Annotated in this window: 47 protein-coding genes (1 of these 47 cut by a window edge); 20 read left to right on the forward strand and 27 right to left on the reverse strand. The window is 41.3% G+C overall.

Going from position 1 to position 57,671, the window contains the following annotated elements; all coding sequences use genetic code 11:
• Positions 1-165: 165 nt before the first annotated feature.
• Positions 166-1,323, reverse strand: coding sequence for a scytonemin biosynthesis PEP-CTERM protein ScyF (scyF, locus tag H6G83_RS05950; protein ID WP_190468408.1), 1,158 nt, complete (start codon positions 1,321-1,323; stop codon positions 166-168).
• Here scyF and H6G83_RS05955 point away from each other — a divergent pair.
• Positions 1,317-1,514, forward strand: a complete 198-nt coding sequence (locus H6G83_RS05955; RefSeq protein ID WP_190468411.1) for a hypothetical protein — start codon at positions 1,317-1,319, stop codon at positions 1,512-1,514. The genes scyF and H6G83_RS05955 overlap by 7 nt on opposite strands.
• Before the next feature lie 140 nt (positions 1,515-1,654).
• Here the strand turns inward: H6G83_RS05955 and H6G83_RS05960 are convergent, their stop codons facing one another.
• The 5 genes from H6G83_RS05960 to scyA form a co-directional block, all read right to left on the reverse strand.
• A complete protein-coding gene (locus H6G83_RS05960; protein WP_190468414.1) occupies positions 1,655-2,959 on the reverse strand; it encodes a ScyD/ScyE family protein in 1,305 nt (434 codons plus the stop codon).
• Between the two features lie 46 nt (positions 2,960-3,005).
• A complete protein-coding gene (locus H6G83_RS05965) occupies positions 3,006-4,304 on the reverse strand; it encodes a ScyD/ScyE family protein (RefSeq protein ID WP_190468419.1) in 1,299 nt (432 codons plus the stop codon).
• A gap of 113 nt (positions 4,305-4,417) precedes the next feature.
• Positions 4,418-5,398: a scytonemin biosynthesis cyclase/decarboxylase ScyC gene (gene scyC, locus H6G83_RS05970; RefSeq protein ID WP_190468423.1), complete on the reverse strand. Its 981-nt coding sequence runs from the start codon at positions 5,396-5,398 to the stop codon at positions 4,418-4,420.
• Positions 5,399-5,434: 36 nt separating this feature from the next.
• Positions 5,435-6,496 carry a tryptophan dehydrogenase ScyB gene (gene scyB, locus H6G83_RS05975; protein WP_190468426.1) on the reverse strand — a complete coding sequence of 354 codons (1,062 nt, stop codon included), beginning with the start codon at positions 6,494-6,496 and terminating at the stop codon, positions 5,435-5,437.
• 346 nt (positions 6,497-6,842) lie between these two features.
• The gene (gene scyA / locus H6G83_RS05980) at positions 6,843-8,729 is read right to left on the reverse strand and encodes a scytonemin biosynthesis protein ScyA (RefSeq protein WP_190468430.1); all 1,887 of its coding nucleotides are present in this window, start codon (positions 8,727-8,729) and stop codon (positions 6,843-6,845) included.
• A gap of 520 nt (positions 8,730-9,249) precedes the next feature.
• Here scyA and H6G83_RS35810 point away from each other — a divergent pair.
• From H6G83_RS35810 to H6G83_RS05995, 4 genes are all read left to right on the forward strand, one after another.
• Positions 9,250-9,381, forward strand: coding sequence for a hypothetical protein (locus H6G83_RS35810; RefSeq protein ID WP_277876284.1), 132 nt, complete (start codon positions 9,250-9,252; stop codon positions 9,379-9,381).
• Between the two features lie 628 nt (positions 9,382-10,009).
• Positions 10,010-11,923 carry a scytonemin biosynthesis sensor histidine kinase gene (locus H6G83_RS05985; RefSeq protein WP_190468433.1) on the forward strand — a complete coding sequence of 638 codons (1,914 nt, stop codon included), beginning with the start codon at positions 10,010-10,012 and terminating at the stop codon, positions 11,921-11,923.
• A 134-nt stretch (positions 11,924-12,057) separates the two neighbouring features.
• A complete protein-coding gene (locus H6G83_RS05990) occupies positions 12,058-12,888 on the forward strand; it encodes a response regulator transcription factor (protein ID WP_190468436.1) in 831 nt (276 codons plus the stop codon).
• A 785-nt stretch (positions 12,889-13,673) separates the two neighbouring features.
• Positions 13,674-14,684, forward strand: coding sequence for an SDR family oxidoreductase (locus H6G83_RS05995; RefSeq protein ID WP_190468440.1), 1,011 nt, complete (start codon positions 13,674-13,676; stop codon positions 14,682-14,684).
• Positions 14,685-14,754: 70 nt separating this feature from the next.
• On the opposite strand, the gene H6G83_RS06000 is transcribed toward H6G83_RS05995, so the two are convergent.
• Entirely contained in the window at positions 14,755-17,535 is a 2,781-nt protein-coding gene (locus H6G83_RS06000; protein WP_190468443.1) for a zinc-dependent metalloprotease, read from the reverse strand.
• 593 nt (positions 17,536-18,128) lie between these two features.
• On the opposite strand from H6G83_RS06000, the gene H6G83_RS06005 reads away from it, so the two are divergent.
• Both H6G83_RS06005 and H6G83_RS06010 read left to right on the forward strand, forming a co-directional pair.
• A complete protein-coding gene (locus tag H6G83_RS06005) occupies positions 18,129-18,560 on the forward strand; it encodes a pentapeptide repeat-containing protein (protein ID WP_190468448.1) in 432 nt (143 codons plus the stop codon).
• A 269-nt stretch (positions 18,561-18,829) separates the two neighbouring features.
• Complete coding sequence (locus H6G83_RS06010; protein ID WP_190468451.1) at positions 18,830-19,264, forward strand: acyl-CoA thioesterase; 435 nt, start codon at positions 18,830-18,832, stop codon at positions 19,262-19,264.
• Positions 19,265-19,484: 220 nt separating this feature from the next.
• Here H6G83_RS06010 and H6G83_RS06015 read toward each other — a convergent pair whose 3' ends face one another.
• The 6 genes from H6G83_RS06015 to H6G83_RS06040 all read right to left on the reverse strand — a co-directional run bounded on the left by H6G83_RS06015 (position 19,485) and on the right by H6G83_RS06040 (position 28,171).
• Complete coding sequence (locus H6G83_RS06015; protein ID WP_190468453.1) at positions 19,485-20,864, reverse strand: hypothetical protein; 1,380 nt, start codon at positions 20,862-20,864, stop codon at positions 19,485-19,487.
• 24 nt (positions 20,865-20,888) lie between these two features.
• The gene (locus H6G83_RS36205; protein ID WP_190468457.1) at positions 20,889-21,578 is read right to left on the reverse strand and encodes an FHA domain-containing protein; all 690 of its coding nucleotides are present in this window, start codon (positions 21,576-21,578) and stop codon (positions 20,889-20,891) included.
• 161 nt (positions 21,579-21,739) lie between these two features.
• The gene (locus tag H6G83_RS06025) at positions 21,740-23,023 is read right to left on the reverse strand and encodes a vWA domain-containing protein (RefSeq protein WP_190468461.1); all 1,284 of its coding nucleotides are present in this window, start codon (positions 23,021-23,023) and stop codon (positions 21,740-21,742) included.
• 399 nt (positions 23,024-23,422) lie between these two features.
• Positions 23,423-24,403, reverse strand: coding sequence for a PP2C family serine/threonine-protein phosphatase (locus tag H6G83_RS06030; RefSeq protein ID WP_190468463.1), 981 nt, complete (start codon positions 24,401-24,403; stop codon positions 23,423-23,425).
• Positions 24,404-24,650: 247 nt separating this feature from the next.
• Positions 24,651-26,828: a serine/threonine-protein kinase gene (locus H6G83_RS06035; protein WP_190468466.1), complete on the reverse strand. Its 2,178-nt coding sequence runs from the start codon at positions 26,826-26,828 to the stop codon at positions 24,651-24,653.
• 140 nt (positions 26,829-26,968) lie between these two features.
• Complete coding sequence (locus tag H6G83_RS06040) at positions 26,969-28,171, reverse strand: coiled-coil domain-containing protein (protein WP_190468469.1); 1,203 nt, start codon at positions 28,169-28,171, stop codon at positions 26,969-26,971.
• A 274-nt stretch (positions 28,172-28,445) separates the two neighbouring features.
• On the opposite strand from H6G83_RS06040, the gene cynS reads away from it, so the two are divergent.
• Together cynS and H6G83_RS06050 are read left to right on the forward strand one after the other, a co-directional pair.
• Positions 28,446-28,886 carry a cyanase gene (cynS, locus tag H6G83_RS06045; protein ID WP_190468472.1) on the forward strand — a complete coding sequence of 147 codons (441 nt, stop codon included), beginning with the start codon at positions 28,446-28,448 and terminating at the stop codon, positions 28,884-28,886.
• A 6-nt stretch (positions 28,887-28,892) separates the two neighbouring features.
• The gene (locus H6G83_RS06050; RefSeq protein ID WP_190468476.1) at positions 28,893-29,792 is read left to right on the forward strand and encodes a DNA-methyltransferase; all 900 of its coding nucleotides are present in this window, start codon (positions 28,893-28,895) and stop codon (positions 29,790-29,792) included.
• Positions 29,793-29,996: 204 nt separating this feature from the next.
• On the opposite strand, the gene H6G83_RS06055 is transcribed toward H6G83_RS06050, so the two are convergent.
• On the reverse strand, positions 29,997-30,191 hold the full coding sequence (locus tag H6G83_RS06055; protein ID WP_103139438.1) for a hypothetical protein: 195 nt from the start codon (positions 30,189-30,191) through the stop codon (positions 29,997-29,999).
• A gap of 410 nt (positions 30,192-30,601) precedes the next feature.
• On the opposite strand from H6G83_RS06055, the gene H6G83_RS06060 reads away from it, so the two are divergent.
• Positions 30,602-31,732, forward strand: a complete 1,131-nt coding sequence (locus tag H6G83_RS06060) for an SGNH/GDSL hydrolase family protein (protein WP_190468479.1) — start codon at positions 30,602-30,604, stop codon at positions 31,730-31,732.
• Between the two features lie 212 nt (positions 31,733-31,944).
• Complete coding sequence (locus tag H6G83_RS06065) at positions 31,945-32,307, forward strand: DUF4864 domain-containing protein (RefSeq protein WP_190468482.1); 363 nt, start codon at positions 31,945-31,947, stop codon at positions 32,305-32,307.
• Between the two features lie 169 nt (positions 32,308-32,476).
• On the opposite strand, the gene larE is transcribed toward H6G83_RS06065, so the two are convergent.
• Both larE and hrmK read right to left on the reverse strand, forming a co-directional pair.
• A complete protein-coding gene (gene larE / locus H6G83_RS06070) occupies positions 32,477-33,304 on the reverse strand; it encodes an ATP-dependent sacrificial sulfur transferase LarE (RefSeq protein ID WP_190468485.1) in 828 nt (275 codons plus the stop codon).
• Between the two features lie 231 nt (positions 33,305-33,535).
• Positions 33,536-35,353, reverse strand: a complete 1,818-nt coding sequence (hrmK, locus tag H6G83_RS06075; protein ID WP_190468488.1) for a hybrid histidine kinase/response regulator HrmK — start codon at positions 35,351-35,353, stop codon at positions 33,536-33,538.
• Positions 35,354-35,544: 191 nt separating this feature from the next.
• Between hrmK and H6G83_RS06080 the strand changes: the two genes are divergently transcribed.
• On the forward strand, positions 35,545-36,411 hold the full coding sequence (locus tag H6G83_RS06080) for a branched-chain amino acid ABC transporter permease (protein WP_190468490.1): 867 nt from the start codon (positions 35,545-35,547) through the stop codon (positions 36,409-36,411).
• Positions 36,412-36,531: 120 nt separating this feature from the next.
• Here H6G83_RS06080 and psaX read toward each other — a convergent pair whose 3' ends face one another.
• The 3 genes from psaX to lipA form a co-directional block, all read right to left on the reverse strand.
• Positions 36,532-36,666 (reverse strand): photosystem I protein PsaX, encoded by a 135-nt coding sequence (gene psaX, locus H6G83_RS06085; protein WP_190468493.1) that lies wholly within the window; start codon positions 36,664-36,666, stop codon positions 36,532-36,534.
• 58 nt (positions 36,667-36,724) lie between these two features.
• Positions 36,725-36,889 carry a hypothetical protein gene (locus H6G83_RS34950; protein WP_206758982.1) on the reverse strand — a complete coding sequence of 55 codons (165 nt, stop codon included), beginning with the start codon at positions 36,887-36,889 and terminating at the stop codon, positions 36,725-36,727.
• Between the two features lie 66 nt (positions 36,890-36,955).
• On the reverse strand, positions 36,956-37,858 hold the full coding sequence (gene lipA, locus H6G83_RS06090; protein ID WP_190468497.1) for a lipoyl synthase: 903 nt from the start codon (positions 37,856-37,858) through the stop codon (positions 36,956-36,958).
• A gap of 289 nt (positions 37,859-38,147) precedes the next feature.
• Between lipA and H6G83_RS06095 the strand changes: the two genes are divergently transcribed.
• Complete coding sequence (locus tag H6G83_RS06095) at positions 38,148-38,801, forward strand: response regulator (RefSeq protein WP_190468499.1); 654 nt, start codon at positions 38,148-38,150, stop codon at positions 38,799-38,801.
• Between the two features lie 762 nt (positions 38,802-39,563).
• On the opposite strand, the gene H6G83_RS06100 is transcribed toward H6G83_RS06095, so the two are convergent.
• The gene (locus H6G83_RS06100; protein ID WP_190468502.1) at positions 39,564-39,737 is read right to left on the reverse strand and encodes a hypothetical protein; all 174 of its coding nucleotides are present in this window, start codon (positions 39,735-39,737) and stop codon (positions 39,564-39,566) included.
• Positions 39,738-39,994: 257 nt separating this feature from the next.
• Here H6G83_RS06100 and H6G83_RS06105 point away from each other — a divergent pair, with 257 nt between their 5' ends.
• Positions 39,995-41,557, forward strand: coding sequence for an NAD(P)H-quinone oxidoreductase subunit N (locus H6G83_RS06105; RefSeq protein WP_190468504.1), 1,563 nt, complete (start codon positions 39,995-39,997; stop codon positions 41,555-41,557).
• Between the two features lie 287 nt (positions 41,558-41,844).
• Here the strand turns inward: H6G83_RS06105 and H6G83_RS06110 are convergent, their stop codons facing one another.
• The 6 genes from H6G83_RS06110 to H6G83_RS06135 all read right to left on the reverse strand — a co-directional run bounded on the left by H6G83_RS06110 (position 41,845) and on the right by H6G83_RS06135 (position 50,760).
• Positions 41,845-43,155, reverse strand: a complete 1,311-nt coding sequence (locus H6G83_RS06110; RefSeq protein ID WP_190468507.1) for a hybrid sensor histidine kinase/response regulator — start codon at positions 43,153-43,155, stop codon at positions 41,845-41,847.
• Positions 43,156-43,266: 111 nt separating this feature from the next.
• Positions 43,267-43,503, reverse strand: coding sequence for a hypothetical protein (locus tag H6G83_RS06115; protein ID WP_190468510.1), 237 nt, complete (start codon positions 43,501-43,503; stop codon positions 43,267-43,269).
• Between the two features lie 265 nt (positions 43,504-43,768).
• Positions 43,769-44,983 carry a hybrid sensor histidine kinase/response regulator gene (locus tag H6G83_RS06120; protein ID WP_190468512.1) on the reverse strand — a complete coding sequence of 405 codons (1,215 nt, stop codon included), beginning with the start codon at positions 44,981-44,983 and terminating at the stop codon, positions 43,769-43,771.
• Between the two features lie 168 nt (positions 44,984-45,151).
• Positions 45,152-47,956 carry an ATP-binding protein gene (locus tag H6G83_RS06125; RefSeq protein WP_242044438.1) on the reverse strand — a complete coding sequence of 935 codons (2,805 nt, stop codon included), beginning with the start codon at positions 47,954-47,956 and terminating at the stop codon, positions 45,152-45,154.
• A gap of 246 nt (positions 47,957-48,202) precedes the next feature.
• Entirely contained in the window at positions 48,203-49,999 is a 1,797-nt protein-coding gene (locus H6G83_RS06130; protein WP_242044440.1) for a WD40 repeat domain-containing protein, read from the reverse strand.
• Positions 50,000-50,376: 377 nt separating this feature from the next.
• Positions 50,377-50,760: a hypothetical protein gene (locus H6G83_RS06135; RefSeq protein WP_190468515.1), complete on the reverse strand. Its 384-nt coding sequence runs from the start codon at positions 50,758-50,760 to the stop codon at positions 50,377-50,379.
• 199 nt (positions 50,761-50,959) lie between these two features.
• Here H6G83_RS06135 and H6G83_RS06140 point away from each other — a divergent pair, with 199 nt between their 5' ends.
• Both H6G83_RS06140 and H6G83_RS06145 read left to right on the forward strand, forming a co-directional pair.
• Positions 50,960-51,946, forward strand: a complete 987-nt coding sequence (locus tag H6G83_RS06140; RefSeq protein ID WP_190468518.1) for an alpha/beta hydrolase family protein — start codon at positions 50,960-50,962, stop codon at positions 51,944-51,946.
• A gap of 266 nt (positions 51,947-52,212) precedes the next feature.
• The gene (locus H6G83_RS06145; protein WP_190468520.1) at positions 52,213-52,413 is read left to right on the forward strand and encodes an alpha/beta fold hydrolase; all 201 of its coding nucleotides are present in this window, start codon (positions 52,213-52,215) and stop codon (positions 52,411-52,413) included.
• Positions 52,414-52,495: 82 nt separating this feature from the next.
• Here H6G83_RS06145 and H6G83_RS06150 read toward each other — a convergent pair whose 3' ends face one another.
• Positions 52,496-54,547 (reverse strand): hypothetical protein, encoded by a 2,052-nt coding sequence (locus H6G83_RS06150; protein WP_190468522.1) that lies wholly within the window; start codon positions 54,545-54,547, stop codon positions 52,496-52,498.
• Between the two features lie 881 nt (positions 54,548-55,428).
• On the opposite strand from H6G83_RS06150, the gene H6G83_RS06155 reads away from it, so the two are divergent.
• The 4 genes from H6G83_RS06155 to H6G83_RS06170 form a co-directional block, all read left to right on the forward strand.
• The gene (locus H6G83_RS06155) at positions 55,429-55,638 is read left to right on the forward strand and encodes a DUF2997 domain-containing protein (RefSeq protein WP_190468526.1); all 210 of its coding nucleotides are present in this window, start codon (positions 55,429-55,431) and stop codon (positions 55,636-55,638) included.
• A 39-nt stretch (positions 55,639-55,677) separates the two neighbouring features.
• Positions 55,678-56,064, forward strand: coding sequence for a DUF1257 domain-containing protein (locus H6G83_RS06160; RefSeq protein WP_190468528.1), 387 nt, complete (start codon positions 55,678-55,680; stop codon positions 56,062-56,064).
• The gene (locus tag H6G83_RS06165) at positions 56,064-56,525 is read left to right on the forward strand and encodes a ferredoxin (RefSeq protein ID WP_190468530.1); all 462 of its coding nucleotides are present in this window, start codon (positions 56,064-56,066) and stop codon (positions 56,523-56,525) included. Before H6G83_RS06160 ends, H6G83_RS06165 begins: the two co-directional genes overlap by 1 nt.
• 238 nt (positions 56,526-56,763) lie before the next feature.
• On the forward strand, positions 56,764-57,671 hold the 5' portion of the coding sequence (locus H6G83_RS06170; RefSeq protein WP_190468533.1) for an RNA-guided endonuclease InsQ/TnpB family protein. 307 nt of this gene lie beyond the right edge of the window; only the first 908 of its 1,215 coding nucleotides appear in the window; the start codon lies at positions 56,764-56,766; the stop codon falls past the right edge of the window.

Here is a 57,671-nt window from a genome sequence, read left to right on the forward strand (position 1 = left end):
ATTGCCAGGGAACAGTTTTACACTCATATCTTGCACCACTTTGTTATTGCGAAAATCGCAGCCCGAAACCCTTATGATTTCGTAGGGTGGGCATTGCCCACCACTAGCTTATTGAGAAGGTGCAAGATGTCAGTACAGCATTAACAGGGAAAATAGGGGCAGAAATTAAACAACAGTAGATTTTTGTTGCCGATTTCTTCTAAATTTGACAACACTAGCCCCAACTGCAACTACGCCCAGACCTAAGAGGGAAGCCGGCTCAGGAACTGAAGTTGCACCTTCAACACTTAATACTTGAACACGACCTTGGAAAAAATCACCTACATAAACTTTGCCATCATCGTAGTGTAAGCCGGCAGTCCAGTTAAATGTCCCTGGTGACAGGTCAAGAGGATCACCATAAGGAGAGCTTCCACCCTGTGCTGGAGGTGAAACAACTTCACCCTCTGCATTACGGGCTGGTTGACCATAAGAAGCCAGGAATTTACCGTTTTTATCAAATACTTGAACACGGCTATTTTGGGAGTCGGCTACGTAGATATTTTCGTACTCGTCTAGGTCTATACCAATTGGTTCTCTAAACTGACCGGGTTGTGAACCTGTGGAACCGAAGGAGAACAAGAAGTTACCATCAGCATCTAAAACTTGAATGCGACCATTGTATTGATCGTTGACGTAAATTCTGCCAGTTTTCTCAGAGATAGTTAACCCAGCAGGCCCGGAAAATTGTCCCTTGCCACTTCCAGAACTACCAATAGTTTTGATGAGCGTCCCCTCTGGATTATATACCTTGATGATATCGGTGCTAAAGTCGGTAACATACAAATTACCATTTTTATCAAAGTCCATGCCTCCAGGGCCGAAGAATGTTCTACCCTCTACAGGCCCACCAAATGAACCAAAGGATGTTTTATAATTACCTTGGGCATCAAACACATTAATCCGGCTATTGTAAACATCACCAACGTAGATATCGCCTGTGATGGGGTTAAACTTGATATCTGCTGGCTCATCAAATTGTCCAGCACCGCTACCAGTACTACCAATGGATCTTAAATAGTTACCTTGGCTATCGAATATATCTACCCGGTCGATACCCCGGCCGTTACTGATATAAATCTCGCCGGTCGAGTCCTGTACTCCTATACCTTGGGGAACAGCCAGCGTTCCGGGAGTACCAGGAAAATCACCGTTCTCAAAAGTGGCAGGTCTACCAATACTGCTTTCGTATTTTAAGGATAAAGCTTGAGCTTCACCTATGGTTGCTAGTGTCATTAATCCAGCACCCGCAAGTGTAATTGACAATTTTTTTATTAATGACATCCGAGTTTGACTCCTCAACTATTTTTAAATCAGTACTGAAACGTTGGACAGGTGAGTCCAGTCCTGTAGGCGGTGAGTGCAGCCACAGGTGCGGCTCTGCCGCCGGGTGGACTGCCGTTCGCCCTTGGCGTTCTCGAAGAGTACCCGGAGGGGTTTCCCGCGCCCTGGGAACTGGCGAACCCGGAGGGTAACAGGTTCAAAACCTGCTGACTATAAAGATTCTGTGATTCTTCAATGTCCTAACCTATGTGGCTACTGCCATATCAGCAAAAAATTTTTTGTAGGGTATTCGATAAAGGTATAGCTGTATACCTATACCTTTATACTGTTTCTAAACCTTTTCTAGTTTTGCACCAACCAATTCCTTGCTGTTACTACGTTTGCGCTTCTTCATCATGAAAGCAGCACCTAAAGCAGCCGCAGACATTGTACCCAATGTTACGGAAGGTTCGGGTACTGTGACATCAATAGCGATGATTTGACCTGTACCTGCAAGTCTGGCTCGGTTGGAAATATAAAGTCTACCATCGGGGCCATAGGTAATACCAGAAGCAGCTTCTAGTCCGTTACCGCTCCAAATGGTTGTACGCTTACCTTTGGGAGAAATTTTAATCAACGAACCACTGATGTCACCAATGATATTACCGCCCTGTTCAATTTCCTTCCATTCGGAAGTATTAATGTGTTGTAAAACGTATAAGTTGCCTTCTGAGTCGTAGGTAACACCTGTTAATTGGGTAAAGCCATCAGCGATAATTTCAGTTTCCAAAGTTTCAGGATCTACTCTGAAAATACGTGCTTGCCCTTCTGGATAAGGGAAGTAAGTATATTCAGTAACTGTTAAGCTACCATCTGGAGCAGTGACAATACCTGTAGGTACGGACTGTTGTGTAACTGGTAAGCTATTGGGATCTGTACCTGATCCTAAGTCTGGGTATTCGAGCTGATCTCTAGGAACTTCATCTAGTGGGAAGGAATTTACCTTTTTGATACCACTGCCATCAAGACCTACAGAATAGATGGTGTTACCACCGCCATCAACTACATAAGCAACATCATCTTTAATAGTGAAGGCGTAGGGGTTGGAAATTACATCAGTGCCATCAGGATTATTGGCTGCTTCGTAAGCAGCAAAATCTGCAATGGGGGTTAATTCACCAGTGGCTAAATCGATTTTATATAATCTTCCCAGGTCGGGGGATTGTAAGACTGTATCCCGGTTATTGGGGTCGCCAGCCAGACCAGTCAAGAGATAAGCATTACCTTTGGAATCAAATTTAATATCCGCAGGCCCAGCTGCTTGTTCTCCAGAAGGAGATAAAGCTAGAGAGGTAAGACTAGAGAGAACGGTTGACTTTGTACCGTCTTTGCTAATTTTGCTCACAGAACCATTTTGACCAGCACACAAAGGTATGTAGCCAGCGCTGGGTGATGCAATACATCTACCATCAGCACCATCGCCACCTCGGCCACTTTCTGTAACGTACAGATTACCCTCAGTATCGAAGGTGAGATTTCTGGGGTTATCCAAGCCATCGGCTATTACGGTAAGTTTGGCAGCTTGGGCGGCTTTGGGCATGAATGCAAAAGCAATAGAAAGACTAATAAGGGTAATGGCAAATGGCTTGAGTTTCATTTGTCGGAAGGTTTAGATATTAATGAGGTTGAAAAATTTTCAGTCATTATTTATGACTGGTATGAAGTTGCCAAGGTAAAGTCTTGGTGCGGTTTGTGTTACGTTTTTGATGACGCAACGAACCAACACTGAAAATGCTAAAGGCTACTATGCCAGCAACAGCAGTAGGTTCAGGGACAGACTGGGGATGATCAATTCTGATGATTTGTCCTTGTCCAGGGCGATCGCTACGATTAGATATATAAATCGCACCATCACCACCAATGGTCAAAGCGTTGGGTGACTCTAGTCCATTACCACTGAGGATAGTTTTTCGCTTACCATCAGGAGTTATTTTGATTAATGAACCATTAACGTTACCTTTCCACGCTGACTGATTGGCATACTGTAAGGCATACAAATTACCATCACTATCAAATTCCAAGTCTGTCAAATGGGTAAAGCCATCTGCGTAAACTGTTGTCTTCCCATCAGTACCAACTCGAAAGATTTTGGCTTCACCTTCAGCAAAGGGGAAACCAGTAAATTGACTAACGTAGTAAGCACCATCAGGGCCTTTGACGACACTGGAAGGTACTACTTGTACAGATAACTCCGATGGCGGTTCTTCTGTGGGAGTTGGTACTTGTCCGGGTTCGGTGGATGGTTCACCGTCGGGGGGGAAGGTAGGGTTAGTCAATGTTTCTTCGGGGAATACAGTCAACGCTTGCAAGTTAGAGCCATCTTTTTCCACACTTAACAAGTCGTTAGCGCCTGCATCAACAACGAGTAAGCGATCGCCGTCGATATACAACCCCAAGGGATTACTATTCAGATCACTACCATCAGGATTATTCACCAACTCATAGTTAGATATGTCAGCAACAGTCGTCCATGAGTTAGTTTCAAAATCGGCGGTGATAATTTTGCCCAAGTCAACATCGCCAAGACTACTGCGGAAGCTCGGATTAGTCCCATATCCCAGCAAAATATAGGGCTTTCCTGTAGCATCAAATTGGATGTCTCTCGCTCCACCAGCGTTTGAGCCATCAGCTAGGGCGATAGAAGGTAGTCCTGAGAGTGCAGTTTGAGTTTGACCGTTCTGAATTTTCAGAACTCTACCCGTTGCACCATAGCACAAGGAACCTTGACCAGTTACAGAGGAAACGCAAGCTCCATTACCCCCTGTTCCAGCTTCGGTGACATATAACGCGCCATCAGGGCCAAAACTTAATCCTCTGGCGTTATTCAGACCGTCCGCCACTACTGAAAAAGATGCAGCTTCCGCAGCTTTCATTCCTGAAAAGGTGGCAACACAAAGGGTAAATAAGGTAATTGTGAGTTGTTTGAGTTGGATGTGTTGCATGGTCTGAGATTTTTCAACGCGGAGAGATGGGAGGTTAGCGCAAAGTAACAGCTCTAGTCTTTTCTGTAGAGACGTTGCATGCAACGTCTCTACATCTTCATAAGGAATTGCTATTAGCGGCTAGCTACTAATTCTTGTTGTTTAAGTTTGTGTACTGGTACATAGCTCATACCCCGGTCGAAGGATGCGAAGTTGCCAGCTTTGGCTTCTAGGAAACGTTTGATGTTCATGCTCTCAGCGCCAAAGTCTTCTATCTGAAGCTTGCCGTGAGGGAGTTGTCCATCATTTTTCCAGAAGGTGATGCGATGGAGGATGAAACCAGTCGCTTCAGGGTCAGCGAAGGAATAAGCGGCGGGGATGAGTAAAGCTACAGAACGCTGATAATAATTGTGTTCTGGGTAGAAGTATTCTTCTTCTAGTAGGTAATACTTGCTCAGGCTATGGACACGTACAGATATTGTGACTTTTTGGTCGTATTCGTCCAGAAAATCACCAGACTGACCCCTTAGTTCCCCTACTGGTCTAACTAAATGCGCCCAATCATCAATATTTTTGACTTCTGTTAAATATTCAACTCCCAATTCTACAGGAGCATCTACATAGATGGTATCTGTATCAATAAAGTAGCGTCCTTTGGCTGCTGTTGTCAAACCCTCTCTACGTTCTAAGTTAGCTTTGAGGGAACGGCATTCAGAAGTATGCACTGTATGAATACCTTGCATAATCATTTGTGTTTGCCGACCAGGATCAACAAAGCTTAACCAATGGAAGTACACACCTTTTTCATCTGTTCCCGGTTCAATATAGTCTGGGGGAAACAGTAATACGGGATAAACTTGGAAATATTGATTGTACTCTAACCCGCAATGCCACTCGATGCCATAAAATAGTGGGTTTTCGAGTTTCTTAACATGATAATATAAATTTCTTTGATAACCGGATGCAGTGCCTATCCAAGTATCTTCATCAACTTGTTCCTGCATCCGACTGAATAATGTCCAATCATCTAAGTTTTTCAAACCGCAAAGATATTTGAATGCGGTTTCTGGTGATGTGGCAATATATGCGGATGTCGCAAAGGTATTCTTTTCCACTGTTCGCTCCTCAAATTAATAATTTCTGACTCAGTTTTATGCAGCTACTGGCTGCTTTTTACTGATTCTTGCCTTCATAATTCTTTCATCCGCTAGCCGTTTTGAAGCATCATTTGTAGTAATGCTTTGCTGTTTGGCAATATTAAAAATTGCTAGCAGTGTGTCGTAAATATTATTGACTTGCTTGAAGGCTTTATCTTCTTCGTAGCCAATCATCTCGTTGTAAACGTTGATAATACCGCCGGCATTAATTACATAATCAGGACAGTAGAGGATGCCTTTTTCTACTAATCTTTGACCATGTAGGCGCTCATTTTCTAGTTGATTATTGGCTGCGCCAGCAATAATTTTGGCTTGGATTTGGGGAATAGTTTGACTATTAATAATTCCCCCCATAGCGCAGGGAGCAAAAATATCTACTGCTTGTGAGTATATTTCATCTGGTTCTACTACTGTAGCACCAAAACGTTGTTTTATTTCAGCAGTTTTCTCAGGACTAACATCAGCGACAATTAGCTCGACACCATGTTCATGTAGATGGCGACAAAGGTTACTCCCAACGTTGCCTAATCCTTGTACGGCAACCTTTAGACCATCAAGTCTCTCGGTTTGCCAGCGAAATTTGACAGCAGCTTTTAGCCCTAGAAATACACCTAAAGCTGTAATGGGAGCAGGGCCACCAGATTTCTCTTCCACACCAACTACATATTTAGTTTCTTGATAAATTGTGCGGACATCATCTGGTGTGATGTTCATGTCTTGTCCGGTGATAAAACGTCCTTTGAGGCTTTCGACAAAATGTCCATAAGCTCTCAACATTTCATCTGTTTTATCTGCGGGGTTAGCAATAATCACTGCTTTGCCACCGCCAGCAGGAATGTTTGCACAAGCTGCTTTATAAGTCATCCCCCGGCTGAGACGCAAAGCATCTCTTAAAGCTGCTTCTTCATTAACATAAGGATAGAGTCTTGTTGCTCCCATTGCTGGGCCTAAGCTGGTGTCATGGATGGCAATGATGGCTCTGATGTCTGGGTTTTTCCCATGACAGTAGAGGATTTGCTCGTGACCCATTTCTCTAACTGTTTCAAATAGCTGCATTTTGGTTTCTCAATAATGGGAGGTAAGTGGGGACAAAATTTAGCTGTGGTTTTGGTAATGGGTAATCGGTAATAGTCAAAGCTAGTTATTTATTACCGATTACCAATAAGGACAAACATCAATCATTAGGCGTTGGGATCAATCTAGGGAGTGTGAAGAATTCTTGCGAAACTGTTAGCTAATGTTGCCACTCTGTATAATTAGGGAGTTCAGAAATTGGAAGCTTGATGTTTGTCCAAAAAAGCGGAAAATTTCTAACTTCATTGTTTTGGTTATTGGTATGAATTGAGAAGTTCTCTTTTCATACCATCTTCTTGAGCGATCGCTTCAGACATATTTTTGGGCATCACACCAAGGGGAAGGAGATGTGTTTGGTGGCTGCTGATTTGCCATTGCCGTTAGTAGTGGATTTCACCCCTTGGGCTGCCAAACTCTTGTTGCGTCCGCCAGAGGGTGCGGGGCGGTCTGCGTCGATGATGACATCGACAACGAAGGGGCCATCAGCTGCGATCGCCTGTTTTAAAGCCGCCTCTAAATCAGACTCATTCAACACAGCAATCCCATCTGCGCCCATACCACGAGCAATCATGGCAAAGTTGGCTGGGGGAATCTCTGCATCTGCGCCCTTCAATCCCAACACCTTCATGCCTTGATAGCACATATTGTATCGGGCATCGTTAAGCACAATCCAAATCGCCGGAATCTTATATTTCACGGCTGTGCTGATTTCATTATTCATCAGCATTGCCCCATCACCTACAATCGCTACAGCTTTACCGTTCCGGGCTTGCGCTGCACCGACAACACCTGTAGCTGCATGACCCATTGCACCTACTCCGGTGCTAACACGGTAACGATTGGCTTCATTAAACCGCAAACAATGAGTAGACCAAGTAAATGAGTTACCACACTCCGCCAAAACTATTGCATCGCTACCCTCAACCACAATCTTTTGAATAGCAGCCATCAATACTTCTGGACGTACTGGGTAGTCTGCACCGTCGGGGATGGGATCGAGTTGCGGACGAGGTAAAGACAATCTCCCAGTATGAGGAGTTGCGGGAAAATATTGCAAAAGATCCTGCAAATAGGTCTTGATGTCAGCTTGAATTGAAAAGGTGTTGGCGTGGGGATAAGCCACTCCGGGAACTTCCGGGTCAATATCTACGTGAACAAAGCCCTTGGCGGGAATCATCGTGGGACTCCAGAAAGAAGTCGGTTCACCTAAACGGGTTCCTAATACGAGAGTACGGGCTGGGGTTTGCTCCTCCATATAGGTAATGACAGAAGCATCACCACCCAATCCTGTCACACCCACAAACTGGGGATGGTTTTCGGGAAAGATACCTTTACCACGGGGTGAGCAAAAAACGGCTGCACCTGTTCTCTCGGCTAGCTGACGAATTTCTGCAGCCGCATGACGCGCCCCAAAACCAACCCAAATGGCAAAGGGTTCGGAGGATAATAACTCTGCGGATTTAGCAATCTTTTCTTTGTGGGCAGTTACCCGATAATCAGCCACATTCAATTCTGGCCAAGATATGCCTTCTACAAGGCTTGTCTGTACACCTGTAGGAATACTGATGTGGGCAACAAATCCGCCTGGTTGGGCTAAACCCAAAGCTAGTTTGCGGAAAATTTGCGGTAGTTGAGCGGCTGATTCTAAGGTAATAGCGTAGTTGAACAATACACCAGAAGTAAATATTCCCCCATTAGGTAAGGTGTAGCTGCTGGTTTCTTGAATTGCCCAGCGTCCACGTTGGGGCGATGAGGTACAAGCTGATAACAGAATCACCTTTGCACCTTCACCACGGGCGGCAAATAAGCCTGTGAGGGCGTTGGTAATACCTGGCCCGGCTGTTGTAAATACCACTGTGGGGTGATTATTGGCAAAGTAGGCTTCAGCAGCAGCAAAGGCGGCTCCTGCTTCGTGGCGGAAGTTCAACACTTGCAGGGCGCTATTGGATAGGGCATTCCACAGACTAGCCATTGCGCCCCCAGCCACACCGAAAGCACCAGATACGCCCAAGTTGACTAGCATTTGCACAATGGCTTCGGCAACGGAGACGGTGGAGTTTGCTTGTTGGGCAAACAAGGGCTTAACTTCTATATCGTTTAACTCACGGGAATCATGAGATAAAGATTCAACATATTGACTGCTGTCTGTGGGTAATTCTTTGTACAGCTCACCAGTCAGAATCTGGGAGTTGGCATCAGTATATTTTTGACTCATTTGGGTTCAGTTAATTCCAGAAGTTTGCACAAGGTTCTCTCGGCTATGTTTAGCCATAGGGTGAAATCTAAGGTCAAGAAACTTGTTGCTTGTAGTATTAGCGAGGTTGGGCTGAGGCAGTAGTAGAGGTTAGGTTACAGCTTTACAACCCAGGAAAACTTTTAAAGCAGTTATCAGTTGTCAGTTACCAGTTATCAGGCTTATGCTGGGGGATAAAGAAGCGCCAAGATACGCCTTCCACCAATTGGTGTGGTGTTTCACCAAGGATTTAACTGATAACTGTTCACTGTTCACTGTGAAAAACAGGTCGGTAGTTATGAAGACAAGCCTACGTGAAATCAACACTAGCTTGCAATGAAGAATCTTTTGTTTGCACTTACCAATTCTTTCGGACTCGCTAGCATAAATGAATCTTGGGCAAAACATAGCAAATTCTCTAGGCATCTTGCACTATTTGTTAAGTTATGTCACATTACTTAAGGAAATAATTCTTTACTTAGACTTCAATACCTAAGTAATTATGCTCAATACTTGGCAGTATACTGATATCTTTTTCGATGTAAATCGAACTAGTTACGCTGGTACTATTGCCGAGGCAAAATCAATTTTAATTGATGAAAACAGTCAATCTAAATTGTTGAGTTCGCTTTAGAGCATAGTAATAAATTACAACAGCCAAAATATGACAATTATGATAGTAACGCTAACTGATTTTTTGTTATGTGCCAGCATCCGTTGTTGTGTTTTTCTCCGGACATCCCATCAGTGGTGAGGATTTGTTAGTTGTCAGTGGTCGGTAGTTAGTAGCTGGTTTTAAATATCCATGAAACAATGGACTATTCAATCAGATCAAAGAAATTGACAACTAAACAAGCGATCGCGTCACCAAATCTATGTCTAATGATAGATAGCTTTTTAGAGGTAGAGGTCTGGTAGAGGGCAATGTATTTCTAATGACAGATGAATCAACTGATACATCCATATTAGATTCCTGAGTGAGTAATTTAAGAATAATTAAGAGGGCTAGTTAATGAGAAGATAACTGCAAATTTAGGCGAAATTAGGATTTTGGTTGGAATTATTGAGTTACTTGTAGAGGAGTAACACGAAATATGCAAAAAGAAATAGAGGTTTCCCTGGCTTTACATAAATAACACATAAAATTCATCTAAAAAATACATACAAATCTATACATTGATTTCGAGGAAACCCTCGTAAGGAGTCGGGTTTTACTATGCCTATAGGTAAAAATCAAAGCTGTTTTGGAGTTCTAAAACGTAATGACTATCCAGTCAGAGTTAGATTTTAAGTTTGCTCATTTTCTGATAAACAACACTGTAGAAGCAGCCTTTTGCTTAGGGGAGGACTGGCAGTTTCTCTATGTCAATTATGCAACTTGTCGCCTGATTGAATATTCTCGTGAAGAATTATTGACGATGAGTTTGCCAGATGTAGATATAGATTTCTCTGCGCGTGATTGGGCGAAAATTCAATTACAAGATTCTGGCATATTTAAAACTCGCTATCGCGCCAAAAATGGGAGAACATTTTTGGTGGAAATATCACTGACTTTTATAGAAGATCAAGGCAGAAGATTTGGCTGCGCTTTTGTACGGGAAAAGAGTAGCGAAATAGTAGATTTAAGTGTACAAAAGTGGCTGAATGAATTAAGAGAAGCCAACAACAATCTGCAACAGCAAGTTGCGGAATTGAAGAAAAAAGAGACTAATTTAGAAACATCTCTATCTGTATTGAGTTCGACTCTTGAATCTACTGCGATCGGGATTGTTTCTCTGAATTTTGAAGGCGATATTCTTAACTATAATCAAAAATTTGCGGAAATGTGGAGAATTCCACAGGCTTTAATTTTATCTAAAAAATGTCCGCGCTGCAAGGCTTTTTTTGAAAGCCAACTCAAAGACCCTGACACTTTTAATAGAATGATTTGGGAGGTTTCTAGTACATCGAATATCGAGAGCTACGATGTTTTAGAATTGAAGGATGGTAGGGTTTTTGCTCAATATTCTCAGCCGCAGTGGTTGGGTGAAAAAATAATTGGCAGAGTCTGGAGTATTTGGGATATTACCAAATCTAGACAGACAGAAGAAGCATTGCGTTTGAATGAAGCAAGATTCCGTGCTTTGGCTGAGACTAGTGATGCGAGCATCTTTCTCATCCAAGGTAAGCAATTTTGTTATGTTAATCCCGCAGTACAGGTACTAACAGGCTACACTAGAGAAGAACTATTAGATGGTTTTGATATTCGCAGGCTAATTAAACAGAGAAAAGGTAGACAGATACGTAATTCGGCTAAAGCAGCTAATTTTGAGTATCAAGAAATCACTATTCTGACTAAAAATGGTGTGGAACGTTGGTTAGCTGGTGCGGTAACAACAATCGATAGCACGATTGATTTTCAAGGTAAATCGGTGGAAATGATCACAGCTATTGATATCACCGATTATAAACAAGCTGAATCAGAACTTAACCAGGCTTTAGAACAGGCAAAACATCTTGGTGAATTAAGAGCAAGTTTTCTTGCTATGGTTTGCCATCAATTCCGAAATCCTTTAAATATAGTTTCTTTTTCAAATAACTTACTGAAGCGATATCTTGATGGGGAAACAGAGGAGACAGTGCAACCAATACTCGACCAAGTTCAATTATCTATTCAACAACTTAACCAAATGTTGGATGATATGTTGTTCTTTGCCAGGACAGAAGCAGCCAAGCTGAAAGTCGAACCGAACCAATTTGAGTTAGTGGAGTTTTGCAATGATTTAGTCGCACAAATGCAAATGGGTAACTTTCCCAATCTGATTAATTTTATCAGCCAGGAGAACTATCTAACAGTTTGGATGGATAAGAATATATTAGATTCGATTCTGAAGAATTTGCTAGATAATGCCGTGAAATATTCTCCCTCTGGTAGTATGGTGGAGTTGAAACTTTTCCGTAACAATGAAAAGGTAGTTCTGCAAGTCAAAGATAGTGGAATTGGCATTTCCTTACCAGACCAAAAACGACTTTTTGAACCATTTTACCGAGGCAACAATGTTGATCATATTCCAGGTACTGGACTGGGACTGTCGATTGTGAAAACACTGGTAGATTTACATAGCGGTCAAATTGCTGTGGAAAGTAAAGTTGGTGTAGGTACAACATTTACCGTAATTCTACCATACACAATATAAACCTTATTTGTTCCAAGTTCTAAGTGTTAAGTTTTTACTTCATATTTATGAAATGGAACAAAGGGATATTGCTTAACACTGAATGCAGAGATTGGTAAAGACTATTGATGCAAACTTCTATTTACGGAAAAACAATGCAGGAATCATCACGTACAATTCTAGTCATTGAAGACGATACAGTAACCCGCAATCTCTACTTAAAGGGATTGAAAATTGAAGGGTTCGATGCTATCGGTGCTGAGAATGGGATGGTGGGTATTCAAAAAGCACAAGAGTATTTACCTGACATAGTGATTTGCGATATCATGATGCCGCAAATGGATGGCTATGCTGTTCTGACTGCACTCCGCCAAGATCCGCGAACAGCACCTATTCCCCTGATTTTTCTGAGTGCTAGCGATACTAGGGGAGATATTCGCAAGGGGATGGAATTAGGGGCTGATGATTATATTACCAAACCATCTACTCTAGATGAGTTACTCAAAGCGATCGCCGTTCGCTTACGCAAGCAAGCATCTCTGCAAAACTGGTGCAATAATTTTATCACCAAAAGCATAAAACCTGCGCCTGTAGCTAATTCCGCCGCCACAACTCCGACAGAACCTCAGTCAATTTTCCCCGCCACCCCCCAATTGAAAGAAGTTTTTGACTTTATTGAGGCTTATTTTCATCAGGGGATTACACTATGTGATGTGGCGGCGGCTGTTGGTTACTCTCCCGCTTATTTGACTAACCGCGTAGCTAAACAGACAGGAGATACTATCAATAACTGGATTGTCAAACGCCGGATGGCGGAAGCTCGTCGTTTACTGCAAAATAGTGATGAGACAGTAGAACAAATTTCTCGCTCATTGGGATATCAACACGTATGTCATTTCTCCCGCCAATTCCGCCAACATAATGGTTTACCTCCCCACGCTTGGCGGTTGTGCTATAAGCAGAAACAAGAACTGGTCAAAACTTAAGAGTAGTTATTAGTCATTTGTGAGCGTTGCTGGCGTACTTACGCTTGGTAATCCAAGTTTGTTGATTATCACTTAGCTCTGATGACTTATACATTTTGAATGTTAAATTTTTCTAGAATAATTAAGCTATTTGTTATTTCATCAAGTATGAAATAATCAATCATTTGCAATTGCCAAAAGTAAAATCGTCAGAGTTTAGCGTATGCCTTGTTAGAGGCAATTACGAATTATTCTGAGGGTATGTTTTAAGTTTTTCAAGCTATTTCCCAAGTTAAATATGATTTAGTAATATGCCCTTTCTGGAGATAGAGGGATAAACCCTTCATTAAAGTTAAATTAAGTTTATTGACTGTTTCACACTCAAGTTAGCTCCTGAACAAGTGTCTTGGGAGCTTTATTCATGAGACTTGAAGTGTCGTATAGTCTTTGACGTAAACTCAATTAAATATGTTGTCCCTGTTTAATGACAATAACAACTTTATTTTGTATGGCTTTTTTATAACTATCAAAAGCACTTTACATGAAACTTATATTAAGGCATATTCAGTGAACTTTTATTTTATCTTAACATTTCTCAACTTTTCTCGTGAGGTTGAATGAAACCATGACAGAGCAAGCCGAAAAACTGGTTTCCAACTAATAGATATAGCAATAGCCAAGACAGTTAGGACATGAGGAAATGAAAAAACTTAGACAGCAAAAGACTTTTAATTCTGTAACCTGTTCCCTGTCCCCTGTCCCCTGTGATATTGACAGATTTCGGATTAAGTCGAAGGAGTATATTTATGCAATTGAAGCCAATTAATCAACAGGTAGTTGTCGTTGTTGGGGCTTCCAGTGGAATTGGACGTGAGACAGCGCTGCGCTTTGCTAAAGGTGGTGCAAAGGTAGTTGTTGCCGCGCGGAGTCAGTCGGGGTTAGAGTCTTTAATTAAAGAGATTACCGAGTTTGGTGGTGATGCAATAGCGGTAGTTGCTGATGTACAACACTTTGAACAAATAAAGGCGATCGCAGATAAAGCTGTAGACTATTACGGCAGACTCGACACTTGGGTACAAGTCTCGGCTATTGGTCTGTTTGCCACCTTTGACAATACCACACCAGAAGAGTTTAAGCACGTGATTGATGTTAGCCTGATGGGGCAAGTGTACGGGGCGATGGCTGCACTTCCTCACCTCAAGCGCGAAGGTAGGGGTGCATTGATTCACGTTTCCTCAATGGAAGGTACGCGATCGCTACCATACCAAAGCGCCTATTCCTCAGCCAAACATGGGGTAGACGGTTTCATCGATGCAATGCGTCTAGAACTGATAGATGATAAATGGCCGATTAGCGTTACCAGTATTAAGCCAGCCGTCATCAACACACCCTTCTGGAATAATGGTCTAACAAAATTGGGTGTCAAGCCATCCGGCGTACCACCTTACTATGATCCGCGATTAGTAGCTAACGCCATCCTCCACGCCGCCGAACATCCCACCCGCGAGTTGTTGGTTGGGGATGTAGCGAAAATATTAGACATACTTCATCGCATCTCCCCACAACTCACAGACACATTATTACTACTCGTCGGCTTCCAATTTCAACGCAGTTCCGGCGAACCTAAATCACCAGATGACCCCAACAACTTTTATCAACCTGTTCCAGAACACGATAGAGTAGATGGCGACTACAGCCACTTGGTAATTCCCAGTATTTCCGACTTTATCGAACAGAATCCGCCACTACAATGGGGTGCGATCGCTGCTGGTACTTTCTTAGCTTTCCTCGCAGCGCAGGCGGTTAGGCGGACTTGAGTTATCAGTTATCAGTTATCAGTTATCAGGTGATGTTAACTGTTAACTGTTCACTGACAGTTCCCAGTCCCTATTGCGAAACTAACTGTGCATTCAATGCTTTGGTGATGCGATCGCGAGAAAATTGCAAGTGGGCTAAGGTGTAAATATCGCCTTGTTTACCCAATTGTCTTAACTGGGTGTCAATGGCTGTTTGCAGTTGACGTAACTCATACCAAGCTATTGTGCGTCCATCTTCGGGTGCATCAAGATTATGTAAGACCATCTCTAGGAGGATATCTAAATATTCTCGTTGCAGTGAACGACGAATACTAGAGATTGGCTTTGGTTGGGGTGTAGTGAGAACTTCTGTCCAAATACCTTGTTGCAAGGTGTCGAATAATTCTGGTAAGGTAAGGGCTTGCTGGGTTGGGGTTTTCAGTTCTATATCTTGGATACGGTGGAGACGTTCGTTGTCTAAGAGCGATCGCAGGATATACCGTTGAAAATTTAACACCCGTTCATGAATGGGATAGTCTAGGCGATTGTTGGGTACAGAACTTCCCCAATGTTGCCAACGGGAGGGCGCTAGTTGGTTGAGTAATTTGGGTGAGAAGCTAAACGCATCCTCAGCAAAAACATACTCTTGTAACTCTGCTAAAGCCTGACGCTGTTTGTCAAGGGGAACTGGCACAAAAGCCCAAGCACTATCATCACTGACATGAGTCCGCCGGAAGGATTGTCCACCAATATATTTGGAAAGTAAAGCAGCGTTACGAAAATAATATTTCAATACCCGATTAAATAAAACGCGCAAATGGCTGTAACTTTCACCTGGCGGTAGATAATGGTCATCAAGACGCTGCCACATCACACGGGCGTTATCCATTTGCCATTGTGAATATACCAGCACATCACTACTCATATCCCAGAGATTCGCCAGAGGATTGATATCCCAGATATCTTCATCAGTTGCGTAAGATAATTCTGGTTGCGGAGATGCCAAAGCAATCTGCTGTAAAAAATCTTTCTCTTCTGCCGGGGTAATTACCTCATCTACTCCATGAGGACTATTTTTATAACCATACTCAATCGCCCATTCATCATAAGGCCCAATTACCTCTGGAAAATAGTCCCCTTGTTCCACTCCTTGGGGTGCTATATTCACGGGTAAATAGTCCATCACCGAACCGACTAAACCTTTGATACGAGTGATTTCTACGTTATTTAACTCCTGGGGAGTCAACATAGTGCTACCGTGAAAGTTATGGCGTAAACCCAGAGTATGACCAACTTCATGGGCGACGAGATAGCGCAGGTATTGATGCACATATTCCTGCATCGCCTCGCTACTAGGTTTAGTATTGTGCAGAAGGGATAACGCCAACGCCCCCATAGCTGCTTGTTCGGATGTATTTTGGCTATAGCAGAGTTCGGACTGGGGATTGGGGGAGAAAGGGGAAAGGGGATTGGGGATTGGGGATTGGGGAATAAGATATTCTTCTGTTGCCTCCTGCCTCCTGCCTCCTGCCTCCTGCCTCCTGCCTCCTGCCTCTTTTCCCCTACACATACCCAGCGATGAATTATCATCCATCAAGGCGCGGTATTCTTGCTGAACAGATAGCACCATGTTGGCATCAATGATGATATCTGCGTCTAAAATTTCTCCTGTGAGGGGGTTGACACGGACTGGGCCTTTGGCGAAGCCTGCATCTAGAGAATTAAACCAGCGAATAGTATTGTAACGGACATCGGCAGGTTGCCAGTCCGCATCATCTGGCATTTGTCGCACTTCAATGGCGTTAGCAAATCCGGCTTTGGCAAAGGCTTTGTTCCACATGAGTACGCCTTCTTGAATGGCTTGACGATAGGCGTGGGGTACAGCATTTTCAATCCAAAATACTATCGGCTGTTTGGGTGGTGATAAGGGTGCGTTAGGATCTGATGGTTCGAGATGCCAACGATTGATGTAGCGGACAAAGGGTTCTTGATTGTTGTGATTTGAGAAGTCTTGAAAAGCAGTGATGAAATATCCTACGCGATCGTCGGCTAGTCTGGGAATATAGCCGTTGTTTTCTGGAAGTTGGGAAAAACTATAATGTAGTTTGAGCGTGAGCGATCGCCTATCAGGTAAGGTAACTAAATCTGCTCCTTCTGCTGAGGAAAAACCGTAAATTGACTCAATTTCTAGATTTTCGGGTAAACTATTAACATCACCAAAATATGATTTGTTTCTTTCTAGGTGGTAGTCAGCTTGTAGAGAGTATTTCAATAGAGGAGTTAAACCTGCGAAGTCCTGCATCAGCAGGTCATCTAAATCTATGAGAATATTTCTGCTACGGGGGTCAATAGTGTTTATGGGTAAGGAATAGAGAACTGAATCGCTAAATGAACGAGCAAGCGATCGCTGTTCTGGATTACCCGTTTCTGTACGGAATTTAACATTACGCACCACAAAGTGCAAATTATTATTAACTCGCCGGAAATAAAATAAATAATCAGCTAAAGGTGAACCGCTATAAATACCGCTTTCCCCCACACCCGATTCTAATGTAACTGTAGCTAAGTAGTTTTTATTCAATTGCTCTGGCTTAATTTCTAAGAAAACTTCCCCAGAATTTTCTCGTTTATAAATAGTAAAAAGTCCTTGTAGCTTCTGCGCTCCCTTCACTAGCTCACGAAATCGCCAAAAATCTTCCTGTGGTTTTTCCCCACGATCATTTTCAGCAACAGCTATTTCCACTACCGGGAGGGGACTGAGTTGCTCTATATCAGGCTGTGTTAGTTGCTCGGCTTTTGCATCATAAGAAATCAGTAATAAATTACATAAAAACACTATAAATACTACTAACTTAGCTATCCAGTATTTCATCCTTGATTTTTCTGCCTGAAGCGGTTTTGTGTGTAGAAAATGTAGATTAATATGCTATTTGCCAGCTTTTCAAATACTGCCTAGATATTGATAACTTAAGCGCATATAAATCTACTTGAGTTAGACAAACTATTGTTTGTCCATAGGAAAAACGACAATACTACCCAAAAGTATTGTGTGGTTTGATTGCATGAGAGTCATTTGGTAATTTTTCATTTATAAGATAAAATTAACAATTTAGCAATATTTACCTCTCAAGATATACATACCATAAACCCACAGATAGATGTTTTTGCACTATATCTGCATTAGAACCTAAAAAATGTAGTGGATGCTACGGCTAAAGATTGTGACGATGACAGCAGGCTAGCACTACTTAGAGAATTAGTCAAAATTTATCACGGGTGTACTGACACAAACACCACCTTTGATAGTGGTTGCATCAAATTTATTCAGCATTGACTACATAAATCTCACAATTTTTATACCCCATATGTATGAAGGCAAAAGCTGGTTAGTTGAGGGAACCTAGTTATCAGGAAGCTTAATCGGTTTTCAAGTAAAACCTTTAGTAACTTCATGAGGTAATAAAGATGAAACTAGAGATTTTAGCTACCACAGCACTATTAAGTACAATTGCTTTCACGACTCCAGCACAAGCTGCAAATCCTGCTCATGTTCGACAATTACTCGCAACTAGGAGTTGTGCAGGGTGTAACCTCGCAGGAGCAAACTTACAGCAAGCTCATTTAATTGGTGCTGACTTGAGAAATGCCAATTTAGCAGGAGCAAACCTCAAATCAGCTAATTTAGAAGGTGCTGATTTAACTGGTGCAAACCTCAAAGGAGCTAATTTAAGCGATGTTTTCGCCAGCGATGCTAGTTTAACCGGTACGAATTTGACAGGTGTTAAACTCACTAACGCCGAACTCCACAATGCTGATTTAGAAGGCGCTATCTTAGCTAATGCTGATTTAAGAGGAGCCATTTTAAATGGTGCTTTGTATGGCGGCTATGTCAGATAAAATAGCAAGAAACAGGGGAGTAGGTGTTGAAACCAGTGAACAGTTATCAGTTAACAGTAATCAGTGAACAGTGAACATAAACTGATAACTACTAACTGATGACTAATAACTGCTAACTGCTAACTAATAAATAATAACTAATAACTAATAACTGATAACTGACAACTGATAACTGACAACTGATAACTGACAACTGACAACTGATAACTGATAACTGACAACTGACAACTGATAACTGACAACTGATAACTGACAACTGATAACTGATAATGGAATTATTCAAAACCTTATTACGTGTGCGCCATTATGAAATGGATGCGCTCGGACACGTAAACAATGCAGTATACCAAAATTATCTGGAACAAGCAGCCATTGAACATTCAGAACATCTAGGTTTGACATTAGATGTTTACCGGGAATTTGGTTGTGTGTTTGTGATGCGGCGAGTAGAAATTGACTATTTGCGTCCAGCAGTTGCGGGTGAAAATCTAGAAGTTACAACTTGGTTGAAACAAATACAAGGTACTCGTGCTTTACGTGGTTATGAAATTCGCAAGCAAAATGAAGCAAATTTATTAGTTAAAGCTGAAGCTTTATGGGTTTGGGTGGACGCTAAAACCATGCGTCCGCGACCAATTCCCCGCCTGATGATAGATAAATTTATGCAATTTCCCGAACCTACGCTGCAAGAGTATTTACGTTAGGATTATATGCAGCTAACACACACTACTGGCGTGGCAAGGCTAAAATGTTGTATTAGATAACCACAGAGGCACAAAGACACAGAGGTTATACCAATTTGAAAAAAGAACGCAACAGATACAGCATATTTTGGGTAAATGAGGTACAAGTGTCAAACACAAAACCATGTAGAGACGTTACATGTAACGTCTCTACTTTATAAATAAACTCTCACTTATGAGATTAACTTGAATATTCTTTGAGACGAGGTAATACACCACAGAAACTTAATATCGCAATCATTCCTATTGCAACTCCTGTTTTCATCTCAAAACCATCTACATCGGAAAAGCCTTGCTTTATGGCTTTATCAAAAGCGGCTTGATTGATATCAAATGTTGTGCTATTAGCTTTTTTAAACTCCTCAAATAACCAGTTAGATTGTCCTGGCTTTTTTCCTACAGCTAGAGCGATCGCTTCTTGATGTTTACCACTGCGTTCTAACTGGCGAATTTGTTGATCAACGGCTAAGTATTGACCTACAATTTCCAGAGTGGCGATTGTTGCTTGTTTTTCTCCAGGGAAGGAAAGATTATCGAGTTCATCAGCAATATAACCTTTAAAACCATCTACCTTTTTACCTGAAGAATTATAGATATTCGCTATACTTTGGGCAGTTTGACCTGGAGGAATTTCGGCAATTTGTGCTATATTTTGGAAGAAAGCTTTTTCGTAGTTAGTGGCGAAAGTTGGGTCAAGCAAATAGCGGGTTTTCGTAGCATTAGCAATATAGCCAGCAGCACGAGCTAAACGCAAAGCGTGTATGGAATCGAAAGCTTCTTCTTTAGCTATGCGGAGATTTTCCGTCGCCGACCGTAACGTTGTTGTGGTATAGGTTACTAAAAGTAGAGCGATCGCAGTAGCTACCAGCAGCAGAGGATTAAATATGCGGCGCATCCGTAGACTTAGAAATATCTGCATCTCTACTAACACAATTATCAGCGCTGCACCACAAATCATAATTAACAGCAAAGGCTTACTAGCAGCAACCCTTTGTTCTGTATAAATTTGGTTTAAAACTTGGAAGTTGAGTTGATCTAACTCATCGGCTGTTGGTAGAAGAGTTTTATCCATAATTTCCGCAGACGCACGAAAAGCAACTAACATACCGTTAATATCACCACGTGCATGAAAATCTCTTGCTTGCTGAATTTTAGCAATGTAGTTACCAAAACCTAACTGCATTTTTTGAATGGTTTTGCGTTCTTTCTCCCCGAAACTGATATTCTCAGCAGCAATTACTAATCTTTCCGTCGCTCTTGTGTATCTTTCCTCGTAGCCTTTGACAGCATCTGGATTTTGTCCAGGTGGTAATAATAATTCATTAGCGACATAAGCATCCATACCTGCAAATGCGTCCTTAAGGCGTTGTGCGGTAACAATGCTTGGTGTAGCATCTAGACCAACTGTTTTGATAGCTTGTCTTTGCCCTTGAACGGCGCTAATGATGGCAATTAATAACAATAAACTGGAGGCTCCAGTTAAATATAATCCGCCTTGGAGGAGACGGGGAGTGGTAAACTTATAGTTTCTTTTGCTGAAAACTGCAATGATATTATTCATATACTTATTGATAAGTTTATCTAGTTAGTAAACAGCTTTGACGGAAATTCGAGTCCAATGTCCCAAGGTAAATTCATCTCCATCTTGCAGCTTGACATCTACCATCGGCTTCAATTCCACAGCTTTTAATTGCGTTCCATTAGAAGAACCAATATCCCGCAGCGTCAGAGTATTGTCTGTTTCTAGAGTCAGCAAAGCATGGCGATGTGAGACAGCACCATCAAAATCTAAAACAATTTCTGGGTGAACAGCTCTAGCTTGGCTATTGCGACCAATTAAATTTACTGGCTTGTCCAGACGAAATATAATTGGTGGTTGATTAATAGGTGGTTCTGGGCTATCGGGATGGCGTAAGGATGGGTCAACAGTCACCACTAATTCCCAACCCAGTATGGATGATGCAGAGTGAGAATTATTGGTTATGGTCTGTCGTACTGTATTATTATCTGCGCCTTGAGTGGGTTTGGCGATCGCTAATTCTCCATGCGCCCCAGTGATAAAGTTATAACCGCAAATTTCACAAAAATTGCCACTATTAGGTTCACGGGGAGCGCCACAAGCTGGGCAAAGTTCTGTAGTTGTGGGTGTTAGCGTTGGGGTAATTGTTTTCTCTACTAACGGAATTTCCGATATACCTAAAATCTTAGTACCGCACTCTGAACAAAAATCTGATTCAGTAGATTCATGTCCTTTAGGACATTGATATGTTGTCACGTTACTTACTCCAAATTCCTTTTAAAAAGAAACGAAAAAATCACCCTCTTACTCCCCTCTCCTCGAAGGAGAGGGGTTGGGGGTGAGGTCAAAACAACGCTTGTCGAACTCACGTTGGATTAAAAACCTACACTTGTGAGAGTCCCCAGTCCCCAGTCCCACTAATTCCCTGATTTAGGAATGCGAGTTGTTTTTGTAGAACGAGTTTCCAGCGCCATAGCATCTTCTTTGGCTACTTCTCGCTTCAGGCGCACTGTACCTGTGGGTGCATCTAGCACATCAACTACAGTTTTGAGTAGTTTAGCAGTAGCTTCATTTCCTGACTCATGGGCTAGTTTGACTGCTTTACCTAACTTAGCTGTAGCAATTTCCATATCATTCCTAGCACGGGCTTCTAATCCTTCTTGAATTGACTGAGCTAATTCTGCTTGTCCGGTATAATGAGCAACACGTCGGTCAATTTTGGTAGATTTGGCTTCGTCATCAGTCCAGGTTGCTAAAATCCGAGCTTCCGCCAGTTTATTTTCTACTCCATTGAGGGTATAAATTAAGCTGGCTCGACCAGCTAACATTTCATCACCGACATTACCAGGATTTACTTCAATACAAAAGTGGTAATCACGAGATTCGTTGCTTCCCCAAGCACCTGTGGGATAATCTACTACTTGAGCCTTAACTGGTTGACTACGGTGGGTGAGGTCAACAATATCAGGGCTGACTTGTTTACAAAAGAGAATTTTCGCTCCTTGGGGTGTCCATAAACGCAAAGCCACATCGCTGACATTCTTACTCATGGCTTTTTCCAGAATGCTACGAAAGTCAGCTTCAATCATGGCGGCGTTAGGAATTATATCGGTTGTCCCTAAGAGTTGATCAGCAATTTGTTGTAGTTGCGCCACTCGCCAGTCAGTACCCACGCCGCGACAGTCGCATTGGAAGACACCTTCGCATTGTTTTAGTACATTCTGCAAGGATTCTTCATCAGAGTCGTCATTTTGTCCATCGGTGAGGAGGAGCGCTTGACGCACTGCTTGAGGCATTATTTTAAATTGTGTTAAAGCCTGAGTCAGCCAAGTAGACATGAGAGTACCACCATTAGCTTTAATATGCTTGATGGCTGCGATCGCTTGCTGTTTTTTTTCACCCGTAGCAGGAGAAACTGGAAATACAACATTGGCTCTACTCGCACCTGTAACGATGAAGAAATGAGCATCATGGGGAAGCAAATTCACTAATTTGCTCATCGCTTCTTTGGCTGCTTGGATCTTGTTACCACCCATTGAGCCAGATGTGTCGCAGATAATCCCGAAAAGTCTGCCATTCTTAGGAGTAGCGACTTTGACATCAACGTTTTCCGAGGTGATAGTCATAATTGCATTAACTTCTCTTACACCTTGGGGAAGGTACTGATTTTGAAAAACTTCTGCTCTAAATTGTTCAGACATAGTGGTTGGTTGTGATTTTGGTAATAGTTTGTGTTGTCAGTTATCAGTTATCAGTTATCAGTTATCAGTTATCAGTTGACAGTTGACAGTTATCAGTTGTCAGTTATCAGTTATCAGTTATCAGTTATTAGTTGACAGTTATCAGTTGTCAGTTGTTATTTTTCCCTTTCCCCTTTCCCCCTTTCCCCCTTACCCTTTCCCCTTCCCCCCTTACCCTTTCCCCCTTCCCCCCTATCTCTTAAGGGCAGGTTTTTCATAAAGTAATCAGTGAGGACTATAAGATTCAGTAAATTATCAGACTTTCATCTACCCCTACACCCCTACACCCTTATACCCCTACACCCTAAAATCAGTGTTTTTGGGTCGAAGTGTAAAAAACCTGCCCTTGAAAGTTCCCCCCTATCCCCTGTCCCCTGTCCCCTGTCCCCTGCTTAAGCAGAGGACAGCAACGGTAATGTTGTCATGTCCGCCACTGTTGAGGGCGAATTCTGTGAGTGTGTGAGATATGGCGATCGCATCTGTGCTAGGTGATTGCTGCACCAATTCACCTAAATGTGCAGCATCTATGGTATAATTCCATAACCCATCAGTACAAAGAATTAGATATCCAGAATTAGGAATAGTAAAATTAATAATTGTCGGCACCGCATCTTCCACTGCATCTGCTCCTAGCCAGCGCGTAATCGCATGAGCTTTAGGTGATTGTCTGGCTTGTTGTTCGCTGATTATCCCGGCTGCGACTACTTCATTTAGCCAGGAGTCATCCTGAGTTAGTTGTTGACACCCGTGAGGAGAAATCCAGTAAGCGCGACTGTCTCCTAACCAGCCAATAGTAGCCACGCCTGCTTGGACAATGGCGGCGACAATGGTTGTAGATGGTGGTTCATATTTTATACTTAATACTTGAGTAAGATTACATATATCTTTTAAAGCAGTGATAAAGGCTGATTTCATGGCTGAATCTGGAGTTTCCCCACGTTCTCTAGCAGCAGCCAAGGCTAAACAGGCGCTGTTAGCGACTGTTTGTGCTGCTAATTCAGGCTTGGTGGAACTGGAAACGCCATCACAAACTATGAGAATATGTTCAGTATCATTAAGTTGTTGTAAGGCAAGAAAGTCTTGATTGCTGTGATGTCTGAGTCCGCGATCGCTCACTCCGGCTAGGTGCGAATTGATAATTACTTCTAAGCGTTCCCGTTGTTCTTGACGAAATCCACATTCACCACAGTAGCCTTCTGCATCAATAGCGCTATTCGGTGCGCCGCATTTTGCACATCCTTGAGTAACGGTTGGCGGTTTACTAGCTGTTAAAGGTGTACCGCATTCTTCACAAAATTTATCCTCAGCTAAGACGGAAGCACCGCAAGTCATACACTGCATATTTTGTCCTCATCAGTAATCTGTCTCATTAACTTTGCTTTTTAAACGCAGAGGAACGCAGAGGTTAGCGCAGAGGAACGCAGAGTTTTGTTAAATTTTGGCGTTGCTGAATCAGAGTATGAAATATTAAATTAACTCTTATTTTTCTTTGTAACCTTGCGCCTTTGCGCCTTTGCGTGAGGTAAATTCATACTTTCAATCAGCAACGCCTAAATTTTATTGGCTCAGTCCCCTGTCCCCTGTCCCCTTAAATCAAGGTTCTAGGACGTATGCGGTTAGCTTCATCTACTAGGCGGATTTTTTCTTCCCCAATTGCGAGGTGCGCCATATCACGTAAAGCTTTTTCTAATCCTTTTCTTAAATGCTGTTCTTGTAATGGTTGTCCCAAGATGGTTAAATCAGTTGTAGCTGAAAGTTGGCGGGAAGTGATTAAATTGAGGGCAGTTTCTAATACTTGTTTAGTTAAGCGATAGCGATCGCTACCTTCTAATGTCAATGCTTCAATGGCGACAGAAGCTGCTTGCAATTCTTGCGTTCCCGGAAGCGATCGCTCACTATTAATTAAAGTGCGGGCAATTTCTACCCGCGCTCTTGTGTATAAATTAGAAGTTGGCGGTACGAGTTCTAAAGCCGCTACCGCACCTTGGCGATCGCCTAAACTACAGTAGCAACGCGCTAACCCAAAGGCGGCTGATACATAACTGGGATCGGTACGCAACACTAATTCATACATCTTAATAGCTAGTTGGTAATTTTCGGCTTGTTCGGCGGCTAATCCCAACGCCAGTTTCGGAGCTAATTCTCCAGGTAAATCAAAATAAACTTGATCAAATGCTTTCTGTGCTTCCTTTGCTTGATTTTGTGCCAATAGCGATCGCCCACGATACCAAAAAATGCGCCAGTCCCACGGGTCTTTGGCTGCGACTTTATCTATAGCTTGTTCTGCTTCTCGATAATCCTGGGTATCAATTAAGTTATTTGCCAAGCGCAACCATGCTTCTGCCGATAGGGGAAATTGTTTGACGACAACTTCCAAACCAACGGCTCGTTTCACAGGATCAGGGATGGCGCTAGCATTTAACACCGCATTGAAGCCTGGATCACTACTATCTAATATAGGTACAGGTAATTGTTGATAATTTGGTATAATCGGATCAAAACTGCCACTGTAATTCATCGCCAACATATCCCCACTAAACAAGTTGCTAGTGGCGGGACGAGGAATTTTGGTAGAGGTGGCGACGACTTCCCGCAACACACCTAATAACTGATCAGCCATTTCATCGGCTGATTGAAATCGGTCATCAGGATTAGTGCCGGTGGCTTTGATTAAGAAGCGATATAGGGACTCTTGTTGTGCAAATAAAGGTTCTTCTTGGGGACTGGGGAGAGTGTATAAATTTTCTTTATTAAAAGATTTAATATCGGTAACTAAAACCGCCAAAGTTCTGCCAATGGTAAATAAATCAGAAACAACGGTGGGGCCTTCCCCAGCTTCAGGAGCGCTATAACCGACAGTACCATAAATATCGCCATCGGGGTCATCAATGCGACGCACCCCGCCCAAGTCGATTAATTTGATGTCGTTGTTTTCCAGCATGACATTATCTGGCTTGAAGTCGCAATATACCAACCCCAAGGAATGGAGATAAGCAAACGCTCCCAAGATACGATGAATATAGGCGATCGCTTCTGCTATAGGTAAGGGGCCGCGAGTTTTGCGAATTTCCTTGAGAGTTTTACCGCCAACATACTCCATGACGATAAACCCCTCGCCACCGTGGTTGACAAAGTTATAAATCCCCACGATATTAGCGTGTTTGACGGCGGCGAGAAACTGTCTTTCCGCCACAGCAACGGCTGCACTTGATGCGTCCTCGCTGTTGAGCAATCCCTTCAACACCACATAACGAGATAAGATTTTATCAAAACCTAAGTAAATCCATCCTAAACCACCGTAAGCGATCGCTCCTTTGACTTCATATTGTCCGACAACCACATCACCAGGACTTAATGAGGGAACAAAAGAAAACTTCTGTCCACATTTACTACAAAATCCTTTTTCTCTACGCAGAGTATGATTGCAATTACTACAAAAGCGTTTATTCTCAGGAACCATTGGATGAGGAATAATCGCTTTTTCTGGCTCTGTTGACGGCAATTCTGGCACAGAAACTAATCCTGCTCCCAATAGTCTACGACTACTACGAGCAGTGCTACCACTAGTACGTCGAGAACCTTGGGAACGACTAGTCAAGGGAGATGAACCAGTACCCGTGGTAAGGGGTAAGTTTTTGAGTGTTTGTGTAACGTTGTGATTATGACTGACATCGGCAGATTTAACAGCTGCTAATCCACAGACATCACAGTAGCCATCCTCGATAGTACCAGTACATCCATTACGTGTGCAGCGCAGACTATCCATTCAAGTCTCCTAAATTGGGAAGTAGGGAGTGGGGAGTGGGGAGATGAGGGAGATGAGGGAGTAGAGGAGCAGAGGAGCAGAGGAGCAGGGGAGAAAAACTATTGACTATTGACTATGGACTATTGACTATGGACTATGGACTATGGACTATTTAACCGCTTTTCATATTGAGTAACTAATACTGATGCTTGCTCTAATGGAGTTGGACGAGTATAAAGGAGTTGTTTGGCTTGTGTAGCTAAATCAACCAGAAGCTGATCTTCCACCAGTCCTCGTGCTAAAGCTTTAGCTTGCAGCGCATCTAGTCTTCCGCGTAACTCCTGGCGAGTTTTTAACAAAGCGCTGTTATTTGTATAGGCCTGTTGTTCTAGGGTTATGTACTCTCTGGCTTTACGGCTCCAATTATCTAAACCGAGCATAATGGGATTAATTAAACCTTCCTCTAGTTTGTTCTGTAAGCGTGTCAGCCATTGACTCAAAGCATCAATCTGTTCTTGGGGTAATGGAGTGTACGCTGTTGAATACAAAACCTTTTCTTGACTTTCCGTAAAAGCAGCAAGAGATTGTGAATGGAGTTTGATTAATTGCGCTAATAAATCTTGAGCGATCGCCAGTTTTTCTTGTAGTTGAGTTTGCTGTTTTTCGCACAAGTCTAATTGTAATCTCACTTGTGCCAGCAATGGTTTGATTTGCTGGTCTATGTCTGCACTCACTCCTAAAGGATCTTGCTCAATCTTAGCTTTGAGAGAAGCGATCGCTTCACGAGCTTGCACCAGTTGATGAAAATTACCTTGATTAAGTGATACAGCTAAGTTTTGCAACTCTAGGATTTGCCATTCTGCATCTTGGATGATTCTATCCAAATTTGCCCAAGCTGCATCCACAGCCAAAACCGCATCCCTCGCTATAGAAAAAGCCTGAGTCATCAGTTGCAGCAGTTCTGCGGGTGCGATCGCATTTGCTCGTTGACTACCAGTAAGTAAGTCTCTTTGAGATAATGGTGTTTGTCCAACAGGCAACTGAATGGAAGCGCCTGTTAATAGTTCTTTAATTTCTGCTATTTTTTGCTCTGATGCTAGAAATCGGGGCATTTGCTGCCGTAATCTACTAGCTTGCTCCACTTTTTGCAGCAATAGGTCGAAGTATTGAAATAAATCGTTTATCGCCGCCAATGCGGGGTCTATCTTTGTTGCAGTTATACCTATCAAATCAACTTTAGGAAAACCAGGAGTTCCACAAAGGCGTTGATAGGTTGGTAGTTCTTGCAAATCAAATAGATTTTGGCTAACTACTTGAATTTTATTTTTCCAGTCAGCTAAGAGTTGATCAATTTCGCTTGTCATGATGATGATCACTTATGTCTCAAGAGCTTAGTGGCACAATTGGCATCGATTCTATCAAAACATAGTAGGAGCGTGAGTAATTGTCTGACTTTTCACGGGATCTGGAAAACCCCACTTTCATTCCTCTCCCCTAGAAGGAGAGAAGCTTTAATTGCTCCCCCTTCCCTACAACTCACTGCTATATTAAAAACCTACACTTGTCAGACTCCCCCATCTCCCGCTCTCTTGTGTTAAAATATATCTAGTAAAATTAGTTAGTTATAAGAATTACCTAATGTCTATCCCTAATATTACGGAAACATTGTTAAACGCCAAGAAAAATAAAGGGTTAAGCTTTGCTGATTTAGAAAAAATTCTCGGACGGGATGAAGTGTGGATCGCGTCTGTTTTCTATCGTCAAGCTAGCGCATCCGATGAAGAGGCTAAGTTGCTAGTAGAAGCATTAGGATTAGAGCCTATCTATATTCAAGAGTTGACCGGATACCCAGTCAAAGGATTGGGGCCTGTGGTTCCTACAGATCCTCTGATTTATCGCTTCTATGAAATTATGCAGGTCTATGGTTTCCCCCTGAAGGAAATAATTCAAGAAAAGTTTGGCGATGGGATTATGAGTGCGATTGACTTTACTTTGGATGTAGAAAAAGAAGCCGACCCCAAAGGCGATCGCGTTAAAATCACTATGTCTGGTAAATTCCTACCCTACAAAAAGTGGTAATACTGCTTGAACTCACAACAAACAACACAGGTAGGTAGATTTACGCCTTTATATACGCAAACATACGGTAAAGCCTATCTAGGTGATTCTCTGGAAATTATCAAAGCAATTCCAGACAATAGTATTAATCTAATTATTACCTCACCACCATTCGCTTTAACGCGCAAAAAAGAATATGGCAACGAAAGTGCAGAAAAATATCTTGAATGGTTTATACCTTTTGCTTACGAATTTAAAAGAGTTTTAGCACAAACAGGTTCATTTGTTTTAGATTTAGGAGGCGCTTATCTCCCTGGTAATCCCATACGCAGTATTTATCAATACGAACTTCTTGTCAGATTGTGCAAAGAAGTCGGCTTTTTTTTGGCTCAAGAATTTTATCATTATAATCCTGCCCGACTACCTACCCCAGCCGAATGGGTGACAATCAGAAGAATCCGCGTTAAAGATGCAGTAAATGTAGTTTGGTGGCTATCAAAAACAACTGACCCTAAAGCAGATAATAGGAAAGTTTTAAAACCCTATAGCCAGAGTATGAAACAATTACTCAAAAATGGTTATAAAGCTCAAATTCGTCCTAGTGGGCATGACATTTCTGATAAATTTCAAAAAGACAATCAAGGTGCAATTCCGCCTAATCTCCTAGAAATTGCCAATACTGAATCTAATAGTGCGTATTTACGACGCTGTAAAGCAGCCGGGGTCAAGCCACATCCAGCAAGGTTCCCTCAAGGGTTTGCTGAGTTCTTCATCAAGTTCTTGACTGATGAAGGAGATATAGTGTTAGATCCATTTGCAGGTTCCAATACTACTGGCTTTGTTGCTGAAACTTTGCAACGCCGATGGATTTCTGTGGAAATTAATCAGGATTATGTTTTGGGAAGCCGCTATAGATTTAGTGAATAGTCAAATCAATTTTCGATTTTAGTTTGAATTTTAGATCAATTCCAGTCTTAGCATCAACCTTGAGGATTTCTCTAACTTTAGATTGGCTAGCTCAGACTGACAAATGTGTTAATCCAAAATCTCGAATACCAAATCTCAAATTGTCTCGTCAACAGTAAATACATTTATTTATGAACTTTTGACTATTAACCCTAGCAAGCAGACTCAGATTTCTCCATTTACCTGCATCTGATGAACCTTGTCTGCTAACTCTTGACGACTTTGATCGTCAAGTTTATCTATTGCTAACATTCCCATGAGGATGACCTCTTTGAGGGTTAAACGGGTCGAATGTGCCTGTTTTTGCACAATCTCTTTAATAATTGGACTCACTCCGATCGCTGTACTAGCTCTAGCCACGAAATTATAGGAAACTATTAATCACTGCGCCTAAATCTTAGCACTTTCTCCGGGTTTCTTCTATATCAGCAGATATTAATTTGAATAGATAGAAATCAATATTTACAAGTCTCAGCACAAAAGTTATGCTAAAAGTAGGTAGTAATTGTTACAAGATATGTGGATAAAGTAAAAATACTTAACAAACCTCAGTTGCCAACCACCAGTGCCATCAATTTGAGCGTCCTTACCGAGCAGACGGCGAGATGGGCTTTAAAGAATTGGTGAATTGTTAAATATAATCTGGTTAACCCAGTTTACAGAAATACATATCTTAAAGAAAAATAATAATTTAACAAGAGTAAAATTTCTGAATGCAGTAAATTTAAGCTGTCATAGGAAAAAATACTAAATAGAGGAGTGAAAAAGCAATGAGGGATTCTTATCTGTTGGCAGTCGGCTTGTTAACAGGACTAACACTACCAGCATCAGCTCTACCACAGATATCGGATATCCTGCCGGACAGTACTACATTAGCTTTAGATGTCAAGCAAAGCTCACAGACTAATATCACCCCAGACGCATCTTTATCTCCATTCAGCACCCAAATATCACAAACGGTAGATGAAAAAGGTCTGCCTACGCTGTTTAACGTATCCTTGCCAGAATTTAGCACTCAGCCTCCCTTACCTTCCCAGGCTGCTCAATCAAAAGGCGGCGAACAAAAACTTACCACTACAGATATTTCCCTACCGCAATCTACCCAACCAGAATCATTAATACCATTAAACTCATTCTTCAACCTTAATTCCCAACCTCCCAAAGAACTATTAATTACTGGTAGTCAACTTTACAATTATAGATTGTCTGCCTTAAAAACTGGTCAGATTTACACACGCCAAGATGCTGAAAGTGATAAATTATTGCGAGATGCGGGTAAAAAGCATCAACTCACTTATGATGATTGGAAAACTTTGCTGGCTCTAGAAGCGAAAGCGATCGCTCAAGGTCAAGGTAAAAACCGTCTCAGTATCCTGGTAGGGGATTCCTTAAGTATGTGGTTTCCCAAGGAAAAGCTACCATCTGGCAAATTATGGTTAAATCAGGGTATTTCTGGAGATACTTCTGGTGGTATCGCCAACAGATTAACCGCATTTTCACGAACCCGCCCCGAAGCAATTTACATCATGGCTGGGATTAACGACTTACGCAGAGGAGCCGATGACGTAGTAATTTTGCGTAATTATCGCCGAATAATTCGTAACTTACGGCAATCTCATCCTCAAACTCAGATATTTATGCAATCTATATTACCTACCAATCTGCCGACAATTTCTAATAGCCGTATTCGTCGAATCAATACCAGACTAGCCCAAATGGCTAAAGAAGAAAAAGTTAATTATCTAAATATCCATAGCTGGTTTGCCAGTGTAGATGGCAATTTACGTTCTGATTTAACTACAGATGGGCTGCATTTGTCGGCTGAAGGTTATGAAGTATGGCGATTTGCTATTCAGCAGGTAGAGTTCAAACTATCTCAAAATAAAAATTTTGACGGTTAACGGTTGACGGTTGACTGTTAACCGTCAAAAATAACTAGCGTAATTTATATAGCAATAGCCAAGACAGTTAAGAAACGAGGGAATGAGCAAACTTAGACAGCAAAAGACGTTTTAACTCTGTCCCCCTCCGGGTTCGCCAGTTGCCTGCGGAGGGAAACCCTCCCGCAGGACTGGACTCACCTGTAACCTATCACCTGTTCCCTACTATATTTATGGAAGTTACTGAGCAAGATTTTCTGACTATCCGGTCTGTAATTGAAAAACAATTGGCCGCCTTTCAACAAGATGATGCTCCCGGTGCTTTTGCTTGTGCTACTCCAGCCATTCAAGAGCAATTTCAAAACGCCGACAATTTTATCCGAATGGTGAGCATGAGTTATCCTGCTGTATACCGTCCACGTTCAGTATTCTTTGAGAAAGTTACCACCATTCAGGACAATATCACCCAGCCAGTGTTACTTTTAGCACCTGATGGTCTTCCCTTGAGGGCTTTATATTTTATGGAAAAACAACCGGATGATAGCTGGAGAATCAATGGTTGTATCCTGGTTTCTGTGGAAGCAGAGAATTTTTAGTCAATAGTCATTAGTCATTAGTCAATAGTCAATAGTCAATAGTCATTAGTTATTCTCCCTCATCTCCCCCTACTCCCCTCATCTCCCTCATCTCCCTCATCTCCCTCATCTCCCTCATCTCCCCCCATCTCCCCCCACTCCCTCATCTCCCCCTACTCCCTCATCCCCCTCATCTCCCCAATGCAGGGTTTACTTGAGTGAGAACTTGGTTGAGTTTGCCACTGCGATAACCTTCTAAATCCAGGGTGACGTAGATAAAGCCAAACTCTTGAAATGCGCTAACTATAGATTGTAAATCTGTTGTGAGGACAAAATCTTTGATTTTTTCTGGTGGTAATTCGATGCGTGCTGTGTCACCTTCAGAACGGACGCGCAGATTTTGCCAACCTAATTTCCGCAGATAAATTTCGGCTCTACCTACTCGTTGTAATTTGGCTATGGTAATTTCCTCACCATAGGGGAAGCGGGAACTCAGACAAGGCTGGGCTGGTTTTTCCCACCAAGGTAAACCTAGTTGATGGGAAAGTTGCCTAACTTCTAGTTTTGTCACACCAACTTCTGCTAAAGGCGATCGCGCTCCTCTTTCCTTGGCGGCTTGAATCCCCGGACGATAATCGTGTAAATCGTCAGCATTTACTCCATCCAAGACGTAAGGGTAGCCCATTTCTCTCGCCAATGGTTTTAAGGTGTCGTGTAATTCGCTTTTGCAGAAATAGCAACGGTTAACGGGGTTTGAGGTGTAGTTGGGGTTGTCCATTTCGTGAGTTTGGACAATTTTATGTGCAATACCAATAGTTGCGGCTTGAATTTTTGCGTCTTCTAGTTCTTCTGGTAACAACGAAGGCGAAACCGCAGTTACAGCCAAAGCGCGATCGCCCAACACATCATAAGCAATCTTTGCCACCAAAGTGCTGTCAACACCCCCAGAGTAAGCAATTAGAGCCTGTCCCATTTCGGCAAATAAAGCCTTTAACTGCTCCAGTTTTTCAGTCAACATAATTTTCCTAGTCAGTTATCAGTTATCAGTTATCAGTTATCAGTTATCAGTTATCAGTTATCAGTTATCAGTTATCAGTTATCAGTTATCAGTTGTCAGTTATCAGTTATCAGTTGTCAGTTATCAGTTATCAGTTATCAGTTATCAGTTATCAGTTGTCAGTGATGATGAATATTTTCTCCTCTGCTCCTCTGCTCCTCTGCTCCTCTGCTCCTCTGCTCCCCTGCTCCCCTAGTCGCCACTTCCTAAACTATACTTAGCAACTAGACTAGCCAACAGTTTGATATCAATGGGTTTAGAAATGTAATCATTGGCTCCAGCACGTAGACAGATTGAGCGATCGCCTTTCATCGCCATTGCTGTCTGGGCAATAATAGCAATCTGTTGATATTCGGGTTTTTCTCGTAATTGCTTAATTACATCTAAACCGTTACCATCTGGCAATCGCACATCCATTAAGATGACTGCTGGCTGTTTTTGGGCGAGTACAGCCCACATTTGGTCAGCATTCCTCACCCAAGTTACCTGATATCCCAAGTTGCTCAGACGAATTTGGATTAATTCACCATTACCTAAATCATCTTCTACTAATAAAATTTCTCTGGAAATGCTAGGTTTCACAGATACAGAAGAGGTTGCTTCTTGATCCTCTTCATCTTCTTTAACTATAACCTTCCCATGCTGTGTTATGGGCAAGATGATCGTAAAACGAGAACCGCGATCAACTTCAGATTCTACTTCTATAGAACCACCATGAATTTCTACCAATTTACGAGTCACCACTAATCCTAAGCCAGTACCCTCATTTCCAGCAGCTGAAGGATTAGAAATTTGGAAATATGGTTGAAATAGTAAAGCGAGATTTTCACAAGAGATACCACTACCTGTATCCCAGACAGTGAAGTGAATAAATGAATTTTGAACTGCCACCTTTAAGCCGACGCTGCCCTGACTGGTAAACTTGAGAGCATTAAATAATAAATTTAAAAGCATTTGCTTGAGTCGTAAAGGGTCAGCTATCAAAATTTTGGCATTTGGATCTATTTCCAAAGACAATTTCAACCCTTTATTTCCGGCTTTCTCTTTTACCAGCGCTAATACATTTTGACAAACTTCGGGTATATTGACTCTTTCCCACTGGACTTCTAACTGATTGGCTTCAATTTTGGAGAGATCCAAAATATCATTAATCAAAGCCAACAGGTGTTTTCCACTGGATTGAATGATGTTGAGATATTCGTGATGGCGTTCTTTTGTTGGATCATAACCTTGTGCTAGAAGTAAGTGAGTGAAACCAATAATTGAACTTAGGGGTGTGCGAATTTCGTGACTTGTATTCGCCAAAAATTGGTTTTTCAGTTGATTAGTACGCTCTAACTCTTGATTAGCAATATATAAATTTTCTGACTGTTGCTGTAAAGATTGTATTTGCTTGAGGTGAGCCAGCGTTTTCACACATTGTTCGGCTGCTCTCTCCATTAATTGTGTATTGATGTGAAGATAGGATGCTGTAGATTTCTTGTGATGGGGCTTGAAGTTATCTATCACCATAATTAACCAACCAATGATAACACCAGAATCGTCAGTTAATCGCCAAGCCTGTGGCGGTTGTTGTTTTTCTAGTTCGTGTAAATCTTGGATTTGGATGACTTGTTGTATTTGCAAGCGCAGTTTTTTCTCTTGTTTGGCTATGTCTTCTAAAAATAGGGGCTGACAGCCAAAAGATAGGGGGCGAGAAATATAGTAAACTTTACCATCTGCTGTTTGCGGTTGACATAAAGCGATCGCCACGGCACACTGTGACAACCCTAGATTGCTATTGTTTAAAGCAAAATCGAGTTCGTTTACCACAGTTTGGAAAATATCCGCTTCTGTGGTTCTTGGTTGAACAGTACTAAAAGCTGACTGTAGCCTATCGCCTAAGCGGCTTTGTAGCTGGTTCAAGCTGCGTTCCAGCCATAACTCAGCACGCAGCTGCTGACTTTTTGCCAACATTGGCGTTGTCTCTATCTTTGAGTTGTGTTCTGGTAAGCTTGAATACTGCTGCATGGTCAACTAGACCGTTTAATTAATGGAGTTTCGCGAAAAATGTCACAAGATTTCTATGTATATTAGCTCACAATTTTTCTTTGTCGATAAATCATAACTTTTATAGTATCGATACTTACTACTAGACCCCATTTTTTATCATCGATTACCCTCGCAGAATTACTATAGGTTAGCTGAATTTAAGTAATAACATGGATACACAAACGATTCAATTAATTGTCAACGGCATTGCTGTAGGTAGCATTATTGCTCTTGCAGCTGTGGGATTAACTTTAACTTACGGGATTTTACGGTTGTCTAATTTCGCCCACGGTGATTTTTTAACCTTGGGCGCTTATTTGACTTTGTTGGTAAACTCTTTTGGAGTGAATATTTGGTTATCGATGATAGTGGCAGTTGCAGGCACTGTAGGCGCGATGTTACTTTCGGAAACACTACTATGGTCAAGAATGCGGAAAATTCGCGCTAATTCCACTACTCTTATTATTATCTCAATTGGGTTAGCATTGTTTCTACGTAATGGAATTATTTTGATTTGGGGTGGTAGAAATCAAAACTATAATTTACCCATTACCCCGGCTTTAGATATTTTTGGTGTCAAAGTACCACAAAACCAACTGCTGGTGTTGGCATTAGCTGTGTTGTCCATTGGCGCATTGCACTACCTTTTGCAAAACACCAAAATTGGTAAAGCCATGCGGGCCGTTGCGGACGATTTAGATTTAGCCAAGGTTTCAGGGATTGATGTAGAGCAGGTAATTTTCTGGACTTGGCTGATTGCTGGTACTGTTACATCTTTAGGTGGCAGTATGTACGGCTTAATTACAGCAGTGCGTCCAAATATGGGGTGGTTTTTGATTTTGCCTCTATTCGCTTCCGTAATTTTAGGCGGGATTGGCAACCCTTACGGCGCGATCGCTGCCGCTTTCATTATTGGCATTGTTCAAGAAGTCAGTACACCCTTGCTAGGTTCGCAGTACAAACAAGGCGTAGCCCTATTAATCATGATTTTGGTGTTGCTCATTCGTCCCAAAGGTTTATTCAAAGGCACGATGTGAGCAACACCATTCCACTTAGCAGGGGACTTAATCAGTTGTCAGTGATCAGTTATCAGTTATCAAGTGATGTTCACTGTTGACTGTTCACTGTTCACTGACACACCCGCTCCCCAAATCAGACTACTCAATAATGTGGAAATAATATGCTGCTACTAAGAAGTTAACAGCTAGTAGCAATAACGCCCAACCTGTACGAAAAGTATAGGGGGGTTTAGCTCCGGTATCGGGAACTGCGGAACTTTTAGCTTTAGCCATAAATCGGTTCTCCTTATGTCATGACTTTTTCAGAAATACCAAACAGAAGCGCAAAATATCAAAATTCTTTAAAAATATTTGTGAGAATTAGCAAATTTGTCATTAGTCCATAGTCAATAGTCCATAGTCCACAGTCCATAGTCCACAGTCCATAGTCCATAGTCCACAGTCCATAGTCCACAGTCCATAGTCCATAGTCCATAGTCCATAGTGATTTTCTCATACCTTTTACCTCCTTTCCCCTTTCCCCTTTCCCCCTTCCCCTTTCCCCCTTCCCCTGCCCCCTGCCTCACTCCTCGCCGGCATGATAGGAACTCCGCACCAGTGGCCCGGAACGGACGTGGCTGAAGCCGATTTCTTGGGCTAATGTGCCGAGTTGGTCAAATTCTTCTGGTGTCCAATATTTTTGGACTGGGAGATGTTCTAGGGATGGGCGCATATACTGACCGATGGTGAGGCGATCGCATCCTATCGCTCTTAAGTCTGTCATTGCTTCGATGAGTTCTTCAAGGGTTTCCCCATGTCCCACCATTAAGCCTGATTTTGTGGGAATGTGGGGATTGATTTGTTTGACTAAGGACAACACTCGCAGTGAGCGATCGTATTTAGCACCCCGACGGACTGGCCCACTTAAGCGGCGCACTGTCTCAATATTGTGATTAAAGCAAGCGGGTTCAGCTTCTACAATCATTTCTATACGTTGGCGCTGTCCTGCTTCCCCTGCACCCGCACCGCCCCAAAAATCAGGTGTCAAAACTTCAATTTGCGTATCCGGATTTAATTGGCGAATTGCTGCCATTGTTTTCACAAAATGACTTGCACCTTGATCTGGCAAGTCATCACGGGCTACAGAGGTAAGTACGACGTAACGCAGCCCTAAAAGCTGAACAGCCTCCGCTACCTTTTGCGCTTCCTCTGGGTCAATTGGCATTGGTGCATGACCCTTATCTACTTGACAAAAAGCACAAGCACGGGTGCAGGTCGGCCCCATAAGTAAGAACGTAGCCGTTTTTTGGGCATAGCACTCACCCCGGTTCGGACAGCGACCTTCTTCGCAAATTGTATGAATTTGGCGCTGTTTAATAATGCGCTGTACAGTCGAGAGTTCGCTAGCTTTACCAATGGGACGGCGTAACCAACTAGGCATTGCCGTAATTTCTGACTTAAACTGAGCAGGTTGGGAGGATGTCATAGCTATTTTGTAGACAAGGTGAGGGGGATGAGGGAGATGAGGGAGATGAGGGAGATGAGGGAGATGAGGGGGATGTAACTTTAGCTTAAAGCAAGGTGGAGAATGAGGTAAACACTTAGTATAAACCCTTTCCCAATCCCAATCCCCAATCCCTAATACCCAATCCCCAATTTATACCGAAATATACTATCCCCCAATCAATACCAATGTTGGGTATAGTGGGAGGATTCTCACGGTCATTCGGCAAAGCCGGTATTAAAACTTAAATATTCTTTTAGAGCAATCAGTCGTGGCAAGTAACAAGATTCTAGTTATCGATGACACTACCGTAGTCAGGGTAAAAGTACGGGAAATGTTGCCTCCTGGCAATTTTGAGGTATTAGAAGCTAAGGACGGTTTGGAAGGGATCAATCTGATTAAGCAAGAAAAACTGAGCTTGATTATGTTGGATTTCCTACTGCCCAAATTGAGCGGTTGGGAGGTATTTCAACAAATTCAAGCTAATCCAGAACTGAGGAAGATTCCCTTGGTGATTATGTCTGGGCGGAAGGAAGAGGTGACGGAAAAAATTCCCGAACCTTTTGAGTATTTTGAATTTCTCGGTAAGCCTTTTGATCAGAAACAGCTAATTAACGCCATTAAGTCAGCAATGACTAAGGCTAAATTACCGCGCCAAGAGTTAGTAGGAGTCGGTGCTGCTGCTAAGAATGGCAATGTTGCCACTGCTGCTACAAGTGGCGTTGTAGCAACTATTGCTCCACCTCCGGTTGCTACACCCACAGTTGCTGCACCTCCTACAGTCGTAACTGCGGAAACAGACGCAGCCACGGCGGCGGAAATTCAAGCACTGAATGAAAAAGTTGCCAAAATGCAGGCAGAAATAGAAGGTTTGAAGAAACAGCTTGCTCAAGTTGTCACTTTTATTAAGCAAAAAATTAAGTAGCCGCCGAGGAAAATTGTAATTGCTTATCACTGACATAACAAATTTGATAATAGCGATCGCTATTCGTTTTTAGTGAAAATTCACGCCTGTTTCTTAGCTTGAACAAAAAAAGCAAGATCGCCTACCCGGAACGGGAGGCGACGAGATGAATTTTTGGGCGGCGACGAGTTGACCTCCGACCATTATCAACCGATAGGTTGATCAGGGAGTGGGGTCAAGGAGGAGTCGCCAATCTTTGTATTTGGCAACCTATCAATCCAGTCTTCAACCAACTGGGTTACTGTTTTTTCTCTAGATTCTGCATAAAATTTAAGCTTATCGTATCTTCTCTGAGAAAGCCTAATTCTGATAGATTTTTCCTTCACGACGTATCACTACTATGGATACATCTATGGTAATATATAAATGGTCATTGACCCACCCACACGGCTGTAAACAACACCTGTAGAGACGCGATTAATCGCGTCTCTACTAGCGGAGGCAACGAGCGTGAGTAAGGGGGAAGGGAATTTGCCACTGGGACGCATAGGCACACTCCATGTAAATTCTCGAATTAACAATTAAACTGCCTGCGGGAGGCGGGCGGCTGCCTGGGTTCTGGCTCTTGCCAGATAAAGAGGGTTTCCCCCTCCAGATGCTACATAAGCCTCGGAGCGTTTTCGGTAACGCACATTGTTTTTGCAATGTTCCTAACAGAGCAGTGGCAAATGAGACAGGAAGCCAACACTTACTGCTTGCAGAAGTGTTGGTACTTCACTTAGCCTACGCTTTGCCGTAGGCTAATACTTTTGAGATACCCAATCCCCAGTCCCCAGTCCTGACAGGTGTAGGTTTTTTATTGGTGTTCCAAAAACCTTGGTTTGGGGTGTAAGGGTATAGGGGTGTAGGGGTGGATGAAACAATGATTCTCTCGTTAGTTTTATAGTCCTTACTCACTGCTATATTAAAAACCTACACTTGTGAGAATCCCCAGTCCCCAATCCCCAATCCCCACCATTCCAGCATAGGATCATTTAATGGTATGTATAGTGACAATGCGTCACAAAAAGCCATCAAGCTACTAGTGAGCGGTTTTGAGCTGAAAGTGACCATAAATTAAGAGCTAAAAAGATAAATGCAACTTTGGTCAAAGACAATGGATAGAATGAACTAAAGTGAGCCTTGATTTCTAATCGCCAAAACCTATATATCTCATGGATTTTGCTAATCTTGCAGCACAGTTAAATGCTGGAACAATTTTGCCAGAGGGAATTGTCATTATTACCCTCATGGGGGTTTTGATTTTTGATTTGATTTTGGGGCGTACATCCGCACGCTGGATTGGATATCTGGCGATCGCCGGTTTACTGTCGGCGGTTGTGGCCCTGTATTTCCAATGGGATGCAGTCAACCCCATCGCTTTTACTGGTGGCTTCAATAGTGATGACCTCAGTATTATCTTTCGCGGCATTATTGCCTTGTCTGCCGTCGTCACGATACTGATGTCCATCCGCTATGTAGAACAGAGTGGTACTGCTTTAGCGGAGTTCATCGCCATTTTGTTAACTGCGACTTTGGGAGGGATGTTTCTCTCCGGTGCTAGTGAGTTGGTAATGATTTTCATCTCCCTAGAAACCCTGAGTATTTCCTCTTATTTGTTGACAGGTTATACCAAGCGTGACCCCCGTTCCAATGAGGCGGCGCTGAAATACTTGTTGATTGGAGCTTCCAGCACAGCAGTATTTCTGTATGGCGTGTCACTTTTATACGGACTGTCAGGTGGACAAACCCAACTGAGTGCGATCGCTGATGGCATCGTCGCCGCTAACCTTGGTCAATCTTTGGGTGTAGTCATTGCCCTGGTTTTTGTCATCGCGGGTATTGGCTTTAAAATTTCCGCCGCACCCTTCCACCAATGGACACCAGACGTATATGAAGGCGCTCCTACCCCAGTCATTGCCTTTTTATCCGTTGGTTCCAAAGCAGCAGGCTTTGCTTTAGCTATTCGTCTGTTAACTACAGTCTTCCCCTACGTTGCTGAGGAATGGAAGTTTGTGTTCACAGCCTTAGCTGTTCTCAGTATGGTCTTGGGTAACGTCGTCGCCCTAGCCCAAACCAGCATGAAACGGATGTTAGCTTATTCATCCATTGCCCAAGCCGGGTTTGTGATGATTGGCTTGATTGCTGGTACTGATGCCGGATATGCCAGCATGATATTCTACCTACTGGTCTATCTATTCATGAACCTGTGCGGTTTCACCTGCATCATTCTCTTCTCCCTGCGGACAGGAACCGACCAAATTGCCGAATACTCTGGGTTATACCAAAAAGACCCACTCCTGACACTAGGTTTGAGTATCTCCCTGCTTTCCTTGGGTGGTATTCCTCCCCTAGCTGGTTTCTTTGGCAAAATCTACTTATTCTGGGCTGGTTGGCAAGCTGGGCTTTACTGGATGGTCTTGTTAGGCTTAGTTACCAGCGTTGTCTCCATCTACTACTACATCCGTGTAGTCAAGATGATGGTAGTCAAAGAACCCCAAGAAATGTCTGAGGTAGTCAAGAATTACCCGGAAATTCGTTGGAATTTACCTGGATATAGACCGTTGCAAGTGGGTTTAGTAGTCACCTTAATAGCTACTTCCATCGCCGGAATTCTATCTAATCCACTCTTCACTTTGGCTAACAATTCTGTTACTAATACTGCCATCTTACAGCCAGAAAAAGTAGTTAGTACTCAGGTAAGTGCTATTCCTCCTGAGAAACCAGAAGGCTTGTAAGTTATAACTCAATCTGTACTTTATCCCCCGATTTCTTCATAAAATCGGGGGATAAATTAAAAACACCCAGAAGTTATAGCAGTCGCCTGATAAATTAGGACATGATCTAATCTTAAAACCTCTCATTTCAAAGACTTTCAACCCTGTCACCTGTCACCTGTCCCCTGTCCCCTGCTATACGCAACTGGCACTTAGGGTAGGGTGCGTCAGATGTGAAAAATCCTTGAATGTTTACGAAATTATTGGGGCTGACGCACCCTACAGTTAGTTTAGTCCTAACACCAAGACTATTTAACAGGAATATTAATAATAAACTCTGCACCTTTACCTAGTTCTGAATTTACCTCCAGCTTACCGCCGTGTTTTTGCACAATGATTTGCTGAGAAATTGATAATCCTAAACCTGTACCTTTACCGACAGGTTTGGTAGTAAACAAACTATCAAAAATTCTGGCTTTATTTTCTTGAGACATTCCCAGACCATTATCTCTAATTTTAATTACAGCTTGACTTTTATCTTCACTCAACATTGTTTGGATAATAATTTGGGGAATGTGAGTTATCAATGCTTGAGTATCATCTGCATAATTACTATTGAATGATTCATCCAAAGCATCGATAGCATTAGCTAAAATATTCATAAATACTTGGTTTAATTGCCCTGGAAAGCAGTTAATTAAAGGTAGATTACCATAATCTTTTTTAATTTCAATATTAGCACGACTTCCCACTGATTTTAATCGATGTTTCAGAATTAAAATAGTACTATCAAGACCTTCGTGGATATTAAACTGAATCTTGTTTTCTGTATCTGCTCTAGAAAAGATTCGCAGGCTCTTACTAATATCTCGGATGCGCTGTATACCTTCTTTCATGGAAAAAATCAAATTAGGTAAATCAGAACGCAGGTACTCTAAATCTATTTCGTTGATTTCATTTTGAATTTCTGGTACAGGATTAGGGTAATGTTGCTGATATAGGTCAATGAGATGACTCATGTTTTGCAGGTAGGTCAGAGTATGACCTAAATTCCCATAAAGACAACTAACTGGGTTATTAATTTCATGAGCTAAACCAGACATTAATTGACCAAGGACAGACATTTTTTCTTGTTGTACAAGCTGGAGTTGCGATTCTTTTAAGTCTTGTAATGCTTGGTTAAGTTCATCAGTGCGTTCAATCACTCTTTTTTCTAAATTTTTGGTTAAATTTCTTAGTTGTAAATGTGTAGATATACGAGCTAATACTTCTGCTTTATGGAAAGGTTTGGTGATGTAATCAACTGCACCTAAACTTAACGCCTGTACCTTACTGTTTGTGTCAGCAACGGCTGTCATGAAGATTACAGGAATATCTTTAGTTTCTGGATGATTTTTCAAATGCTTACAAGTTACAAAGCCGTCCATTACTGGCATCATCACATCTAACAAAATTAAATCTGGTAATCTAGTTTGTATTTGTTGAAGTGCTTTTTGTCCATCCATTGCTGTAGCTACTTCAAAACCTTCGTCGGTCAATGATTCAGATATAATTTCGAGATTGGTGATGGTATCGTCTACAACTAAAATAAAGTTATTTTCAGCTGATGTATTAGGCATTTGATTTAAATTTGTTTATTTTCGGGAAGGGGAAGATTTTAATTACTCAGTTCTGAGTAAAGTAGAAAGCACTCTGATACCCCTTAATTAAGTTTTCCCCACGGATATGGATTAATAACGAGTAATATCAAGTTGTAGAGCAAGGTAGGGATGGGGGAGTGCTGACAGGTGTAGGTTTTTTATTGGTGTTCCAAAAACCTTGGTTTGGGGTGTAAGGGTGTAGGGGTGTAGGGGTGTAGGGGAGCCAGTCGCGTGGGCGGGTTCCCCGACTTGAGCGAACTGGCGTGTGGATGAAACAATGATTTTCTCGTTAGTAGGGGCGGGTTTACCAAGATCATCATTAATCATCAAAGGTATTTATCAACCCGCCCCTACCCATATATCTGTCGCATTCTTTTTTCAAATTGGTATTACTTAACACTCAGCACTCAGATGCTTATAACATTCTCAAGAAACACAGGTGACAGGTGACAGGTGACAGGTGACAGGAAGAAGAATATAGGGAATAGTTGTGTCTCTTTTATTTGCTGCTAGTGTGTAGTCGCGCCCTTTGGGAGGCTTATATTCAGCAGTTTCCCTTTGCTGTCACCTGTACCCTGTCACCTGTCCCCTGTTATACTTGCTGAATGGGGATGGTAATTAAAAATTGTGCGCCTTCGCCTGGGGTGGATTTTACCTCTAGGCTACCACCATGTTTTTCTACAATAATCTCATGAGCGATCGCTAGTCCCAAACCTGTACCTTTTCCTAAAGGTTTGGTAGTGTAGAATTGCTCAAATATAGTCTGTTGTACATCTAGGGGAATACCCACCCCGTTATCAGCAATTTCCACTAATATCGATTTTTGATCATCTGTCACTGCTGTGCGAATCTTAATTGTCAGTTCGTTATCTCTTTTTTTGTTAATTACTGACTCTTCTAAAGCATCGATGGCATTAGCCAGCAGATTCATGAATACTTGATTCAATTTTCCAGCGTAGCACTCTACCAAAGGTATGTCACCATACTCTTTGATAATATTAATTTCTGGGTTTGTGGCTGAAGCTTTGAGGCGGTGACTTAAAATGATGATGGTGCTATCAATGCCTTCATGAATATTGAATAGTTGAAATTCTGCATCTTCTAATCGGGAAAATAATCGGAGCGATCGCACAATTTTTTCAACCCGCTCAGTCCCCATCATTAGGGAAGATAATAAATTTGGTAAGTCTTGTTTAATAAACTCTAATTCAATGTCTTGAGAAAATTTTTGGATCTCTGGAATTGGATTAACTGTATAATTTTCGTATAACTTGATTAAATTTAATAAATCTATGATATTATTTTGAGCATGAATCAAATTTCCATAAATAAAATTAACCGGATTATTAATTTCATGAGCAATTCCTGCCACTAATTGTCCCAGAGAAGACATTTTTTCTTCTTGTGCTAACCTCAACTGAATCCGTCTTAATTCTAAGTGGACATTAATTCTTGCTAATACTTCTTCATGTTGAATCGGTTTAGTAATATAGTCAACTGCCCCTAGCTGTAAACCTTTGACTTTATCAACTGTATCAGACCGAGCCGTCATGAAAATTATCGGAATATCTTTGGTTTTTGCATCAGCTTTGAGATAACGGCAAGTTTCAAATCCATCAATACCAGGCATCATTACATCTAATAAAATTAAATTGGGTAATGATTTTCTGGCTTTGGCTAAAGCACTTTGTCCATTTTTGGCTACAGTAACTCGAAAACCAGCTTGATTGAGAATGTCAAACAAAACTTTGATGTTAGTTGGGATATCATCTACAATTAGGATTGAGTTATTTATGGGACTGCTCATCTGATAATCCTGCTAAAACATCTTAGTTTCAGAACCATTTTTATTTAAGTTATAATCAAACTAACTGTAGGGTGTGTCAGCCCCAATAGTTTCGTACAAATTCAAGAATTTTCCACATTTGACGCACCCTAATATTGTGTTAGTTGCGTAAGTCCTGATAAAGTAAAGTTAACAAGATATATAAGGTTGAATCATCTCTACGATCGCCTCATCCTCAAACTCGGCAATTAATTCGGCAACTTTATCAGAAAACTCGGTATATTTTTCATCTAATTCCCTAATTCTGTTAATTTCCTCTTGAATACCTGTAACATAACCTGCTTTAGCCGCTTGATATAGATTTAATAATTCTTTACTAGGGGGAAATATAATTTCCTCTGTGTCTAGATACATACTTGTTGAAGGCTCATCAGGAGAATAAATCCATTTTAAAAATAGATGACTTTGTAATATATCAAATAATTCCTCAGCATCGATAGGCTTTGATAGAAAATCGTTACAGCCTGCTGCTTGACTCTGTTGACGGGTAAAGTTAGATACACTAGCAGAAGCAGCAATAATCACTATATTTTGAAACTCTGCTTGAGAACGGAGAATTTTCGTCATTTGGAAGCCATCGATTTCCGGCATTGCTAAATCGGTGATAATTAGATCAGGCTGACAAAGTTTTGCCTGTTCTAACCCCTCTTCTCCGTTACTTGCTTCAATCAATTTAAACCCTATTGGGGATAATAGACTAGTAAAAACGGAACGATTTTCCCAAACATCATCAACAATTAAAATAGTTTTTATTTGACCTTTATAACCAATAATATTTTTTGTGATCTTAGATGATTTAGGTGATATCTCAGAATCAACTATTGGTAATTCTAAGTCAAACCAAAACTTAGTTCCCTGCTCATAGGTGCTTTCAACTTTAATCTCACTACCCATCAATTCTATAATTTGGCTACTAATTGCTAACCCTAAGCCTGTACCCTCTGATTTGTGAGAATTATTTCCTACTTGCTCAAAAGGCAAAAATATTTTTTTAAGCTGTTCGGTCGTCATGCCGATACCTGTATCCTCAATTTTAAATCTGATTTTACTGACTGGTAACTGTTGATGCTGAGTAGGAATTATTGTGTCCTCGCTACTAATGACTTCCACAGTAAAAGTGACTTTACCATATTTTGTAAACTTAATAGCATTACCTAAAATATTAATTAAAACTTGACGTAAGCGTTTTTCATCAGCATGGACAGCAGTTGGTAACTGATGATCCGCATGATAGATAAACGCAATTTGTTTTTGCTCGGCTTTAAGACGAAAGATATCACCAACGCCTAAAAGTAGTTGTTCTAAATGAAATTCTTTAGGAGACAGTTCTAATTTCTTAGCTTCGATTTTGGCAATATCTAAAATATCATTAATTAAAGTCAGTAAATGAGAGCCACAATCGTAAATAATCTGACAACCTTCCAATTGCTCATCAGTGGCATTAGCATCAAATTGGAGAATCTGAGCATAGCCAAGAATACCATTTAGTGGTGTGCGTAATTCATGGCTCATATTAGCTAAAAATTCACTTTTAGCACGGTTAGCTGCATCAGCAGCTTCTTTAGCGGCTGTAATTTCGGCTGTTCGTTCTGCAACTCTTTTTTCTAATTCTTGATTAGTCTGTGCTAAAGCTGTAAAAGAATCACGTAATTGTCCAGCCATTTTATTAAAAGATGTAGAGAGAATACTCAGTTCTTTTAATTGAGAAATTGTCACTTTTTGGTCAAGGTTGCCAGAGGCGATCGCACTACTGGCTTGAGTTAATTGTAAAATAGGGTGGACAATCCAACGAGAAGTATATACACCCATTGCTGTGGATAAGATCAGCGCCCCCACGCAAAGTATAATAGTTGTGCGATTATTAGTATTAATTTGTGCCATAAAATCACTTTCAGGCACAGTCACAACTATTAACCAATCTAAACCTAATTGATCATTCCAAGGTTTTACTTGGACAAAATACTTTTCATCTTGCAAATATAGTACAGCTTGTTGATAATCCTTGATATTTTCAAATTTACCGAACTTTTGCTGAAGATAACTAGCAGTTTGTTGAATTAAATAATTTTTGCTTTGGAGTGCTGAAAGTCTGCGTGCTTTTCCATTAATCACATCGTATGGAGCATCACGAGTTGAAGATGCTACGATTAATCCAGAACGCTCTAGAATAAATACTTGTCCTGTTTGACCTACTTTTAAATTAGCTAAAAATCTGCTAATTTGTGTTATAATTAAATCAACACTCATCACACCAACAAATTTATTACTACTATCATTGATGGGATAATTTGCAGATATAGATAAAATTTCGGGTTTATCTTCCCATTGATAAATTTGACTCCAAGCTGGTTTACGTAACCTCACCGCGTCTTTGTACCAACCTTCTACACGCGGATCGTAGATTTTCACGGCTGTTAATGTTTGGCGATCGCCTTTATCATTAGTTTCATAAACGTAAAGTTTGCCAATACCCTTGTTTTGGGACACTTCATTAATTAATAGGCTACCGTTGTTTAACCGTTCAACGCCAATAAACTCTCCTTGGGGATTAGCAAAACTAATGTAACCAACATCAAATACCTGCATTTGCCGCCAGAAATAACGTCCTGTCAGTTGAAAATCCTTCAGGTTTAGCATTTCTAGCTGTTTAGCATCCACATTAATTTGATTAATCTGATGAGGAGATGCTAAATAACTGTCCAGATGTTGATCAACCAGCCCATTCACCTTCATCATTAACTGATCAGCTAGTTCATTCACCGCCTTCTGTCCATTTCTGAAAGACAGATAGCCTACAAGACTGACTGCGGTGAAAATTTGCAGCACAAAGGGAACTATTAAAATTAGGCGTAAAGATAACTTTTGAGCAGTTTGGACAGGAGAATGAATCATACTATTAACTTGCAGCAGCAAAGAAGGCTTAGAGGCAATCATTAGCCATTATTTTGCCCAATCTTGAGCTGCAATATCACAAGGTGATTCATTCTTTGTAGGGAAAGGGGAAAGGGGAAAGGGGAAGAGGGAAAGGGGAAAGGGGAAGGGGGAAAGGGAAAGGGGAAATAGGGAAAGGGGGGAGAATAATTAATGTCAACTGTCAACTGTCAACTGATAACTGATAACTGATAACTGTCAACTGATAACTGATAACTGTCAACTGTCAACTGTCAACTGTCAACTGATTTAACTCCTTTGCCAAATTTTAATTGTCTTATCCAAACTACCACTGACTAGCATTTCACCGGAAGTTGTAAAAGTTAGTGCGGTGACAATATCAGTATGTCCTGTAAAGGTAGCTAATAATTCTCCGGTTTCTAAATGCCACAATTTGATGGTTTGATCAGCGCTACCACTAGCGATAATTTGTTCATCGGGACTTAAGGCGATCGCATATACTTTATCAGTATGTCCCTTAAGTGTACGAATTAATTTCCCCGTCGCCAAATGCCAAATTTTAATCGTCTGATCCCAACTACCACTAATCAGCAATTGCCCATCTTTACTCATTACCAGAGAACGCACAATATGTGCATGACCTGTTAGGGTATGCGATGGCTGTGCATCCTTGAGATTTTTCCCCACCCAAGAATCAGAAGTTTGCCAAACTTTGATTTTGCGATAACTACCTGTAACTAAAGTTTGTCCATCTCTGCTCAAAACTAGCGAATGTGCAGCTGTATCATCTAAAGACAAGATAGCTTTAACTTGACGGTGCATCAAATCCCAAAACAAAATTCTTCTGTCATCGCCACCAGTCGCCAGCATTTGTCCATCGGGAGTGAAAGCCACACAGCGCACCACCCCATTATGCTTATGCAGAATATCAATTAAATCTATTGCGCCTGTATGCCAAATTTTAATAGTGGAGTCTGCACCGCCACTTACCAACATTTGCCCATCGGCACTAAAAGCTAGAGAATTGATTTCATCTACTATTCCCGATACATTCCAAGGATATTCTGATAAAGTATCAATTAATTCACCTTGACTTAAATCCCATAATTTTGTCTCTCCCCGACTCCCACTAGCTAACATGGGTAAGCCATTTTCACACCTAGAACTAAAAGATAAACAATTAATTCCCCTGGTGTGTCCTCTTAATGTTTGCCAACATTCCCAATCACCGATAATTTCTTTACGGGGGTGTTCTGAGGGTACAGTTTGAATAGTTTCCGGGATTGTTCTTTCAACCACTACTGGGAGAAAATCTAGTTGTGCCTGTTTTTTTGCCGTTAGTGATGCCAAATACCAACTTAATCCGCCTGCATATAATAAATGACTGGGAGTAAAATATAGTTTTGGTTCAGTTAGGGCAATTTCACAAGTAGGTAAAAAGCCAGCAATCACAGCTTGTTTTTCATAACCAAGTTTACCTGTAGATGGATAAAACAAACACAGAAAAATTAATACTTGGTGACTTTTTAATTCTTCTTGAGTAACTGACCACTTAATTTTATCTTTCTTAATACCGTTAAAACTTTCCCCATCCGCTACATAAACTTGCACCGTAACTTTCGGGTTATCCGCTAACAAATAAGTAAACTTACTTTCACCGCGCAAATTGCCCTCATCATCTAGTACCATGTTTTTAACTGTATCTTGGGGTAACTTTTTCAGTAACTTACCCAAACGTTCAGTAATGATGCGATCGACAATTTGCTCTCGCAAGAAATAATCTTCTGCTTGCTGCTGGAAATAAATAGGAAAAGGAATTGTCCAGTCTGGCGGTTCAGGATACTCAGGGGGGATGGGAGGAGGATTTTTAGCGAGGATTTCGGCTTGTCGGCGAGAAACTTCCATAATTTTGGCAAATGGCTCCCCCCAAAATGCCATAATTTCGCTGTGACACCCTTTAACTTGACTTTCCAGCAAAGACAGATCGTAAGTCTTGGGTTTTTTCACACGGAGAAGGAAGTCAGCTTGTTGAGCTTTGAGTAAGCTAATCCAATCCATCTGCATTCCTGTGGCACAATTTTGCATACTTAAGGTAGTTATACCAATGCAATTAATCAAGTTTATAACTTCTAGTTAATTAAAAATTCCGTAATCTTCGCAGTCTAATAGAACACAATCACAGACAAAATTCGCAGAGATTTTCCAAATCAAGAGGATTTGTAGCCTTGATTGCTTGATGTGACTGAGATAGGAAGAATTTCTCTGAAGTCCATCAATTCTAACTAATCTTAACCAAGAGATACTGTTGCTCTAGAACAGTTATCAGCTGTTCGACATCAAAGACGGTTGATACTTTGGTGTAGGCTGTTAACTGTTAACAAAACAATAGCTTTAGGTTAAGCTGAGTTCGGAGTCAATCAAGGCTATACTTGCAGTTTGTAATTTATGATATATGGTTAATGTTAAGCTTTGTTGTCTGGTGTAGTAACCTGATTGCGTACATCAGCAGTCACATCAGACTCTAAGCGTTGAATTTTTTGATGTAAATAAGAGTCATCACTACTAACGATAGTTTCTAAATTAGCAATTCTTTGTTCTAATAGTTCTATTTCTTGACCGGATAAATACGGTTGTTTTGATTTTTTTTCATCAGAGCGCCATATAGCCAAAGTGCTAGCCGTTGCTCCTCCTAGAGCAGCTAAAGGAATCACGGGGCCGCTTCGAGTCACAGCCGACAAAGGTATACAAATAGCAAGCATACCAACCGTAAACCCCCAAATTTTTGTAGTGGTAGCTACTCTAATATCCTCAGATGGATCTAAATATTTTTGCGATCGCTTACCCATAACTCACCTAAGATGAATTACTTATTAGAGTGGCATAACTACTGCAAAAAAGCTCTCCTACATTTGGGTTAGGCATAATTACTCTGGGACTGGGGGATGAGGGGGATAAGGGGGATGAGGGAGTAGAGAAAAACCTATAGACTGTTGACTATGGACTAATGACTAATGACCAATGACTAATGACCAATGACTAAAAACTATGCAAACCGTCAAAGCTTTTCTCACCGCCGCAAAAGTAGAGAGTGCCAAATCTCCATACGACAATATCCACATTAAAATTCTCTACCCTGCACAAAATACAGAGAGTGACTTCACAAAAAACTGGGGAATGCTACCTGTTGACACAACAAAAGCTCCTTTCCCAGTAGTGATTTTCTTCAATGGCTTTAACTGCGATGCTCAACAATATCAATGGCTGGGTGTAGAACTAGCTCAAACTGGACTAGTTGTAGTTATGTTTAACTGGGTTGGCGAAAGTCTTCCCGGACTAATTAGTTTCACCCCTGGCTTTAATATCGAAAAGCGCAAACGGGAATTTTATGGTACTGCTCCCACAGCCTTAGCCTTACCTGCAATACTAGCCACACTCGAACAGTTACAAACCGAAGGTATATTAGCTAGCACACTTGACCTGCAAAACATCATTTTAGGTGGACACTCAGAAGGTGGTAGAGTGGCAATAGAAAACGCCACCCCCAAATTTTTCCCTCAAGTTGTAGCCTCATTTGCTTATGGCTCACATACAGGCGGAGCCACTATGTTAGGTTATGAACCTAATACTATCTTGCCCCTATCCGACAACCGCCCCCGCTTGATAATTGGTGGAACCTGTGATGGAGTAATTGCCAACAGTAGTCATCATTTCGGTTTAACAACAAAAGATTCCATTACCCCAGTCATTCGTACCTTTCAAGAAGGAATTACTGGAGGACAAGACAACAGCTATTTGCTAATTTTAGAGGGGGCAAATCACTATTCCATAGCTGATACAGTTGATTCAACCTTAGCTGCACCCTTTAAAGACTTTCCTGCCACACAACCCCAAGAGAATTTTCGCTTATTGCTAGCCACAACTATCAACTTATTTATTGATGCTCATGTGCGCCATCAACCAGAAGCATTGCAAAAGCTGGAGCAATTCATAACCGAGCCAAATCCTTTGATAAAATCTTTTGAGAGTAAGTGATGAGTTTTAACTCATAGCAGTCATCTGATAGATTAACACGACCCTACATTGTGGATATTTTTTATCTGTGAGTCCCTTAATAAAAAATGTGAGTTATATCAAGTTCGGCTAATTACTTATAATATGGTTGTTTTGGTCGGTAATGGGTAATAGCTAATAGGTAATTGTTTTCTACCATTAGCAATTACCAATTACCAATTACCAACCCCGAAGATATGATAAGTGATTAAGCGGACATGATATTACTAGTTATAGCAGTTGCCAGTATGAAACAAAAAATTCCATGTCCAGTATTAGTTTTGTGGGGTGAGAAAGGAATTATTGGACGCAAATATAATGTGTTGGAAATTTGGCGAGAACGTGCCATTGATGTGCGCGGTCAGTCGCTACCTTGTGGTCATTTTTTACCTGAAGAAGCACCAGAGGAAACTTATCAGGCTATTTATAAATTTTTGGTTGGCTGTTGATTTGGTAATTAAGTAGTTCGTAGTAGGCCGATGCACTGCCCACCAAAATCATGATACGGTGGGCAGTGCATCGGCCTACAAATTACAAACCTTGTGAATCTATTTTCACAGAGTAAACTTTGAGTTTGAGAGACTTATCAGGTTTCTTCGATGCACCGACAATACGGAAACTTACAGATACTGGAGAATTAGAACGCAGTATTTTTGCAGGAATTACTGCTTCATATTCAGTCATCTGATTTGTTGTATTTAAAGTCCATTGAGTAACAGGTTGTTTATTAACAATTAACTCCAAATCAGTTGACAAACTTTGATTTAATGACAGATTATCGATTTTAATTAACAGCTTTACATCATTTAATTTCCTAGTATCAACAGGTAAAACTAACATAGCTTCCGGCGTTCTCATCAAACTGCCATTACCTTCTAATTTTCCCCAACCTTTACCAGTAAAATTGCGAAAATTACCATCATCTGCAAAAGTTATACTTAAGGGTGTAGCACATCGAAAATTCCCATTGAGATAGCCCCAACCTTGACGATTAAACGAGATACTGGCTAATTGTTTTTCTATAGGTTCTTGGGCGTTGCTACTAATTAATTTTCCGTTGACACCACAAAGACGTTCTTCTGTTTGTTTGAAAAAATCTTGATAAATTAGGATTTTTCTAATGTTTCCATGCTTATCTAAATAAATAAAAGGTGAGTCTATTTGATTAGGTGCGATCGCCTCACCAAATCGCTCATATTCTCTAGTACGTTCTGCAAAAATTTCCGGTTCTGGATTGTACCAAGTCGGGAAGTTTGATAAAATCCACGCTGCTGGAGGTTTCATTTTTAAATAATGCCCATTCCAAGGTTGCCGGAAGAAAAGTTCATTAGGGAAAATCTGTAAAACTAACATCAAAGGTAGCAGTAAATATTTAAGTAAACCTTTTAAATCTTGAATATTTGCTGCTACCCACACAATTAAAGCCATTGCTGACCAAAAAGCATAACGGCTGAATATTTCCTGTCCATGATTCCAGTTTGTTTGGCTCAAAGTTGGCTGGAGCATTAAGAAAAATGCTACTAAAAATATGTCATTCTGGTTAAATATTGGGCGGTTCTTTTGCACTATAACCAGAATTAAACGATATATGGCAATAATCAATACACCAATCATTAAGCCGGGAAAACCAACAATTAGCCCCTGATTCCAATCAAATATTGTCGAAACAAACCGTTGCCAACTAATTAAACTAGGGTCAACAAAACCTCTTTTGGCAATCAAATTTGGTATTTGGTAGTGATAATAGTAAAAACCATAGGGAAAAAGTGATACAGCCGCTATCAAACCCAACCAAATATGCTGTTTAATAAATTCTAAGGGTTGTTTGAGAATATTTGATTGGAAATTTTTTACTATGAAAAATACTAGAATTGATGCCAAAAGAAAAACTACCGATGGATTTTGTAAAGTAGCTAAAGTCGCAGCGATCGCCGCAATATAAATCCGTCGGTCAATAAAGGCGCATCCAGATATTAAAATAGATGCAGCGATAAAAACTTCTGGGTGAGGCCATTGCAGGTAAAAGAACACACACCCAGCTAAGTATAATAATGCGATCGCCCACCGCACTAAAGGAGATTGTCTGCAAAACAGCAAAACATAACCCAAAGTCAAACTAATCAAACATCCGTTGGTTAATTGAAACGCTTTCAGTTCATTCAGCCCCAAAATAGCCAGAAATGCTTTAGCCGGGAGGTTAATTAACGGATATAGCCAGAAATGATAACCAAAATACTCCCCTCGACTAGATTTGAGAATACCTAAATAAATCTCATTTTCGCCATTCTTTAAGGCTTCCAGCGTTCCTTGCAAAACTTTCACATCGTAGGTACTAGGTTGAGTTTCCACAATTTTGATTAGACTGATGATATCACCTTCTCTAATATCTGGGCTGAAATGATTGAAGAAACTTTGCAGAATTAAAGCGTACTCATAGCCATCGCCTTCTCTAATCGGATTGGCTGTAAGACAGTATAAAATTAGAATGATTGAGAAAACACAGATAAAGATAAGGGCAAATTTTTTAGAAGCGAATATTGGTGCGATCGCACCAGCAAAGGAACCTACAGCATTATTTTTCATAGCTTTGAAGCTGGATATATTAAATTTGTTTTCAGATAGTAATAATGTATTTGTATAAACTAGATATCACAATATCAGCTAAAGCTATATCAGTAAACTTTGTATAGCTGAAATTCACGATTTTAATGAGAAAATTAAACTGATGATGAAGTAGATATTTAACAGTCAACAGTGAACAGTTGTAGGGGCGGGTTCATTGAGTAATTCATTGTAAAAACAGATATGTTCGTTAAACCCGCCCGTACTTATACTAATAGGACTTACGCATAAAAACGAAAAATCAAGGGTTTGGGCAAGGGTATAGGGGTATAGGGGTATAAATCTTTAAAACCCTTACACCCTTACCCCCCTACACCCTGTCTCAACAGATAACCTTGGTGCGTAAGTCCTGACTAAGTTGCAGTCAAAAATAGTATCTTACTCTGCGCTACTTCTCTTTCCCCTCCAATCTATCCCCCACTATCCACCTCTCTCCACCCCCTTTACCAGGACTAGCTGAGAAAAGCCATATTTTTCTGGCGATAATAAGTCAAATCTGATGATAATGATAAAATTTTTCGATAAAATGCCTATTTTTACCGCCACTACAGCTAGCTATACTACCGCTAGTACTTATTTCTCAAGCTTTTCCGCCCAAAATTATTAGCACCAGATTCACCTTGACTTATCGATTAGGTTAAGAGAGACTAACTAATGACGGATGTATTGGCTTATAAAAATAATAATTTTTGTAAATTTTCTGAGATATTTATTTTGAGAGATGGAACATTAGTTAAAAAATGGCAAGTTTGTGTCTAAGTAACAATGTTCCCGGAGCTATACATATAGCTTACTGCTCAGGCAGTAAAATACAAACGTACTTATCGTGGTTGGCCAAGAGTATGGAGACATTAGAGTTTATCATCTATCCAGACGGTCGGGTACAAGAAAAAGTCACTGGCATTGTGGGTGCTTCCTGCGCTGAGGTTACAGCAGCAATAGAGGCGCAGCTAGGACTCGTACTCACTCATGAGCCAACCTCGGAGTTCTTCGCCACGCAGGTGCAGCAATCTATTGTGGCAAATACGCAAGCGACTTACAGCGATTGGTAAGTATTCACAAAAGTTTATTGTCGTTGATTTACAACCACCATGTCACACTTTAGCCAAATTAAGACTCAGATCCGTAACCTCGAATCTTTACAAGATGCGCTCACCGAACTGGGCATAGACTGGAAACCAGGGCCAAGAGAAGTACGCGGCTATCGCGGTCAAACCCATCCTGCCGAAATTACTATTGAGCAGGAAAATGGCTATGACATCGGCTTTAGATGGAATGGCAAAGAGTACGAATTAGTAGCTGACTTACAATATTGGCAGCAAAATCTCTCCGTAGACGGTTTTTTACGCCAAGTAACTCAGCGTTATGCTTACCAAACAGTTGTGAAAGAAACCACTCGCGTAGGCTTTCAAGTCACAGAACAGCAAAAAAATGAAGATGGTTCCATCCGCTTAGTTGTACAACGCTGGAGTGCGTAATGGCTGATTTTCTGCCGTCGCCGGAAGAACAAGAAGAAAATCGTTCGGGTTTTGAGCCAGAATTAGGGGGCTTTTTACGGGAGGCTCCAGAGCGTTCGGGTTTTGAACCAGAATTGGGTGGGATGTTGCGCCAAAAGGGTGTTTACGTTGATGAAATCACCTGTATTGGTTGCAAACACTGCGCTCATGTGGCGCGTAACACTTTCTACATTGAGCCTGATTATGGGCGATCGCGTGTAATTCGTCAAGATGGGGACGCGGAAGAAGTTATTCAAGAAGCAATTGACACCTGTCCGGTTGATTGCATTCATTGGGTTGATTACACCGAACTGAAAAATTTAGAAGATGAGCGCAAATTCCAGGTAATTCCTGTTGTTGGCTACCCAGTAGACCATGCAGTGGCGACTACCGAACGGCGGCGGAGAAAACAAAAAGCGAAAAATAAAAAATCCCGTTATTAAGATAAAAAAATCTATACATAAAATAAAAGGGCTGGTTTAATCAGTCCTTTTATTTTGGCGATTTATAATTTAAAGTTTGTCGTCAGGACTTTAGTCCTTTAGCCCTAAAGAAAAGGCTAAAGCCTTTACGAATCGTGATGCGTAAAGAAAGCGTCATTCATGCGGGGGATATAAGCAAATGTGCCGAATTTATTCGGCTTTAAAAACAGTTTGCTCGTTTTTAAGATATAATAGGTATATGCTAAACCTAACTTATACCTATCGCCTAAAACTAAATCAGCAGCAATCCCAAACCTACGACGCATGGTTAGAAACATCTCGTAGAGTTTGGAATTTTGCGTTAGCCGAACGGAAGGATTGGTATAACTCAAGGTCGTGCAGAATTGACGCTTGCAGTATCAAGAGCGAGTACATCATTCCTGCTGACGCACCACGACCAACATTCGCATCTCAATGTAAGGCTTTAACTCAAGCTAGAAAAACTAGCCTTGATCTCAATGCAGCACATTCTCAGATGTTACAACAAGTGTTGAGGCGATTAGAAAAAGCGTTTATTGGAATGTGGGAGTCTGGGAGAGGTTTCCCCCGATTCAAGAAACAAGGAAGAATGCGTTCTTTGCTATTCCCTCAATTGGGCGTTAATCCAATTCAAGGTAGCAGGGTCAAACTTCCTGGTATCGGATGGGTGAAAATGCAATTATCCCGACCTATCCCAGATGGGTTTGTTGCGAAACAAGCCCAAGTGGTGAAGAAAGCTTCAGGATGGTATGTAATGCTGACACTGCAAGCGGATGTTGATGTTCCAAGTTTTGCGCCACACGGTCAACCAGTTGGTATCGACTTGGGACTAAAAAGTTTTTTAGCCACCTCTACTGGTGAGCAAATCGCTATACCAAAATTTTTTGTTGATCTCCAACGCAAGCTGAGATTGCTGCAACAAAGAGTTAGCCACAAGAGATTAAGGTCAAATAACTGGCGCAAAGCTCAACAGAAGGTGTCTCGACTACATGAACACATTCACAACACTCGTAAAGACTTTCATTTCAAATTGGCACATCATTTATGTGACCAAGGTGGAATGATATTTGCTGAAGACTTGAACTTCAAAGCAATGGCTCAGGGAATGTTTTCAAAACACACCTTAGA

This window comes from Anabaena azotica FACHB-119 (assembly GCF_014697625.1).
In the GTDB taxonomy this organism is placed as follows: Bacteria; Cyanobacteriota; Cyanobacteriia; order Cyanobacteriales; family Nostocaceae; genus Trichormus; species Trichormus azoticus_A.

What these genes read in the sequence shown, in the direction of transcription:
- H6G83_RS05955 (WP_190468411.1), top strand. Translation starts at nt 1,317, where the DNA reads ATGACATCCGAGTTTGACTCCTCAACTATTTTTAAATCAGTACTGAAA.
- scyF (WP_190468408.1), bottom strand. Translation starts at nt 1,323, where the DNA reads ATGTCATTAATAAAAAAATTGTCAATTACACTTGCGGGTGCTGGATTA.
- H6G83_RS05960 (WP_190468414.1), bottom strand. Translation starts at nt 2,959, where the DNA reads ATGAAACTCAAGCCATTTGCCATTACCCTTATTAGTCTTTCTATTGCT.
- H6G83_RS05965 (WP_190468419.1), bottom strand. Translation starts at nt 4,304, where the DNA reads ATGCAACACATCCAACTCAAACAACTCACAATTACCTTATTTACCCTT.
- scyB (WP_190468426.1), bottom strand. Translation starts at nt 6,496, where the DNA reads ATGCAGCTATTTGAAACAGTTAGAGAAATGGGTCACGAGCAAATCCTC.
- scyA (WP_190468430.1), bottom strand. Translation starts at nt 8,729, where the DNA reads ATGAGTCAAAAATATACTGATGCCAACTCCCAGATTCTGACTGGTGAG.
- H6G83_RS35810 (WP_277876284.1), top strand. Translation starts at nt 9,250, where the DNA reads ATGCTCAATACTTGGCAGTATACTGATATCTTTTTCGATGTAAATCGA.
- H6G83_RS05985 (WP_190468433.1), top strand. Translation starts at nt 10,010, where the DNA reads ATGACTATCCAGTCAGAGTTAGATTTTAAGTTTGCTCATTTTCTGATA.
- H6G83_RS05990 (WP_190468436.1), top strand. Translation starts at nt 12,058, where the DNA reads ATGCAGGAATCATCACGTACAATTCTAGTCATTGAAGACGATACAGTA.
- H6G83_RS05995 (WP_190468440.1), top strand. Translation starts at nt 13,674, where the DNA reads ATGCAATTGAAGCCAATTAATCAACAGGTAGTTGTCGTTGTTGGGGCT.
- H6G83_RS06000 (WP_190468443.1), bottom strand. Translation starts at nt 17,535, where the DNA reads ATGAAATACTGGATAGCTAAGTTAGTAGTATTTATAGTGTTTTTATGT.
- H6G83_RS06005 (WP_190468448.1), top strand. Translation starts at nt 18,129, where the DNA reads ATGAAACTAGAGATTTTAGCTACCACAGCACTATTAAGTACAATTGCT.
- H6G83_RS06010 (WP_190468451.1), top strand. Translation starts at nt 18,830, where the DNA reads ATGGAATTATTCAAAACCTTATTACGTGTGCGCCATTATGAAATGGAT.
- H6G83_RS06015 (WP_190468453.1), bottom strand. Translation starts at nt 20,864, where the DNA reads ATGAATAATATCATTGCAGTTTTCAGCAAAAGAAACTATAAGTTTACC.
- H6G83_RS06025 (WP_190468461.1), bottom strand. Translation starts at nt 23,023, where the DNA reads ATGTCTGAACAATTTAGAGCAGAAGTTTTTCAAAATCAGTACCTTCCC.
- H6G83_RS06030 (WP_190468463.1), bottom strand. Translation starts at nt 24,403, where the DNA reads ATGCAGTGTATGACTTGCGGTGCTTCCGTCTTAGCTGAGGATAAATTT.
- H6G83_RS06035 (WP_190468466.1), bottom strand. Translation starts at nt 26,828, where the DNA reads ATGGATAGTCTGCGCTGCACACGTAATGGATGTACTGGTACTATCGAG.
- H6G83_RS06040 (WP_190468469.1), bottom strand. Translation starts at nt 28,171, where the DNA reads ATGACAAGCGAAATTGATCAACTCTTAGCTGACTGGAAAAATAAAATT.
- cynS (WP_190468472.1), top strand. Translation starts at nt 28,446, where the DNA reads ATGTCTATCCCTAATATTACGGAAACATTGTTAAACGCCAAGAAAAAT.
- H6G83_RS06060 (WP_190468479.1), top strand. Translation starts at nt 30,602, where the DNA reads ATGAGGGATTCTTATCTGTTGGCAGTCGGCTTGTTAACAGGACTAACA.
- H6G83_RS06065 (WP_190468482.1), top strand. Translation starts at nt 31,945, where the DNA reads ATGGAAGTTACTGAGCAAGATTTTCTGACTATCCGGTCTGTAATTGAA.
- larE (WP_190468485.1), bottom strand. Translation starts at nt 33,304, where the DNA reads ATGTTGACTGAAAAACTGGAGCAGTTAAAGGCTTTATTTGCCGAAATG.
- hrmK (WP_190468488.1), bottom strand. Translation starts at nt 35,353, where the DNA reads ATGCAGCAGTATTCAAGCTTACCAGAACACAACTCAAAGATAGAGACA.
- H6G83_RS06080 (WP_190468490.1), top strand. Translation starts at nt 35,545, where the DNA reads ATGGATACACAAACGATTCAATTAATTGTCAACGGCATTGCTGTAGGT.
- psaX (WP_190468493.1), bottom strand. Translation starts at nt 36,666, where the DNA reads ATGGCTAAAGCTAAAAGTTCCGCAGTTCCCGATACCGGAGCTAAACCC.
- H6G83_RS34950 (WP_206758982.1), bottom strand. Translation starts at nt 36,889, where the DNA reads ATGAGAAAATCACTATGGACTATGGACTATGGACTATGGACTGTGGAC.
- lipA (WP_190468497.1), bottom strand. Translation starts at nt 37,858, where the DNA reads ATGACATCCTCCCAACCTGCTCAGTTTAAGTCAGAAATTACGGCAATG.
- H6G83_RS06105 (WP_190468504.1), top strand. Translation starts at nt 39,995, where the DNA reads ATGGATTTTGCTAATCTTGCAGCACAGTTAAATGCTGGAACAATTTTG.
- H6G83_RS06110 (WP_190468507.1), bottom strand. Translation starts at nt 43,155, where the DNA reads ATGCCTAATACATCAGCTGAAAATAACTTTATTTTAGTTGTAGACGAT.
- H6G83_RS06115 (WP_190468510.1), bottom strand. Translation starts at nt 43,503, where the DNA reads ATGATTAATGATGATCTTGGTAAACCCGCCCCTACTAACGAGAAAATC.
- H6G83_RS06120 (WP_190468512.1), bottom strand. Translation starts at nt 44,983, where the DNA reads ATGAGCAGTCCCATAAATAACTCAATCCTAATTGTAGATGATATCCCA.
- H6G83_RS06125 (WP_242044438.1), bottom strand. Translation starts at nt 47,956, where the DNA reads ATGATTGCCTCTAAGCCTTCTTTGCTGCTGCAAGTTAATAGTATGATT.
- H6G83_RS06130 (WP_242044440.1), bottom strand. Translation starts at nt 49,999, where the DNA reads ATGCAAAATTGTGCCACAGGAATGCAGATGGATTGGATTAGCTTACTC.
- H6G83_RS06135 (WP_190468515.1), bottom strand. Translation starts at nt 50,760, where the DNA reads ATGGGTAAGCGATCGCAAAAATATTTAGATCCATCTGAGGATATTAGA.
- H6G83_RS06140 (WP_190468518.1), top strand. Translation starts at nt 50,960, where the DNA reads ATGCAAACCGTCAAAGCTTTTCTCACCGCCGCAAAAGTAGAGAGTGCC.
- H6G83_RS06145 (WP_190468520.1), top strand. Translation starts at nt 52,213, where the DNA reads ATGAAACAAAAAATTCCATGTCCAGTATTAGTTTTGTGGGGTGAGAAA.
- H6G83_RS06150 (WP_190468522.1), bottom strand. Translation starts at nt 54,547, where the DNA reads ATGAAAAATAATGCTGTAGGTTCCTTTGCTGGTGCGATCGCACCAATA.
- H6G83_RS06155 (WP_190468526.1), top strand. Translation starts at nt 55,429, where the DNA reads ATGGAGACATTAGAGTTTATCATCTATCCAGACGGTCGGGTACAAGAA.
- H6G83_RS06160 (WP_190468528.1), top strand. Translation starts at nt 55,678, where the DNA reads ATGTCACACTTTAGCCAAATTAAGACTCAGATCCGTAACCTCGAATCT.
- H6G83_RS06165 (WP_190468530.1), top strand. Translation starts at nt 56,064, where the DNA reads ATGGCTGATTTTCTGCCGTCGCCGGAAGAACAAGAAGAAAATCGTTCG.